The organism is Streptomyces sp. DH37 (genome assembly GCF_029813835.1).
GTDB lineage: Bacteria > Actinomycetota > Actinomycetes > Streptomycetales > Streptomycetaceae > Streptomyces.
Window position 1 is genome coordinate 168,751 of sequence record NZ_JARVKV010000004.1, and the last position, 46,181, is coordinate 214,931.

Annotated in this window: 46 protein-coding genes (1 of these 46 running past the window's edge); 23 read left to right on the forward strand and 23 right to left on the reverse strand. The window is 74.6% G+C overall.

All coding sequences use genetic code 11. The features are described 5' to 3' along the window. Window positions 1-211, forward strand: partial view of a long-chain fatty acid--CoA ligase gene (locus QC029_RS03900; protein ID WP_279553910.1) — the 3' end only. The gene continues 1,616 nt to the left of window position 1, outside the view; the window shows 211 of its 1,827 coding nt (coding positions 1,617-1,827); the start codon falls outside the window, past its left edge; it ends in the stop codon at window positions 209-211. 166 nt (window positions 212-377) lie between these two features. Continuing rightward, on the forward strand, window positions 378-1,205 hold the full coding sequence (locus QC029_RS03905; RefSeq protein ID WP_279553911.1) for an aldo/keto reductase: 828 nt from the start codon (window positions 378-380) through the stop codon (window positions 1,203-1,205). A gap of 199 nt (window positions 1,206-1,404) precedes the next feature. On the opposite strand, the gene QC029_RS03910 is transcribed toward QC029_RS03905, so the two are convergent. Continuing rightward, window positions 1,405-1,713 (reverse strand): 4a-hydroxytetrahydrobiopterin dehydratase, encoded by a 309-nt coding sequence (locus tag QC029_RS03910; protein ID WP_279553912.1) that lies wholly within the window; start codon window positions 1,711-1,713, stop codon window positions 1,405-1,407. A 51-nt stretch (window positions 1,714-1,764) separates the two neighbouring features. On the opposite strand from QC029_RS03910, the gene QC029_RS03915 reads away from it, so the two are divergent. After that, on the forward strand, window positions 1,765-2,583 hold the full coding sequence (locus QC029_RS03915; RefSeq protein ID WP_279553913.1) for a helix-turn-helix domain-containing protein: 819 nt from the start codon (window positions 1,765-1,767) through the stop codon (window positions 2,581-2,583). Window positions 2,584-2,607: 24 nt separating this feature from the next. Here QC029_RS03915 and QC029_RS03920 read toward each other — a convergent pair whose 3' ends face one another. Both QC029_RS03920 and QC029_RS03925 read right to left on the reverse strand, forming a co-directional pair. After that, window positions 2,608-3,054 carry a hypothetical protein gene (locus QC029_RS03920; protein ID WP_279553914.1) on the reverse strand — a complete coding sequence of 149 codons (447 nt, stop codon included), beginning with the start codon at window positions 3,052-3,054 and terminating at the stop codon, window positions 2,608-2,610. A 284-nt stretch (window positions 3,055-3,338) separates the two neighbouring features. Continuing rightward, window positions 3,339-5,417: a phage holin family protein gene (locus QC029_RS03925; RefSeq protein ID WP_279553915.1), complete on the reverse strand. Its 2,079-nt coding sequence runs from the start codon at window positions 5,415-5,417 to the stop codon at window positions 3,339-3,341. Window positions 5,418-5,642: 225 nt separating this feature from the next. Between QC029_RS03925 and QC029_RS03930 the strand changes: the two genes are divergently transcribed. Both QC029_RS03930 and QC029_RS03935 read left to right on the forward strand, forming a co-directional pair. After that, a complete protein-coding gene (locus tag QC029_RS03930) occupies window positions 5,643-6,419 on the forward strand; it encodes an MBL fold metallo-hydrolase (RefSeq protein ID WP_279553916.1) in 777 nt (258 codons plus the stop codon). After that, complete coding sequence (locus tag QC029_RS03935; protein WP_279553917.1) at window positions 6,416-7,051, forward strand: DedA family protein; 636 nt, start codon at window positions 6,416-6,418, stop codon at window positions 7,049-7,051. Before QC029_RS03930 ends, QC029_RS03935 begins: the two co-directional genes overlap by 4 nt. Window positions 7,052-7,074: 23 nt before the next feature. Here the strand turns inward: QC029_RS03935 and QC029_RS03940 are convergent, their stop codons facing one another. From QC029_RS03940 to QC029_RS03950, 3 genes are all read right to left on the reverse strand, one after another. Further along, window positions 7,075-8,175 (reverse strand): MBL fold metallo-hydrolase, encoded by a 1,101-nt coding sequence (locus QC029_RS03940; RefSeq protein WP_279553918.1) that lies wholly within the window; start codon window positions 8,173-8,175, stop codon window positions 7,075-7,077. After that, complete coding sequence (locus tag QC029_RS03945; protein WP_279553919.1) at window positions 8,172-9,548, reverse strand: hypothetical protein; 1,377 nt, start codon at window positions 9,546-9,548, stop codon at window positions 8,172-8,174. Before QC029_RS03945 ends, QC029_RS03940 begins: the two co-directional genes overlap by 4 nt. Before the next feature lie 125 nt (window positions 9,549-9,673). After that, window positions 9,674-10,420: an ANTAR domain-containing response regulator gene (locus tag QC029_RS03950; protein WP_279553920.1), complete on the reverse strand. Its 747-nt coding sequence runs from the start codon at window positions 10,418-10,420 to the stop codon at window positions 9,674-9,676. Between the two features lie 252 nt (window positions 10,421-10,672). Here QC029_RS03950 and QC029_RS03955 point away from each other — a divergent pair, with 252 nt between their 5' ends. Continuing rightward, window positions 10,673-11,836 (forward strand): PAS domain-containing protein, encoded by a 1,164-nt coding sequence (locus tag QC029_RS03955; RefSeq protein ID WP_279553921.1) that lies wholly within the window; start codon window positions 10,673-10,675, stop codon window positions 11,834-11,836. A 162-nt stretch (window positions 11,837-11,998) separates the two neighbouring features. Here the strand turns inward: QC029_RS03955 and QC029_RS03960 are convergent, their stop codons facing one another. Beyond that, window positions 11,999-12,853 carry a SigB/SigF/SigG family RNA polymerase sigma factor gene (locus QC029_RS03960; protein ID WP_279553922.1) on the reverse strand — a complete coding sequence of 285 codons (855 nt, stop codon included), beginning with the start codon at window positions 12,851-12,853 and terminating at the stop codon, window positions 11,999-12,001. A gap of 237 nt (window positions 12,854-13,090) precedes the next feature. Between QC029_RS03960 and QC029_RS03965 the strand changes: the two genes are divergently transcribed. Next, window positions 13,091-14,062 (forward strand): TIGR03557 family F420-dependent LLM class oxidoreductase, encoded by a 972-nt coding sequence (locus QC029_RS03965; RefSeq protein ID WP_279553923.1) that lies wholly within the window; start codon window positions 13,091-13,093, stop codon window positions 14,060-14,062. A gap of 46 nt (window positions 14,063-14,108) precedes the next feature. Beyond that, window positions 14,109-15,908 carry a thiamine pyrophosphate-requiring protein gene (locus tag QC029_RS03970; protein ID WP_279553924.1) on the forward strand — a complete coding sequence of 600 codons (1,800 nt, stop codon included), beginning with the start codon at window positions 14,109-14,111 and terminating at the stop codon, window positions 15,906-15,908. 161 nt (window positions 15,909-16,069) lie between these two features. On the opposite strand, the gene QC029_RS03975 is transcribed toward QC029_RS03970, so the two are convergent. The 3 genes from QC029_RS03975 to QC029_RS03985 all read right to left on the reverse strand — a co-directional run bounded on the left by QC029_RS03975 (window position 16,070) and on the right by QC029_RS03985 (window position 17,421). After that, window positions 16,070-16,588, reverse strand: coding sequence for a DUF402 domain-containing protein (locus tag QC029_RS03975; protein WP_279553925.1), 519 nt, complete (start codon window positions 16,586-16,588; stop codon window positions 16,070-16,072). Window positions 16,589-16,664: 76 nt separating this feature from the next. Continuing rightward, window positions 16,665-16,919 (reverse strand): hypothetical protein, encoded by a 255-nt coding sequence (locus tag QC029_RS03980; RefSeq protein ID WP_279553926.1) that lies wholly within the window; start codon window positions 16,917-16,919, stop codon window positions 16,665-16,667. 274 nt (window positions 16,920-17,193) lie between these two features. Continuing rightward, window positions 17,194-17,421 (reverse strand): DUF6158 family protein, encoded by a 228-nt coding sequence (locus tag QC029_RS03985; RefSeq protein ID WP_279553927.1) that lies wholly within the window; start codon window positions 17,419-17,421, stop codon window positions 17,194-17,196. A gap of 135 nt (window positions 17,422-17,556) precedes the next feature. Here QC029_RS03985 and QC029_RS03990 point away from each other — a divergent pair, with 135 nt between their 5' ends. The 3 genes from QC029_RS03990 to QC029_RS04000 all read left to right on the forward strand — a co-directional run bounded on the left by QC029_RS03990 (window position 17,557) and on the right by QC029_RS04000 (window position 20,067). Next, window positions 17,557-18,756: a hypothetical protein gene (locus tag QC029_RS03990; RefSeq protein WP_279553928.1), complete on the forward strand. Its 1,200-nt coding sequence runs from the start codon at window positions 17,557-17,559 to the stop codon at window positions 18,754-18,756. A 78-nt stretch (window positions 18,757-18,834) separates the two neighbouring features. Then, entirely contained in the window at window positions 18,835-19,644 is an 810-nt protein-coding gene (locus QC029_RS03995; protein ID WP_279553929.1) for a methyltransferase domain-containing protein, read from the forward strand. A 57-nt stretch (window positions 19,645-19,701) separates the two neighbouring features. After that, a complete protein-coding gene (locus QC029_RS04000; protein ID WP_279553930.1) occupies window positions 19,702-20,067 on the forward strand; it encodes a VOC family protein in 366 nt (121 codons plus the stop codon). Between the two features lie 57 nt (window positions 20,068-20,124). Here QC029_RS04000 and QC029_RS04005 read toward each other — a convergent pair whose 3' ends face one another. The 5 genes from QC029_RS04005 to QC029_RS04025 all read right to left on the reverse strand — a co-directional run bounded on the left by QC029_RS04005 (window position 20,125) and on the right by QC029_RS04025 (window position 23,812). After that, window positions 20,125-21,048: an NADP-dependent oxidoreductase gene (locus QC029_RS04005; RefSeq protein WP_279553931.1), complete on the reverse strand. Its 924-nt coding sequence runs from the start codon at window positions 21,046-21,048 to the stop codon at window positions 20,125-20,127. 67 nt (window positions 21,049-21,115) lie between these two features. Continuing rightward, window positions 21,116-21,346 (reverse strand): DUF1049 domain-containing protein, encoded by a 231-nt coding sequence (locus QC029_RS04010; RefSeq protein ID WP_279553932.1) that lies wholly within the window; start codon window positions 21,344-21,346, stop codon window positions 21,116-21,118. Between the two features lie 47 nt (window positions 21,347-21,393). Next, the gene (locus QC029_RS04015) at window positions 21,394-22,038 is read right to left on the reverse strand and encodes a 4'-phosphopantetheinyl transferase superfamily protein (RefSeq protein ID WP_279553933.1); all 645 of its coding nucleotides are present in this window, start codon (window positions 22,036-22,038) and stop codon (window positions 21,394-21,396) included. Between the two features lie 29 nt (window positions 22,039-22,067). Continuing rightward, window positions 22,068-22,778 (reverse strand): class I SAM-dependent methyltransferase, encoded by a 711-nt coding sequence (locus tag QC029_RS04020; protein WP_279553934.1) that lies wholly within the window; start codon window positions 22,776-22,778, stop codon window positions 22,068-22,070. Window positions 22,779-23,032: 254 nt separating this feature from the next. Then, the gene (locus QC029_RS04025; protein ID WP_279553935.1) at window positions 23,033-23,812 is read right to left on the reverse strand and encodes an SDR family NAD(P)-dependent oxidoreductase; all 780 of its coding nucleotides are present in this window, start codon (window positions 23,810-23,812) and stop codon (window positions 23,033-23,035) included. 171 nt (window positions 23,813-23,983) lie between these two features. Here QC029_RS04025 and QC029_RS04030 point away from each other — a divergent pair, with 171 nt between their 5' ends. Continuing rightward, the gene (locus tag QC029_RS04030; RefSeq protein WP_279553936.1) at window positions 23,984-24,928 is read left to right on the forward strand and encodes an aminoglycoside phosphotransferase family protein; all 945 of its coding nucleotides are present in this window, start codon (window positions 23,984-23,986) and stop codon (window positions 24,926-24,928) included. A 64-nt stretch (window positions 24,929-24,992) separates the two neighbouring features. Here the strand turns inward: QC029_RS04030 and QC029_RS04035 are convergent, their stop codons facing one another. The 6 genes from QC029_RS04035 to QC029_RS04060 form a co-directional block, all read right to left on the reverse strand. Then, complete coding sequence (locus tag QC029_RS04035) at window positions 24,993-25,976, reverse strand: LD-carboxypeptidase (RefSeq protein WP_279553937.1); 984 nt, start codon at window positions 25,974-25,976, stop codon at window positions 24,993-24,995. Then, window positions 25,973-27,988, reverse strand: a complete 2,016-nt coding sequence (locus QC029_RS04040; protein WP_279553938.1) for a prolyl oligopeptidase family serine peptidase — start codon at window positions 27,986-27,988, stop codon at window positions 25,973-25,975. Before QC029_RS04040 ends, QC029_RS04035 begins: the two co-directional genes overlap by 4 nt. Before the next feature lie 104 nt (window positions 27,989-28,092). Further along, window positions 28,093-29,421 carry a M20/M25/M40 family metallo-hydrolase gene (locus QC029_RS04045; RefSeq protein ID WP_279553939.1) on the reverse strand — a complete coding sequence of 443 codons (1,329 nt, stop codon included), beginning with the start codon at window positions 29,419-29,421 and terminating at the stop codon, window positions 28,093-28,095. Next, the gene (locus QC029_RS04050) at window positions 29,414-30,250 is read right to left on the reverse strand and encodes a M55 family metallopeptidase (RefSeq protein WP_279553940.1); all 837 of its coding nucleotides are present in this window, start codon (window positions 30,248-30,250) and stop codon (window positions 29,414-29,416) included. Before QC029_RS04050 ends, QC029_RS04045 begins: the two co-directional genes overlap by 8 nt. Before the next feature lie 85 nt (window positions 30,251-30,335). After that, window positions 30,336-31,109, reverse strand: a complete 774-nt coding sequence (locus tag QC029_RS04055; RefSeq protein ID WP_279553941.1) for an SAM-dependent methyltransferase — start codon at window positions 31,107-31,109, stop codon at window positions 30,336-30,338. Between the two features lie 127 nt (window positions 31,110-31,236). Then, on the reverse strand, window positions 31,237-31,695 hold the full coding sequence (locus QC029_RS04060) for an SRPBCC family protein (RefSeq protein WP_279553942.1): 459 nt from the start codon (window positions 31,693-31,695) through the stop codon (window positions 31,237-31,239). A gap of 141 nt (window positions 31,696-31,836) precedes the next feature. On the opposite strand from QC029_RS04060, the gene QC029_RS04065 reads away from it, so the two are divergent. Next, entirely contained in the window at window positions 31,837-32,874 is a 1,038-nt protein-coding gene (locus QC029_RS04065; RefSeq protein WP_279553943.1) for an Rv2578c family radical SAM protein, read from the forward strand. On the opposite strand, the gene QC029_RS04070 is transcribed toward QC029_RS04065, so the two are convergent. Then, the gene (locus QC029_RS04070) at window positions 32,861-33,409 is read right to left on the reverse strand and encodes a GNAT family N-acetyltransferase (protein ID WP_279553944.1); all 549 of its coding nucleotides are present in this window, start codon (window positions 33,407-33,409) and stop codon (window positions 32,861-32,863) included. The two genes, QC029_RS04065 and QC029_RS04070, sit on opposite strands and share 14 nt — an antisense overlap. A 242-nt stretch (window positions 33,410-33,651) precedes the next feature. On the opposite strand from QC029_RS04070, the gene QC029_RS04075 reads away from it, so the two are divergent. Then, entirely contained in the window at window positions 33,652-33,891 is a 240-nt protein-coding gene (locus tag QC029_RS04075; RefSeq protein WP_279553945.1) for a hypothetical protein, read from the forward strand. Window positions 33,892-34,281: 390 nt separating this feature from the next. On the opposite strand, the gene QC029_RS04080 is transcribed toward QC029_RS04075, so the two are convergent. Continuing rightward, window positions 34,282-34,875, reverse strand: coding sequence for a HEAT repeat domain-containing protein (locus tag QC029_RS04080; RefSeq protein WP_279553946.1), 594 nt, complete (start codon window positions 34,873-34,875; stop codon window positions 34,282-34,284). A 317-nt stretch (window positions 34,876-35,192) separates the two neighbouring features. Here QC029_RS04080 and QC029_RS04085 point away from each other — a divergent pair, with 317 nt between their 5' ends. The 9 genes from QC029_RS04085 (at window position 35,193) to pssA (ending at window position 46,123) form a co-directional block, all read left to right on the forward strand. Beyond that, complete coding sequence (locus tag QC029_RS04085) at window positions 35,193-36,977, forward strand: 3-hydroxyacyl-CoA dehydrogenase family protein (RefSeq protein WP_279553947.1); 1,785 nt, start codon at window positions 35,193-35,195, stop codon at window positions 36,975-36,977. Between the two features lie 107 nt (window positions 36,978-37,084). Next, window positions 37,085-37,879 (forward strand): TetR family transcriptional regulator, encoded by a 795-nt coding sequence (locus QC029_RS04090; RefSeq protein ID WP_279553948.1) that lies wholly within the window; start codon window positions 37,085-37,087, stop codon window positions 37,877-37,879. A gap of 375 nt (window positions 37,880-38,254) precedes the next feature. After that, complete coding sequence (gene ccrA, locus QC029_RS04095) at window positions 38,255-39,592, forward strand: crotonyl-CoA carboxylase/reductase (RefSeq protein ID WP_279553949.1); 1,338 nt, start codon at window positions 38,255-38,257, stop codon at window positions 39,590-39,592. A gap of 7 nt (window positions 39,593-39,599) precedes the next feature. Next, entirely contained in the window at window positions 39,600-41,612 is a 2,013-nt protein-coding gene (locus QC029_RS04100) for a protein meaA (protein ID WP_279553950.1), read from the forward strand. Then, a complete protein-coding gene (locus tag QC029_RS04105; RefSeq protein WP_279553951.1) occupies window positions 41,609-42,595 on the forward strand; it encodes a CoA ester lyase in 987 nt (328 codons plus the stop codon). The genes QC029_RS04100 and QC029_RS04105 overlap by 4 nt, the downstream gene beginning before the upstream one ends. Window positions 42,596-42,709: 114 nt before the next feature. Next, window positions 42,710-43,243 carry a MaoC family dehydratase gene (locus QC029_RS04110; protein WP_279553952.1) on the forward strand — a complete coding sequence of 178 codons (534 nt, stop codon included), beginning with the start codon at window positions 42,710-42,712 and terminating at the stop codon, window positions 43,241-43,243. 1 nt (window position 43,244) lies between these two features. Next, window positions 43,245-44,444: an acyl-CoA dehydrogenase family protein gene (locus tag QC029_RS04115; protein WP_279553953.1), complete on the forward strand. Its 1,200-nt coding sequence runs from the start codon at window positions 43,245-43,247 to the stop codon at window positions 44,442-44,444. Window positions 44,445-44,631: 187 nt separating this feature from the next. Continuing rightward, on the forward strand, window positions 44,632-45,279 hold the full coding sequence (locus tag QC029_RS04120) for a phosphatidylserine decarboxylase (protein WP_279553954.1): 648 nt from the start codon (window positions 44,632-44,634) through the stop codon (window positions 45,277-45,279). Beyond that, entirely contained in the window at window positions 45,266-46,123 is an 858-nt protein-coding gene (pssA, locus tag QC029_RS04125) for a CDP-diacylglycerol--serine O-phosphatidyltransferase (protein WP_279553955.1), read from the forward strand. The genes QC029_RS04120 and pssA overlap by 14 nt, the downstream gene beginning before the upstream one ends. The last annotated feature ends 58 nt before the right edge of the window (window positions 46,124-46,181 follow it).

Here is a 46,181-nt window from a genome sequence, read left to right on the forward strand (position 1 = left end):
GGTGCGCGACCCGGACCTGGAGGCCGAGGTCAGACGGGCGGTGGTGGCCGCCAACACCCGGGTCTCCCAGGCGGAGTCGATCCGCACCTTCCGGATACTGGGCTCGCGGTTCACCGAGGAGGACGGGCTGCTCACCCCCACGCTGAAGCTGCGGCGCAAGGCGGTCGAGAAGGCGTACGCGGCCGAGATCGACGCCCTCTACCGGATCTGACCGCGCACCGCGGCCGGCGGTCGCGGCGCGGCGCCCCGGCACCGACCGCCGTCCTGCCCCCGACCGTCGTCCTGCCCCCCGGCCGGAACGGGAATGACAACGCTGCCATGATCGTTGGGACCCCGGGTACACGTGTCGCCAACCGACTGACAAGGACCGATCGCTCGTGAGCAACGTTCCCAACATCATCCTCAACAACGGCGTCCGGATGCCGCAGCTCGGCTTCGGCGTGTGGCAGGTGCCGGACGAGGAGGCCACCGCCGCCGTCGGGCACGCGCTCGCCTCGGGCTACCGCAGCATCGACACCGCCGCGGTCTACGAGAACGAGAAGGGCACCGGGAAGGCCATCGCCGAGTCCGGGGTGCCGCGCGAAGAACTCTTCGTGACCACCAAGGTGTGGAACAACCAGCAGGGCCGCGACGCCGCGCTGCGCGCCTTCGACGCCTCCCTGGAACGGCTGGGCCTGGACTACGTCGACCTCTACCTCATCCACTGGCCCGCGCCGAAGCAGGACAGGTACGTCGACACCTGGAAGGCGCTGGAGGAGATCCACGCCGACGGCCGCGCCAAGGCCATCGGCGTCTCCAACTTCAAGCCCACCCACCTGCGGCGGCTGATGGAGGAGACCGAGATCGTCCCCGCCGTCAACCAGATCGAGCTGCACCCCAACTTCCCGCAGGCCGAGTCCCGCGCCTTCCACGCCGAGCACGGCATCGCCACCGAGGCCTGGTCGCCGCTGGGCCAGGGCAAGGGCCTGCTGGACGACCCGGTGATCGCCGAGATCGCCCGCAGGCACGGCCGCACCCCGGCCCAGGTGGTGCTGCGCTGGCACCTCCAGCTCGGCAACGTGGTGATCCCCAAGTCCGTCACCCCCTCCCGGATCGAGGAGAACATCGACGTCTTCTCCTTCGTCCTGGACGACGACGACATGACGGGCCTGTCCACCCTGGACAACGGCACCCGGCTGGGCCCCGACCCGGACGAGATGGGCTGAGCGGAGCCCGGCCGCCGGCACGGCCCGCACCGGCGGTCCGGCGAGGCACGGCACGGCACGGCGCGACACGGCACTGTACGCGGACGCGCGGTGCGCCCCCTGCGGCGCGCCGCGCGTCCGCGCGTTCCCGCGGCGGGGCACGGAACGGGGCACGGCGGGTGCGTACCGGCACGTCACCGCGCGCCGCCGGGGCGGCGGGCTACGGGCGCGCGCCGTGCGAGGGGGCGATCTCCTCGATCCGGCGCGCCAGGCGCACGTCCAGCTCCGTCACCTTCCCGCCCACGCTGTGGGTGTTCACCGACACCTCCACCGTGTTGTAGCCCAGCAGCAGGTCCGCGTGGTGGTCCGACTCCTCCTGGATCTGCGCCGTGTGGAGCACCATCGCCGCGGCCGGGAAGTGCCCGGCGAAGGAGTACCTCCTCCTCAGCCGGTCCTCCGCGAACTCCCAGCCGGGCAGCTCCGCCAGCGCGGCGTCGATCTCCTGCGAGGTCAGCGGTCGGGGTGCCATGGCACGAAATCTCACTTCCCGTAGACGACCCTCCCAGCCTAGGGTCGCGGTATGGGATCCGTTGCGGTCGACGCGAGCACCAGGAGCACCGGTACCGGCGGAGTGGGGCCCCTGCTGCGGCACTGGCGGGAGCGCGCCGGGCTCAGCCAGCTCGAACTGGCCCTGCGCGCCGACTCCTCCGCCCGGCACATCAGCTTCGTCGAGACCGGGCGCACCCGCCCCAGCCCGGAGATGGTGCTCCGGCTGGCCGAGCACCTCGACGTCCCCGTACGCGAGCGCAACGCGCTGCTGCTGGCCGCCGGGCACGCGCCGCACTATCCCGAGACCCCCGTGGACGACCCCTCGCTGGCCGCCCTGCGCGGCGGCCTGGAGCGGATGCTGACGGCGTACGAGCCCTACCCGGCCCTGGTGGTGAACGGCCGGTACGAGGTGCTGGCCGCCAACCGCGGCATCGCCGCCTTCCTGGAGGGCACGGCCGAGCACCTGCTGCGGCCCCCGCTGAACGCCATGCGCCTCACCCTCCACCCCGACGGGCTGGCCCCGCGCATCCGCAACTTCCTGGAGTGGCGCGAGCACCTGCTGGAGCAGATGCGGCGGCAGCTCGCGCCGCTGCGGTCGGCGCCGCTGCGCGAGCTGTACGAGGAGGTCACCGCCTATCCGCTGCCCGAGGGGGGCGCCGAACGGCACGGCGCCGAGGGTCCCTTCGCCCTGCCGATGGTGATCGAGCACAGGGGGCACGTCCTGTCGTTCTTCTCCACCATCACCACCTTCAACACCCCCATGGACGTGACCGTCTCCGAGCTGGCCATGGAGACCTTCGTCCCGGCCGACCCGGAGACGGCCGCCCTGCTGCCGGAGCTGATCGGCTAGCCGGCCGCCGGCCGCACGCCCCGCTCAGGGCCGCGGGGAGCGGAGCACCGCGCGCAGCGCCAGGTGCTGGGCCACCGCGAAGGCGGCGACCACCGCGGCCTGGAGCGGGATCCACACCCACCCCGCCGCGGACGGCTCCAGCACGCCGAGCGCGAGGGCGGCGGCGCCGGCCAGCGCCCACAGCAGGTTCCCCTCCACCACCACGCGCACCCAGGGCGCGGGCGGTACGGGGCGGCTCGCCAGGAAGCCGACCCCCGCGCTGTACGGCAGCAGGAAGGCGCCGGCGCCCAGCAGCAGGCCGGTGTCCACGCCCAGCAGCCGTCCGAGGAGGCCGGACAGGGCGAGGTAGGCGACGGCGTTGACGCCGGTGACGGCCGCGTCCAGGGCCAGGAGGCGGCGCAGCAGCGGCAGCGCGGCGGGGACGGGGGCGGGGCGGGTGGTGCCGAAGGTGGCGGGCGAGGTCGCGGACATGGCGGGATCGGCCTCCGTCGGGTCGGGTGCGGTCGGGACGCTCCGGCCGTACACGCGGGCCGGAGGCCGGGTTCCGGCCGGAGTGCGCCGGCCGGAACCCGGTGACCCCACCCTGCCGCCGCTCCGCCCGGCGGTCGATTACCGCCGAGGTAATCGCGGGCCGGATCCCGCTCCCGATCTGCGGACATCCGCTTGGCACACTTTTCCTACGACTCCCGGGCCCGGACCGGCCCGGACCGGCCCGGACCGGCCCGGACCGGCCCGGGCGGAGCGCCCGGGCCGGGTCAGCGCAGGGGCACGCGGTCCGGGATGAAGGGGGCGGTCACGGCCGGGGCGGCCTGCGCCTCGCGCAGCCAGCCGCTCAGCACGCGGTGGATCCGCTCGGCGCCGACCGGTTCGCCGTCCGCGTCCGGCGCGGACAGCAGCAGCGGGTAGAGGAGGAACGCCCGTGACTGCTCGCCGCCGAGGCCGCCGTGGGAGCCGATCTGCTCCTCGAAGGCGTGGACGGCGCCGGTGGCCGGGTCGAGGGCCGAGTTGACCATGATGTCGGCGGCGTGCGGGAAGCGCGCGGTGCGCCGCACCAGCCCGGCCGCGCGGGGCCCGTAGGGCTCCAGGGGGTCCTCGCCGACGATCTCCCCGGTGTCCAGGCGGTGTTCGCTGTCGCCGGCGCCGAGCACCACCGGCCCGTGGCGCTCGCTGTCGACGAGCAGGAAGCCGATGCCGGGGTGGTTGGCGAGGGTGCGCAGCAGGGCGGGGTGGCGGCGGTCGATCTCCTCGCGGGTGGCCCGCCCGGGGATGCCGGGGAAGGAGACCAGCCCGAGGTTGCCCGAGCCCAGCACCACCGGGTCGGAGGTGGGGGCGGGCCAGTGGGGCTCGGCGCCGTGCCCGTCCTCGGGCCGGTGCAGGGCGGCGCGGGCGGCGGCGCGGGCCTCGGCGCCGCTCGCCGAGTGCCGGGCCCGCCGGGAGACCGGCAGCCCGCATCCGGCGCGGACCAGGTCCTCCAGGGTCAGCCCGTAGTGGGAGGCGAAGGTCTCGCCGGGACTCTGCCCGTGGTCGGACAGGAGCACCAGGCGGTAGGGCCGGGGGGCCTGGGCCGCGACCTTGGCGATCAGGCCGACGGACCGGTCCAGCCGGCGCAGCACCTGGTGGGTGTCGCGGCCGCGCGGGCCGGAGTGGTGGGCGACCTCGTCGTAGGCGACGAGGTCGGCGTAGACGGCGGTCCGCCCGTTGAGGATGTCGCCGAGGACGGAGGCCACCACCACGTCCCGCTGGACGACGGTGGCGAAGGCCCGGATGAACGGGTAGAGCCCGCCGCGCGGCACCCGCGGGCTGTCCCCGCGGAGTCTGGCGCGGGTGGACTGGACGACCTCGCGGACGACTTCGGCGACGAAGGAGACGGCGGTGCGGGTGGCGTTGGCCGGGTCGGAGAAGTACGCGAAGTACCCGGCGCGCGACCGGTTGTGCCGGCCGCGCCGGGCGGAGACGGAGAGCACCAGGGCGACCTGGGCCGCGCCGCCGCTGAAGAGGTTGCCGCGGCTGGCTCCGTCGTGGGCGAGCAGCCCCGGTACGCCGCTGCGCTCGGCGGCGCGGCGCTGGAGCTGGGCGGCGCTGGAGGGCCGGTTGCTGATCACCACCTCGCCGGTCTCCTTCTCGTACCAGCGGAAGGCGGGCACGTCCTCGTTGGAGCCGTGCAGGATGCCGAGCTGGCTGGCGCCGGTCTGGCTGGACCAGTCGGTGTGCCAGGGGACGAGGCGGTGGGTGTCGCGGCACATGGCGGCGACGGTGGGCATCAGCGGCTCGCCGCCCTCGGGGGCGGCGATCGCGTCGAGCAGTACGTCGTGGCCGAGGCCGTCGAGCTGGAGGAAGACGGTGCCGGGGGTGGCGGGCATCCGCCGGCGCCCGGAGCGGCGCCAGCGGCGGTCGGCGAGCCGGGCCAGGCGCCGCCGGTACGCCCGGTCGTCACGGACGGCCAGGAAGGTGCTGGCCGCCGAGGAGGCGGCGGACATCGCGGCGGCGACGACCACGGCGGTGCGGGGGTCGGCCTCGCCGCGGTAGTCGGGCAGGAGGGCGAGCGCCAGCAGCAGCAGCGAGCCGTTGAGGAAGAACACCAGCAGGCCCAGCACCAGGGCGGGCACCAGCAGCAGGGCCCGTACCAGCAGGGGCCACACCAGGGCGCTGAGCAGGCCGAAGGCGCCGGCGCCGAGGGCGGCGGTGATCCCGATGGTGGTGGCGGTGTCGCCGTCGGCGGACTGGAGCCGGAAGTCGGGCAGCGCTCCGGCCAGGACGAGCATGGTGAGGGTGCTCACCGCCCACACGACCAGGACGCGCAGTACCGCGCCGCCCGCCCTGCGCCAGGCCGCCATCCGCACTCCGTCCCGCCTTTCCGTCTCCGGGCCCTCGCCCCTCGCCGTCCGGTGCCGGAGCCGCCCCGGCATGTTCCACTTTTCCACAGTCCGTCACCGGCCCGGGGGCCCGCGCGGAAGGGCTGTGCGGAAGGAGCGGAAGGACCTGCGGGACCGGCAGGACGGGCGGGAGGGAATGAGAGGATCGGTACGGGGAAGGGCCCAGCGGACGGAAGGAGGGTCCGGGTGCCGGCGGAGATCACCTGGTGGGGCCATGCGACGACGGCGGTGCGCGACTCCGGCGTGACGGTGCTCACCGACCCGCTGCTCGTCCGCAGGCTGGCCCATCTGCGCAGGCGGCGCGGGGAGCTGCCGCCCGATTCGGTGGCGCGGGTGGACGTGGCGGTGGTCTCCCACCTGCACGCCGACCATCTGCACCTGCCCTCCCTGGCCCGCCTCCTGCCCGGCACGCGCCTCGTGGTGCCGCGCGGCGCGCTCGCCTCGGTGGCGGGGTTGCGGCGGCTGGCGGGGCGGCTGCGGATCGAGGAGGTGGACGCGGGCGAGACCGTACGGGTCGGGCCGGTGACCGTCCGCGCGGTGCCCGCGGAGCACGACGGGCGCCGGCTGCCCTACGGGCCCCGGCTGGCGCCCGCCCTGGGCTACGTGGTCGAGGGGGAGTCCCGGACGTACTTCGCCGGGGACACCGGGCTGTTCGACTCCATGGCGGAGGAGGTCGGCCCCGTCGACGCGGCGCTGCTGCCGGTCGGCGGCTGGGGGCCGAGGCTGGGCGACGGCCACATGAACGCGCGCCGGGCCGCCCAGGCGCTGGCCCGGCTGCGGGCGCCAGTGGCGGTGCCGGTGCACTACGGCACGTACTGGCCGATCGGTCTGGACGCGGTCCGGCCGCACGAGTTCCACTCCCCCGGGGACGAGTTCGTACGGCTGGCGGCGCGCGCGGCCCCCGCCTCGGCGGCGCGCCGGCTGGAGCACGGCGAGAGCCTGCGGCTGGAGGCGGCGGGGTGATCGAGGGGCTGCTCGGCGCGGTGCGGGAGATCCCTGCGCAGGTGGCGCCTGGGGCGGTGGGTTATCCATCGCTGTTCCTGCTGGTGGCGTTCGGCGCGCTGGTGCCGGTGGTGCCGACGGGGGCGGTGGTCAGCGGGGCGGCGGCGGTGGCCTTCCACCGCAGTCCTCCGGCCCTTCCGCTGCTGCTGGTGTTCGCCGTCGCGGCGCTGGCCGCGTTCCTCGGCGACCTGCTGCTGTACTGGCTCGGGCAGCGCGGCGGGCGGTCGAGGAGCGGTTCGCGCTGGCTGGGGAGGATGCGCGAGCGGGCCGCGCCGGACCGGCTGGCGGCCGCGCGCCGGAAGCTGGACGAGCACGGTGTGACGGTGCTGGTCCTCTCCCGGCTGGTGCCGGCCGGGCGGATACCGGTGATGGTGGCCTGCCTCCTGTCGAGGATGCCGGTGCGGCAGTTCGTGCGCGGTGCCGCGCCGGCCTGCCTGGTGTGGACGGCGACGTATCAGATGATCGGGATCCTGGGCGGGTCGCTGTTCCCCGAGCCGTGGCAGGGCGTGGCCGCGGCGGTCGGCCTGACGCTGCTGGCCGGCGCGGTCCCCCAGGTGTGGCGGCGGCTGCGCCCGGCGCGGGCCCCGCGGTAGCGCCGGGCCGGGGCGCCCGGTCCCTACCCCAGGATCCTGGAGGCCCCGACCGGCATGTCCCACAGGTCCTCGCGCGGGCGGCCCGCCGCGGCCCAGGCGGCCCGCACCCGGTTCAGCGGTTCCAGCGGGGGCTCGGCCGAGAGCAGGAAGGTGGCCCAGTGCATGGGGGCCATGCGGCGGGCGCCGAGGTCCCGGCAGGCGGCGACGGCCTCCTCGGGGTCGGTGTGCACGGGGCGGAGCATCCGGCGGGGCGCGTACGCGCCGATCGGCAGCAGGGCGAGGTCGATGCCGGGGTAGCGGCGGCCGATCTCGGCGAACCAGTGGCCGTACCCGGTGTCGCCCGCGAAGTGGAGCCGCTGCCCGTGGCGGTCGGTGAGCACCCAGCCGCCCCACAGCGAGCGGCAGGTGTCGGTGAGGGTGCGCCGGGACCAGTGGTGGGCGGGGACGAAGTCGAAGCGCACGGCGCCGCCGCCCGGCGAGGGCAGTTCGGCCGCCTCCCACCAGTCCAGCTCGGTGACGCGGGCGAAGCGGCGCCTGCGGCACCAGGCGCCGAGCCCGGCGGGGACGAACAGCGGGGTGTCGCGCGGCAGTCGCCTGAGGGTGGGGGCGTCGAGGTGGTCGTAGTGGTTGTGGGAGATCACCACGGCATCGACGCGCGGCAGGTCCTCCCAGGGGACGCCGACCGGGGTGACCCGCGCCGGGGTGCCCAGGATCCGGCGGGACCAGACGGGGTCGGTCAGGACGGTGAGACCGCCGATGCGCACCACCCAGCTGGCGTGCCCGGCCCAGGTGACGGCGACGGTGTCGGCGTCGACCGGCGGCAGGGGCGCCGGCTCGCAGGGCAGCAGGGGGACCTCGCGCAGCGCCTCCGGGTCGGGGCGCGTGCTGCCCTCCCTGGCTATCCGGGACAGGGAGCGCAGGCCGGGCAGGGGCTCGGTGAGCCGGTCGGCGAAGGTGCGCGGCCAGGTGCGCCGCTCGCCGAGCGGGCGGGGCACGGGCAGGGCGGGGGGCCGGGGGGAGCCGGGGGCGTCCGGGGAGCCGAGGACGGCGGGGGCGGCGGGGACGGCGGGGGCGGCAGGGGCGTCGAGGAGGGCGGGTGCGGGCTGCTCGGTCTGTTCGGTCATGCGGGGCTCCCATCTGCGTCCGGGAACTTCACGGGGTGCGCGGCCGCCGGGCCTCCGGCCGTCAGCTCCTCCAGGGCCGACGCCAGCGACGCCAGCGCCTCCGTCACCTCCGGCCGTTCGAGGGGATGGCGGGCGTCCGGAGGGCCGGAGGGGGGCGTGCGGGGCGTGGTGGGCCCGGCGCCCGGGGAGGCGCCGCGGGCCAGCACGTCGGTCGACAGCCGCACCCGCAGGGCGCGCGGATCGTCGCCGAAGCGGTGGCCGCCCAGGGCGTACGGGCCCAGCCGCCGCACCAGTTCCGCCTCCAGCCCGGCGGCGTCCTCGATGCCGCGGGCGGCCAGCGCGGGGCGCAGCGCCTCGAAGTCGGGATACAGGTGCCGTCCCGCGTGCGGCGGGCGGCAGACCGCGCCGGCGCCGGTCAGGGCGCGGTGGAGGGCGAGGGCGAGTACGGCGTGGACGCGGTTGCCGGCGGCGCGGTGCTCGCGCAGCGGCTCCGGCTCGCCCAGCGCCTCGGCGGCGGCCTCGGCGTCCCGGCCGCGGGGGCGGGCGTGCAGGGCGGCCAGGACGGCGCGCGTCCGCCTTCCCAGCTCCCGGCCGCGCCCGGTGGCGGGGAGGCGGGCGACGCCCGTGGCGGTGCCGGGCCAGAAGGCGGACTCCGGGTCGGCGCCGAGGTCGACCAGGACCACGACGGAGTCGTGGTCCGTACCGCCCTGTTCCCGGCCGTGCGCGCCGGGAACGCCGTGCAGGGCGCCGGCGTGGGCTCCGGCGTGGGTGCCGGCGGTGCGGGGGCCGGGGCGGTGCAGGATCTCGGCGGGGCTGACGGTCACCGTGCCGTGGGGGTCGTGGGAGGTGTCGCGCCAGCTCTCGTCGCTGATGACCAGCAGGTCCTCCTGGACGGCCGCCTCGCACACCTCGTGCAGCAGTTCGGGCGGCGCGGCGGTTCCGGTGAGGCCGTCGGCCACGGAGAGCAGCAGCACCCGCGGGTCGCCGCCGCCGGCACGGGCCCGGCCCACGGACTCCAGCAGCGCGAAGGGGTCGGGCACCCCGCCGCACTCGGCCGGCACGGGCACGGGGTGCAGCGGCCGGCCGAGTAGCCGGGCCTGGTCGGCGTGCCAGGCGGGGCCGGGCCGGGGCAGCACCACCCCGCCGGTGTCCGCGCCGCCCTCCGCCCCGTCTCCCCCGTCCGTGTTCCCGTCGGCGGCGGCGAGCAGCGCCAGCAGGAGCAGGGGCGCGGTGGGGGCCGCCACGACCTGGCCGGGTTCGGTCGGCAGACCGCGCCGCCGCCAGTAGCCGCAGGCCGCCTCGGCCACGGCGTCGTGCACGGCCGGTACGGGGACGGCCGCGGGGGCGGGGCCGTCCGGTCGGGTCTGCTGCATCCGTGCCTCCACCGTGTCCTGCTGCTGCGTCCTGCTGCGTCCTGTCGCGTCCCGCCGTGTCCTGCTGTCCCGCCGTCTGCCGCCGCCGTGCCACCGCCGTGTCGCCGCCGGGCGGCGCGCGGCCGCTAGGGCACCTCCCGGAAGCGCTGGAGCTCCTGCTCTATGCCGTGGCCCCGGGTGCGCACCAGGGCCCGGGCCAGGTCGGAGAGTTTGCGGTTGGTGTGCTGCGAGATCCTGCGCAGCAGGGCGAACGCCTCCTCCGCGTCACAGCCGAGCACGTACATCACGATCCCGCACGCCTGGTCGACGACGGGTCTGCTGCGCAGCGCGCCCTCGAGCTGCTCCACCTCCGCCAGCGCCTCGCGGTAGCGGCGGTCGCGGGCCAGTCCGGTGGCGGCGAGGTCGCCCAGCAGCGCCGCCGGGCAGTGGACGGTCTCCTCCAGCGGGTGGGGGCGGAAGCCGTGGACGGTGACGGTGAGCGTGAGGTCGCCGCGGCGGTACGGCAGGGTCGCGCTGGAGCGCAGGCCCATGTCCAGCGCCCTGGCGCGGTAGCCGGGCCAGCGGTCGTCCAGCAGCAGGTCGTCGGAGCCGGCGGGCCGGCCGGTGCGCAGGGCCTGGGGCACGGGACCGTCCCCGTCCTCCCACTGGACGGCGACGAGCGCGGACAGGTCCGGATGGGTGACGGCGGTGGTCCCCTCGGCCGGATCGCCGCCGGTGTGGGCGGTGGCGGTGGCGCCGCAGCAGCCGGGGGTGCACCGGACGACCTGTTCGGCCAGCCGGGCGAGGCCGCGGGCGGACGAGGCGGCGTCGAGCGCCGGCTCCGGCTGGGCCGGAGCGATCCCGAGGGGAATCGCGTCGCATCGGTCCGGCATGGCGCTGCTCGGTCCTTTCCCGTTCTCCGGCTGTCTCCGGTGGGCCGCTGGACGGCCGGTCCCGAGGGATCGGCTGCCCCGCGTGGCGGACGGGAAACGGCCGTTGGATCAAGCCGTCCCGGACGGACACCGGCCGCCCGGGAGCGCGCCCGGCGCTCTCCCGCACCTCCATCTTCTCGACAAAGAGTGATGAGTCATATTTTTCCGCGTGACCAACGAGACCTGCGACAGTTCGCGGGTTACGTTGAGCGCATGGCGCAGGCGGAGGAGTTTGGAGCGGAGCTGGCGGACTTCCGCCGGAGGGTGGAGGAGCTGCGGTCCGCGCGCGCCCTGCCGGACGCGGACCGGCTGCCCGCCCTGGACGCCGCCCTCCTCGAGCTCCAGCACGTGGCCGAGGTGCTGTGGCCGCGCTACGAGGAGCTGACCGCCGAGCCCCGGGGCGGCGGCCGGGAGGAGCACCACGAGCACCAGCTCCTGCGCGCCCTGTTCCAGCGGCTTCCCGTGGCGGTGGCCCTGCTGGACCGCGACGGGGTGGTGCGCCGGTTCAACCCCGCCGCGACCCAGCTGTTCGGGGTGCGCGCCGGGTACGCCACCGGGCGGGCGCTGACCGGTTCGCTGGCCCACGACTCCCGGGCGGTCTTCCGCTCCCAGACGGCGGCCGTCGCCCGCGGCGAGGGCGACCGCAGCCTGGTCGTCCGTCTGCTGCGCCCTCCGGAGCGGGAGCGGTACGCCGGGAGCGAGCTGCGGGCCACCCTGACGGCGCTGCGGCCCCCGTGCGAGCCGCGCACGGTCGTCCTCGCCGTCTTCCAGCGGGCGGTGGCCCCCGCGCCGGAGGCCGCCGGGCCCGGCGCTCCGGACCCGGCCGCGGTGGAGCGCGGCGCACCCGGCTCCGATCTGACCGAGGCCGTGCGCGGCGCCGAACTGATGGACCTGCTGGACGAGATGACGGGGGCGCTGCTCCTGGCGGACTCCCCCAAGGAGGTGCCCCAGCGGGCGGCCGACGTGCTCTACGGGCGGTTCGCCGACTGGGTGGTCGTCGACGTCGCCGTGCCCGGCGGGGCGCTGCGGCGGGCCGCCGTCCTGGCCTCGGCCGGACGGCTGCGCGACGCGGTCGCCGAGCAGGACCCGTCCTCCTGGCCGCCGGTGGTGGACGCGGTACGGCACGGCGGCGCGACCCTGCGGGTGCGGCCGGAGGATCCCGGGATCCTGGGCCGGGACGCCGCCGGCGCCCCCGTCCTGGTGCGCGCCGAGGTCGGCTCGCTGCTGTGCGTGCCGCTGGCCGACGGCGCGGGAGGCCCGGCGCTCGGCGCGCTGACGCTGCTGCGCACCGGGGGCCGCAGGCCCTTCGAGCTGGCGGAGGCCGGCGCCGTGGACCGGATTGCGCGGCACATCGCCCTCGCGCTGCGCGGCCTGTGAGCGGCCTGTGAGCGGCCGGTGAACTCCCGGACGCCCCGGGCGGAGGCACCCGCAGCGCCCTGAGCGCCCGGACACCGCCGACGTCCGGACGCCCCGCGCACGTACGACGGCCGCGCCCGCGCGGGGTGCGCGGGCGCGGCCGTCCCGGCCGGGCCGGACGCGTCAGGCGGCCTGGGAGCCGGCGTAGGCCCGCTCCCGCTCCCGGTCCTGCTCGCGCTCCAGGTCGGCCTCGACCTCGGCGTGCAGGCGGTTGCAGGTGCGGCTGATCAGCCGGGAGACGTGCATCTGGGAGATACCGAGCTGCTCGGCGATCCGGCTCTGGGTCATGTCGCAGAAGAAGCGCAGGTAGAGGATCTTGCGCTCGCGCTCGGGCAGCTTGCGCAGCCGGGGCTTGAGCGACTCGCGGTAGACGACGAGGTCGAAGCCGGGCTCGGCGCTGCCGAGGGTGTCGACGAGGGCGTAGCCGTCGTCGGCGCCGGGCAGTTCGGCGTCCAGGGAGAGGGTGCTGTAGCTCTCCAGGGCCTCGGAGCCGATGCGCACCTCCTCCTCCGTCAGGCCGCTGTGCTCCGCTATCTCCCTGACGCCGGGGGTGCGGCCGTCGAGGGAGTGGCTGAGCTGGCGGCTGGAGGCGCGCACGCGGTTGCGCAGCTCCTGCACCCGGCGCGGTACGTGCAGACCCCACATGTGGTCGCGGAAGTGCCGTTTGATCTCGCCGACGATGGTCGGGACGGCGAAGCTCTCGAACGCGCTGCCGCGCGCCGGGTCGTAGCGGGTGACCGCCTTCACCAGGCCCAGGGCGGCCACCTGCTCCAGGTCCTCCAGGGATTCGCCGCGATTGCGGAAGTGCCGGGCGAGGCGCTCGGCCATGGGCATCCAGGCCCGCACGACCTGCTGCCGCAGCTCGTCGCGCTCCGGGCCGTCGGGGAGTTCGGAGATGCGCTGGAACTCGGCGGAGGTGTCGGGGGCGTCGTCGTGGGGGTGCCGCGCGTGCTTGGCTCGTGCTCGTACGGGGGTCATGTGCGGTCTCTCCCGAACTGTGGACTGTGGCTCTGTGGGGATCACCGCGGGAACGGGCACAGGGGGGACCAGGGCTGGAGCACCCGGGGCGGGGAATGCCACCGCTCCCGCGGATGTGCCTGCGGTCCGAAGCACGAGGGTTCGGATGCCCGGGGCCCACCCCTTCAAACGATGTTTTTCGCGTCGGCACCCGGTTACCCGGTGCCCGCACCGTCCGGCGTGTGAAGGGCAGCTCCGATGACCGACTACGGCTACTTCCTGGCCTGCGAGGACCACGGGCCGAAAGAGCTGGTCGAACAGGCTCGGATGGCCGAGCAGGCGGGGTTCACCTCGCTGTGGATCTCCGACCACTACCACCCCTGGAACAGCGCCCAGGGCCACAGTCCGTTCGTGTGGTCCGTCATCGGCGCCCTCTCCCAGGCGACCTCGCTGCCCGTGCAGACGGCGGTCACCTGCCCGACCGTGCGCACCCACCCGGCGGTGGTCGCCCAGGCCGCCGCCACCAGCGCCGTGCTGCTGGACGGCCGCTTCCGGCTGGGCGTGGGCACCGGCGAGGCGCTGAACGAGCACATCCTGGGCGGCCCCTGGCCCCAGGCGTCGGTGCGGATGGAGATGCTGGAGGAGGCCATCGGCGTCATCCGGCGCCTGCTGACCGGGGAGGAGGTCAGCCACCACGGCAAGCACTACACCGTGGAGAACGCCCGGCTGTACGACGTGCCCGGCGAGCCGGTCCCTATCGACGTCTCCGGCTTCGGGCCGGCCGCCATCGAGCTGGCCGGGCGGGTCGGCGACGGCTTCATCACCACCATGCCGGACGTGGAGGGGCTGGAGCGCTTCCGCCGCAGCGGCGGCGGGCGCGGCTCCGGGCAGGGCCCGGCGTTCGCCGGGACGAAGGTCTGCTACGACACCGACCGCGACGAGGCCGTGCGCACCGTCCACCGCCGCTGGCCCAACATGTTCCTGCCCGGCGAGCTGGGGCAGGTCCTGCCCACCCCCGCCCACTTCGAGCAGGCCTCGCAGTTGGTGACCGAGGAGCACGTGACCGGGTCCGGGCTGGTGTGCGGCAACGACCCCGACGAGCACGTGCGCGCCCTGAAGGAGTTCGCCGACGCCGGGTTCGACGTGGTCCACGTCAACCAGATCGGCCCCGACCTGCGGGGATTCTTCGACTTCTACCGAACGAACGTACTGCCGCGGCTGAGCGGGTGAACGGCCCCCGGGGCCCGCGGCCGAGCGGCGGAGAGGAGCCGTCTGCATGAGCGAGAAGGTGTCGGACCACGTACTGGCGCGGCTGCGCGAGTGGGGCGTGGAGTACGTGTTCGGCTATCCCGGCGACGGCATCAACGGGCTGCTCGCCGCCTGGGAGCGCGCCGGGGACCGGCCGCGCTTCGTCCAGTCCCGGCACGAGGAGATGTCGGCCTTCGAGGCCGTGGGCTACGCCAAGTTCGGCGGCCGGGTCGGGGTGTGCGCCGCGACCTCCGGTCCCGGGGCGATCCACCTGCTCAACGGCCTGTACGACGCCAAGCTCGACCACGTCCCGGTGGTGGCGATCGTCGGGCAGACCGATCGCAGCGCGATGGGCGGCTCCTACCAGCAGGAGGTCGACCTCCACACCCTCTTCAAGGACGTGGCCTCGGAGTTCGTCGAGACCGTCACCGTCCCGCAGCAGCTCCCCAACGTCCTGGACCGGGCGATCCGCACCGCGTACGCCCGCCGCTGCCCCACCGCCGTGATCATTCCGGCGGACGTGCAGGAGCTGGAGTACGAGCCGCCCGCCCACGCGTTCAAGATGGTGCCCTCCAGCCTGGACGTCAGCGACTGGACGTCCGTGCCCTCCGACGAGGCGCTGGAGCGCGCCGCGGAGGTCCTCAACGCGGGCGAGAGGGTCGCGGTGCTGGTCGGACAGGGCGCCGCCGGGGCGCGGGCGGAGGTGGAACGGGTCGCCGACACGCTCGGCGCCGGAGTGGCCAAGGCGCTGCTGGGCAAGGACGTCCTGCCCGACACGCTGCCGTACGTCACCGGCGCCATCGGGCTGCTGGGCACCCGGCCGAGCTACGAGCTGATGCGCGACTGCGACACGCTGCTGACGATCGGCTCCAGCTTCCCCTACTCCCAGTTCCTGCCGGAGTACGGGAAGGCGCGGGGGGTGCAGATCGACATCGATCCGCACATGGTCGGGATGCGCTACCCGTACGAGGTGAACCTCGTGGGCGACGCGCGCGCCACGCTGGCGCGGCTGCTGCCGATGCTGCGCCGCAAGGAGGACCGCTCCTGGCAGGAGGGGATCACGTCGGCGGTGGAGCGCTGGTGGCAGGTGATGGAGCGGCAGGCGAAGGTCTCCTCCGACCCCGTCAACCCCCAGCACGTGATGCACGCCCTGGACCCGCTGCTGCCGGAGGACGCGGTCATCAGCGCCGACTCGGGCTCGGCCACCGACTGGTACGCCCGCCACATCCGGATGCGCGGCACCATGCGCGGCTCGCTGTCGGGGACGCTGGCCACCATGGGGTGCGGGGTGCCCTACGCCATCGGCGCGAAGTTCGCCCACCCCGACCGCCCGGCGATCGCGCTGGTGGGCGACGGCGCCATGCAGATGAACGGGCTGGCGGAGCTGATCACCATCGCCAGGTACCGCTCCGAGTGGAGCGATCCGCGGCTGGTGGTGGCGGTGTGGAACAACCGCGACCTCAACCAGGTCACCTGGGAGATGCGCTCGATGAGCGGGTCGCCGCAGTTCCTGGCCTCACAGCGGCTCCCGGACGTCTCCTACGCGGACTTCGCCGCCTCGCTGGGCCTGACCGGCGTGCGGGTGGAGCGGCCGGAGGACGTCGAACGGGGCTGGCGGCGGGCGCTGGAGGCCGACGGGCCGGCGGTCGTGGAGTTCCTGACCGATCCGGCGATGCCGCCGATCCCGCCGCACGCCACCTGGGACCAGATCGAGGCCACCGTGGCGGCGGTGGTCAAGGGCGACTCGGACCGCCTGGCGATGCTCACACAGGGGGTGAAGGCGAAGGTGCAGGAGATCCTGCCGGGCGGTGCGCGGCGGGGGGACTGAGACCGGGGCGGACCGAGCGGCCGCCCGCGGGCGGGGGCCCATGGACGGGGGTGTGGAGAGGGTGCGGCTCTCCGCACCCCCTTCGCGTGCCCGCGCCCTCCGCGTGCCCGCGCCCTCCGCGCGGGCGGCCGGGGCCGGCTCCGGTGCAGTGCGGTGCGGGATCAGTCCAGCAGGGCGCCGAACCCGCCCTGGCGGGCCAGGCGTTCGAGGTCGTCCAGCGCCCGGCGGGCGCGGCCGGCCGTCTCCGGGTCGCTCCCGGGCAGCCCGCTCTCCGCGAACTCGTCCTCGTCCAGGCGCAGCACGGCGGACCGGTCGGGCGACACCCACAGGTCCAGCTCCAGGTCCCAGGTGGTCAGCGTGTCCGCCGTGACGGCGGCCGGGCGGGTGACGTCGCAGTACCAGCCCTTGAGGGCGCCGTCCGGGCCGCGCACCTCCTTCACCGAGAACCAGCGGTCGCGCCAGTAGTGCTCGGTGAACACGTCGCCTCTCTCGAAGCGCACGAAGCCGAAGTCCCGCACCGGCGGGCCGGCCCAGGGCGCCCGTACGACGGCGTGGACGCCGTCGTCGCGCTCCACGGTCGCCGGGTAACGGACCTGCCGGTCACGGGACTTGAGCAGGACGACGGTCACCGTCCCACCCGGTGCCAGGGTGCTCGCGGAGTGGGTGCGCGGATCGCTCATGGGTCCACCCTCCCCGGCGCGCGTGGGGAGCGCACCCGGTTTTCGGGCGCGCTCCCCACGTGGTTCCGCGGCGGCGCTACCTCCCCTCGCCGGAGTCCTCCGCGCCGCCCGCCTCGTGCGCGTCCTCGTCCGTTCCGGAGCGGCTCCGGGGCCTGGTGCCTCCGAAGGGCCCGGCGGGCGGGACCCTGGGCGGGGTCGCGGGCTGCTCCGGCTCCTCGCCGGGGATCAGGTCCGCGGCCGAGACGCGCTCGCCGCGCCCGGTGTCCCTGCGGTGCGTGTCGTGCTCGTCGCGCCCGCCTGCCCTGCCTGTCTTGTCCGCCTTGTCGCTCATGCGTTCCGCGTACCCCGGGGGCGGCCGGCCCTAACGGCCGCGTGCCGGGGCTGCGCGCCGGGGGCGTCGGGGGCGCGTCGGGGGTCGGGGCCGCGCACACGGGCCCGGAGCCGGGAGCGGCTCCGGGCACGGTCCCTGACCTCCGTGCCCGGAGCCTTCTCACTCCCCCACAGGGCCGCTCGCTCGGCCGCGGTCCGGGTGCCCCCGCCTCCGGGGGGCAAACACCCTTCACCCCGCCGCCACGAGGCCGCCGCCCCGCCTCCGCGGCGCCGTCTCACTCGGTGCGCGCCCGGGCGCCCTCGCGGGTGCGGCCCGCCGAGACGGCCCGGTCGGGGTGGCGCCGCAGGTACTCGCCCTCCAGCTCGGCCGTGCGCCGGGTGTGCGCGGCGAGCGCGTCGGACGAGCCGTGCAGCAGGGTGTCGTGCCGCGTCCGGTGCAGGGACTCCAGTTCCTCGATCAGCTCGGTCTCGGACAGCTTCTCCGGGTCGACTCCCATACCCATGGTGCGATCGCCTCCTTCGTCGTCGTTCTCCGGTCTCGTTCCCCGTCACCCCGTGGTCACCCCGCACGGATCACTCCGTGTCGTTCGCGTCGCCTCGGGTACCCGCAACCGAATCTCGCCACCGAGGAGGGAGCTATGGAACTCGGATTCCTCAGCCCGATCATCGACCGGCCCGGCCCGTGGGCATCGGTCTACTTCGACATCTCGTGGAACACCGAGGACGCCGCAGCCCGCCACGGGCTCGCCGCCCGCGAGGTCCGCGACCAGCTGAAGAGCCGGGGCGCCGACGACCGCACCTGCGAGGCGGTGCACGACGCCCTCACCGCGCTGTCGCCCTCTTCCCGGGCGCCGGGGCACGCGCTGTTCGCCGCCGAGGGCGAGGTGGTCCTCGACCGGGCCCTGGCCGCACCGCCCCCCGGCGGACCGCAGGTCACCTGGGGCCCGCTGCCCCACACCACGCCCCTGCTGGACCTCATGGACACGGCGCCGAGCTGCCTGGTGGCCCGGATCGACCGCACCGGCGCCGACCTGGAGCTGCGCGACTCCTCCGGCAGGCGCGGGGTGGGCGAGGTCCAGGGCGAGGAGTACCAGCTGCACATCTCCCCGTCGGCCTCCTGGCGCGAGCGGCACTTCCAGAACTCGGTGGAGAACACCTGGGACCGCAACGCCGCCCTCATCGCGGAGGCGCTGCGCGAACGCCGCGCCGAGACCGGCGCCGAACTGGTGGTGCTGGCCGGGGACGGCCGCGAGTGCCACGCCGTGCAGGACCGGCTGGCCCCCGAGCTGCGGGAGGTGTCCGTCATCGCGGGGCACGGGGTCCGCAACGCGGGCCGCAACCAGGCCGCGAGCGAGCGGAAGCTGGACGAGGAGGTGGAGGCGATCCGCGCCTCGCACGTGCGCCGCCGCGCCGCCGAGGCCATGGAGCGGTTCCAGGCCGGGCGGGTGCCGACCGACGACGGGAGGGTGGGAGCCGCCGAGGGGGTGCCCGCGCTGGTGGACGCGGCCCGCGAGCACCGCATCGCCGCCCTGCTGGTCCGCCCCGACGGACCCGACCTGCACCGCGAGGTGTGGGTGGGGGACGAGCCCGACCAGGTGGCGGTGCGCCGCACCGACCTGCAGTACCTGGGCGAGAGCCACCCGACCGGCGCCCGCGCCGACGACGCGCTGCTGCGGTCGGCGGTGGCGACCGGCGCCGAGGTGATCTCCGTGGGACCCGTCGCGGACGAGCCGGACACCCCCGAAGGGCTGCCGGTGGGCGGACTCGGCGCGCTGCTGCGCTGGCCGTACGGCGGGCCTCCGGCGGAGGGCGCGACGGGAGGCTCGGCGTCGGTGTAGCCCTCCGGCACCTCTCTTGATGTCCATATAGCGGAACCATCTTGCTCGTATGTCGAGACGCAGCGGTACGGTACGCGCATGCCGAGACCGAACGCCGTGTACACCCACGGCCACCACGAGTCCGTCCTGCGCTCCCACCGGTGGCGTACCGCCGCCAACTCCGCCGCCTACCTCCTGCCCGCCCTGGCCCCGGGTCTGTCGGTGCTGGACGTGGGCTGCGGCCCGGGCACCATCACCGCGGACCTGGCCGCCCTGGTGGCGCCCGGGCGGGTGACGGCGGTGGACCGGTCCGGGGACGTCCTGGCCGAGGCGCGGGCGACCGCCGCCGCCCGCGGCCTGGCGAACGTCCGCTTCGCGCGGGCGGACGTCCTCGCCCTGGACTTCCCCGACGACTCCTTCGACGTCGTCCACGCCCACCAGGTGCTCCAGCACGTCGGGGACCCGGTGGCGGCGCTGCGGGAGATGCGCCGGGTGTGCCGCCCGGGCGGGATCGTCGCGGCCCGGGACGCCGACTACGCGTCGATGGCCTGGTACCCGCTGGTGCCCGGTCTGGACGACTGGCTGGACCTGTACCACCGGGTGGCCCGGGCGGGCGGCGGCGAGCCGGACGCGGGCCGCCGGCTGCTGTCCTGGACCCGCGAGGCCGGCCTCGCCGACACCGCCGCGACGGCGGACGTGTGGTGCTTCGCCTCGGACCGGGACCGCGCCTGGTGGAGCGGACTGTGGGCGGAGCGCACCACCTCCTCCTCCTACGCGTCCCTCGCCGTCGGGGGCGGGCACGCGAGCCGGCGGGAGCTGGAGCGGATCGCCGCGGCCTGGCACGAGTGGGGCGGGCGGCCCGACGGCTGGTTCTCGGTGCCGCACGGGGAGGTCCTGTGCCGGGTCTGACCCGGGCCCGGCGGGGCGCGCCCCACACCGTACGCGCCTCCAACTAGGCTCCCCGGCATGGAGATTCTGGGTACTGCGCTGCGCGTGTGTGTCGACGACCTGGACGCGGCGGCGGGCGTGTACGAGCGGCTGACGGGGGCCGAGGCCATGCGGTTCGCGCAGGGCCCCGTCGCGGCGGCCGCGGTCGGCCCCTTCCTGCTGCTGAGCGGCCCGCCCGGCCCGATGGAGGTCCTGAGCAAGGTCACCGCCACCCTGGCGGTGCGGGACGTGGACGAGGCGGTGGCCGACCTGCGGGCCGTCGGCGCCGAGATCATCGCCGGCCCCCAGTCCACCCCCGCCGGCCGGAACCTGGTGGCCCGTCACCCCGACGGCTCGGTCTTCGAGTACGTCGACCGCCGGGAGACGGACCGGGGACGGGGCTAGGGACGGCGGCCCCGGGGGGGTCGAGCCGGGGCCGGCGGGGTCCGGCGGGGTCCGGCGTCAGGAGACCTCGATCACGATCTTCCCCCGGGCCCGCCCGGACTGGCTGAGCCGCCACGCCTCGGCGGTCTCGGCCAGCGGCACCGCCCGGTCGACGTCGACCGTCAGCTTCCCGGCGTCGGCCAGGTCCGCCAGGGCGGTGAGGTCGGCCCGGTCGGGCCGTACGAACAGGTAGTGCCCGCCCTCGGCCATCACCCCGGTGTCGACGACCGACAGCACCCGGGAGGGGTCCTTGAGCACCTGCCGGGAGACGTCGATCGCCTCGCCCCCGACGAAGTCGAACGCCGCGTCCACGCCGTCGGGCGCCAGCGCGCGCACCCGTTCGGCCAGCCCCTCGCCGTACTCCACCGGCTCGGCGCCCAGTTCCCGCAGGAAGCCGTGGTTGCGCTCGCCGGCGGTGCCGATGACCCGGGCGCCGCGGGCGGCCGCGATCTGCGTCGCCAGCGAGCCGACGCCGCCGGCCGCGGCGTGCACCAGCACGGTGTCGCCCTCCCCCACGCCCAGCCGCTCGATCGACTGGTACGCGGTGAGCCCGGCCAGCGGCAGCCCCGCCGCCTGCTGCCAGCTCAGCGCGGCGGGCTTGCGGGCCAGGGTGCGCACGGGCGCGGCGACCAGCTCGGCGTAGGTGCCGTTCTGCGCCCAGTCCTTGCGGACGTACCCGATCACCTCGTCGCCGGGGGCGAACTCCTTCGCGTCCGGGCCGGTCCGCTCCACCACGCCCGCCACGTCCCAGCCGGGGACCAGCGGGAAGTGCGCGTCGAGGACCTGGTCGAGGTGGCCCGCCCCCACCTTCCAGTCCACCGGGTTCACCCCGGCCGCCTTCACCCGCACCAGGACCGCGTCCGGTCCCACCTTGGGCTCGGGCAGGTCGGCGAGGGTCAGGTCGTCGGGTCCGCCGTACTCGTTCAGAACGATTGCCTTCATGTCCGGCACAACTTCCCCGCCGGGGGTGATCATTCCTCCCCCGGCGCCGCGGGCCCCCGGATGGCGGCTACCTGCGGCGCACCAGGTACATCCCGGACAGCAGCCCGATCACGCCGGGGATCAGCAGCGCCACCCACAGCGGGATGGTGACGACGGGGACCAGCAGCCTGATCTCCGTCTCGTCGGTGTTCTGGAAGACGAAGACCAGGGTGGCGGCCAACAGCAGCAGCACCAGCACCCTGCCCGGGGCCAGGAAGCCGCGTGCGCCCTCGCCGCCCGTTCTCCTGTGTGTGTTCATGGGTCCACCATGGGCGCGGGCGCCCCGGCCCGCCCGGCGTGCCGTCCCTACGGGGCGCCTCCGCCGTCCGTACGGGGGACGGCGACCGCGACGGCCGCCGCGTAGCCCCCGGGCGCCTGGACGTCGGTGAGCGTCCAGCCGGGGACCTCGGCGGGGGTCGCGAGGCTGCCGACGTAGGTGGTGCCCGGATCCTCGCCCAGCCCGGCTCCGGTGCCCTTGAGGTACGCCTCCTTCCGGGTCCAGCAGCGGGCGAAGGCGGCCGGGCGGTCGGCGGAGGGCAGCCTGCCGATCTCGGCGCGCTCGCGCGGGTGGAGGGCGGAGACGGTCTCGGCGACCACGGCGGCCGTGGGGTGCGCCTCCACGTCGGCGCCCACGGGCGCCTCGTCCAGGGCGATCAGCACCACGTCGCCCGCGTGCGACAGCGAGAAGTGCACCGGGTTGCCGGGGACGGCCGGGCGGCCGTGCGGCCCGCCGCACAGCGGGCACGGCTCGCGGGTGAAGGGGACGGCGGCGGGATCGGTGCCCAGGACGGCGGCCAGTTCCAGGCGCAGGGCCGTGTGGGCGACCCGGTAGCGGTCGCGGTCGGCCTCGCGGACGAACGCCGCGGCACGGGCCCGCTCCTCCTCGGACAGGACCGCGCCGTCGCGTGCGTCGGCCGCGTGCTCGGACACGCGCAGTACGTGCAGCTTCAATCCGTCTCCTCGGGGTGTCGTGCCGTCCGTCAGGGGCGTCTGAGGCAGGTGTACGTCCCGAACAGGCGGTCCTGGTACTCCGCCTCCACTATCTCGAACCCGGCGGCCTCCAGCATCGGCTCCAGCAGCCAGCGGAAGGTGCTGTGCTCGGTGCGCAGGTGCTCGGCGTAGTCCCGGCGGGTGTAGCCGAGCCGGGGGTCGTCGGCCGCGTTCGCCATCCACGCCTCCAGGACCTCCCCGGCCTCGCCCGGCCGGAAGTCGAAGACCAGGTCGCGGAGCCTGAGCACACCGCCGGACCGCAGGACGCGGGCGACGCGGTCCAGCGCCACCGCCTTCCAGAAGTCGGGCAGTTGGTGGAGGGCGTGCCGGGTGTGCACGGCGTCGGCGGGAGGGCCGGTGTGCTCGTAGCCGAGGAAGCCGGCCCGTACGCACTCCACGTTCGCCGCCCCCTCCTCCGCGGCCCGCGCCCGCAGGTGGTCCAGCATCGCGGGCGAGACGTCCACGGCCACCACCCGGGCGAACCGGCGGGCCGCCGCGAGCGCGAACCGCCCGGTCCCGGCCCCCAGGTCGACCACGGCCGCGTCCCGCCCCACCCCGTGGCGGCGCAGCGCGTCGACGTCCGGCGCGGGGTCGGGGTACCCCTGCTTGCGGTCGAAGCCCGCCACGAAGGCGGCGTCCAGGTGCTCGGGGCCGGCGTGGGCGAGCTCGTCGAGGGTCCAGGGCTCCGGCGTGGCGGTCATGCGGCCGATCCTGGCACGGACACCCGTACGGGCGCTCCCTTTTTCACCCGGACGCCGCCCGCCCGCCCGGCGTCCGGCCGGGCGGGCGGGTGGTGGGAAGCCCGTTCGGGGAGACGGTGACGGCGAGGGGCCCCGGCCCCCTTGCCGGTGTTCGTGCCGGCCCCCTTGCCGGTGTTCGTGCCGGCCCCCTTGCCGGTGTCCTTGCCGGTGTCCGTGCCGGTGCCCGTGCCCCCGTTCCTCCGGCGCCGGCCGGTTCAGGCCGTGAAGCCCCCGTCCACGGCGATGGAGGCGCCGGTGATGTACCGGCCCTGGGCGCCGGCCAGATGCGCCACCGTCGCCGCGATCTCCTCGGGCCGCCCGTAGCGTCCCAGTGCCGTCAGGCCGCTCTGGTACTCCGCGTCGGGTCCGTCGGCGGGGTTCATCTCGGTGTCCACGGGGCCGGGGTGGACGAGGTTGGCCGTGATGCCGCGCGGCCCCAGCTCCCTGGCCAGCGCCTTGGTCAGCCCGGTGAGCGCGGCCTTGCCGGCGGCGTACAGGGAGGCGCCGGGGAAGGCGACGCGCTCGACCACGCAGCTTCCGACGGTGACGATCCGCCCGCCCTCTCCCATGTGGGCGACGGCTGCCTGGCAGGCCAGGTAGGGGGCGCGGACGTTGACGTACAGCGTCCGGTCGACGTCCTCCCGCGTGACCCCGTCGATCGGCCCGAGGGCGGCGACCCCGGCGTTGTTCACCAGGATGTCGAGCCGCCCGAACTCCGCCGCGGCCGTCCCGACGGCGGCGCGTACGGCCGCCGGATCGGCGCCGTCGGCGCGCACGACCAGGGCGCGGCGGCCGAGCGCCTCGATCCGGTCGGCCACCCGCGCCGCGCGCTCCGCGGAGTCCCGGTGGGTCAGCGCCACGTCGGCGCCGTCCCGGGCGAGCCGGAGCGCCACGGCCTCGCCGATGCCGCGGCTGCCGCCGGTCACCAGGGCCACCCTGCCGTACAGGCCGTTCCTGTCCGCCATGTCGGTCGTCTCAGTCGTTTTCGTGGACATGACTCGATCCTGACGCGGCGCGGCCGGGGGGTCCGGCGGCAATCGGACACCGCGTTCGGCGGTGGCCCGGAGGCGGTTCGGCGGTGCTTCGACGGTGCTTCGGCGGTGATTCGGAAGTGATTCGGAAGTGGTCCGGAGGTGCGTCCCGGGCGCGGCCTATGCTCGGCTCCCATGACGCCCGCCGACCCGGTGCCGCCCACCCTGCCCGTCGTCCGGACCGTCTCCGGCTATCCGGGCGGTCCCGCCTGGCTCGGCCGGCTGCCCGGCCTCGTCCGGGAGCTGGCCGAGCGCTGGGAGCTGGTGCCCGGCGAGCCGTTCGCCGGCGGCAGCGCCTCGTGGGTGGCGCCGGTGCGGCGCGCGGACGGCACCGACGCGGTGCTCAAGGTGGGCTGGCCGCACCGGGAGGCCGCCGGTGAGGGCGAGGCCCTGCGGCTGTGGGACGGGCGGGGCGCGGTGCGGCTGTACGAGCACGACGCCGAGCGGTACGCGCTGCTGCTGGAGCGCTGCGCACCCGGCACCGAGCTGGGGAAGGCCGCCGGACTGCCCGCCGAGGAGCGGCTGCTGGCCGGGGCGGGGGTGCTGCGCGAGCTGTGGAGCACGCCCGTGCCGCCGGGCACGGGTCTGGAGGCGCTGGCGGACGTGACCGCCGGATGGGCGGACCTGGCCGAGGAGCGCATGGCGCGGCTCAGGCCCCCCGGCTTCGACCCGGCCCTGGTGGCGCTGGGGGTGCGGCTGCTGCGCGAACTGCCCGGAACGGCCGGCCGCGAGGTCGTGGTGCACGGCGACCTCAACCCCGGCAACGTCCTGGCCGCCGGGCGGCGGCCCTGGCTGGCGATCGACGCCAAGCCGATGACGGGCGACCCGCTGTACGACCCCTGGCCGCTGGTCGAGCAGATCGACGCCCCCTTCGGCCGGCCCGTCCCGCGTCAGGTGGCCGCCTCGCGGTGCGCGCTGGTGGCCGACGCGCTCGGCGAGGACGCGGCGCGGCTCCAGGCGTGGGCGGCGGCGCGGCGCGTGGAGTCGGCGCTGTGGGCCGTGGCCGAGCGGGGCGACCTGGAGGCGGGTGCCGCGATGATGAGCCAGGTGCGCACCCTGGCGGACCTCGCGGGGCTGTGAGCCGCGGGGTCCGGTACGGGCGGGACGCTCGGACCAGTGCCCGGACCAGTACTCGGGTCGGCGCTCAGGCCAGGGCGGGCTCCTCCAGCGTCAGGGTGCGCGCGTCGGCGTCCAGGGCGGCGCGCACGCCGAGCGGCACGGTCAGGGTCGAGGGGCCGTGGCCGAAGCCCAGCTCCTCCACCACCGGGACGCCCAGCGGGGCGAGCCGGTCCAGCAGCACGGCGCGGACGTCCTCGTACGGGCCGCAGTCGTGCCAGGAGCCCAGCACGACGCCCGCCACGTCGTCCAGCGCCCCGGCGCGCAGCAGGTGGGTGAGGTAGCCGTCGAGGCGGTACGGCTGCTCCCCGACGTCCTCCAGCAGCAGGATGCCTCCCCCCTCCCCCGGCGGGGGGACCCCCACCGCGCGCACGGCGTCGCACCCCGGCACGCCGAGTTCAGCGGCCAGCAGCGACAGGCAGCCGCCGAAGGTGGTGCCGCAGGCCCGGCCGGGCACCATCGTGCGGGCGGTCGGGGAGGTGATCGCCATGGCCGTCTCCGGCCGGAAGAGGGTGCGGCGCAGATGCTCCTGGGTGCCGGCGTCCTTGAGGAAGGAGACGGTGGCGGGCATGGGGCCGTGCAGGGTGGCCAGGCCCAGCCGGGCCGCGAACGCCTCGTGCAGCACGGTCAGGTCGCTGTAGCCGACGAAGAGCTTGGGGCCGGCCGCCCGCATCGCCTCCCAGTCGGCCAGGTCCACCATCCGCTGGACGCCGTAGCCGCCGCGCGCGGCGAGGACCGCGGCGACGGACGGGTCGCACCAGGCGTCGGTCAGGTCGCGGGCGCGGTCGGCGTCGGTGCCCGCCAGGTGGTGCAGGCGCGGGTGGGTGTCCAGGACGTGCGGCATGACCACCGGGTCCAGGTCCCAGCCGCGCAGCACGTCCACGCCCGCGTCCAGCCGCTCGCGGGGCACGGGCCCGCTGGGCGCCACGATCGCCACCCGGTCGCCGGGGCGCAGCCGCCGGGGCCGGGTGAGGGAGGGGCGCGGGGACCGGGCGGACGGGGTGCGCGTCACGGGGTGAGCTCCAGCCTGGGGACGTCCGGGCGGTCGAAGCCGAAGACCTGTGCGTACAGGGAGAGTTCGGACTCCACGGCCCTGGTGATGGTCTCCGCCCTGCGGAAGCCGTGGCTCTCGCCCTCGAAGGCGAGGTACGCGTGCGGCACCCCGCGCCCGGCGACCTCGGCCAGGAAGCGGTCGCACTGGGCGGGCGGGCAGATCACGTCGTCCAGGCCCTGGAGCAGCAGGAAGGGCGCGGTGACGCGGTCGGCGTGGTGGACGGGCGAGCGGTCGCGGTAGCGCTCGGGGTGCTCCTCGGCGCGGCCGACGAGGGAGACCAGGTACTGGGACTCGAAGTCGTGGGTCTCGCCGGTCGCCCAGCCCGCCAGGTCCAGGATCGGGTAGCTGATCGTCCCGCAGGCGTAGAGGCCCTCGGTCAGCGGCGAGGTGAGGGAGACCGCGGTGGTCCAGCCGCCCGCGCTGCCGCCGCGTATGGCGAGCCGGGCGGGGTCGGCGGTGCCGTCGGCGGCCAGGGCGCGGGCGACGGCGGCGCAGTCCTCGACGTCGACCACGCCCCACCGCTCCCGCAGCCGCTCGCGGTAGGCGCGGCCGTAGCCCGCCGAGCCGCCGTAGTTCACCTCGGCGACGCCGATGCCGCGCGAGGTGAAGTAGGCGATCTCCAGGTCCAGGACGAGCGGCGCCCGCCCGGTGGGCCCGCCGTGGGCCCAGACGACGTACGGCGGCAGCTCGCCGTCGGGGGCCTCGGCGGCGGGGTGGCGCGGCGGGTACAGGTGGGCGTGGATCTCGCGTCCGTCCGGTCCGCGGAAGACGCGCTCGGCGGGGACGGGGTAGTACGCCGGGTCCACCAGGTCGGTGTGCCCGGCGCCGACGACCAGGGCGTGGCCGGTGCGGGTGTCCAGCTCCACGACCTCGTACGCGCTGTGCGGGCTCGCGGCGACGCCGACGACGCGGGTGCCCGCGGCGGTCAGCGCCGGGGCCCACTCGGTCCACGGGCCGGGGGCGTCCGCCAGTTCGCCGGTGGCCGGGTCCAGGATGCCCAGGCGCAGGGAGCCGCGGCCGTGCAGGACGGCGACCGTGCCGTCCTCCAGCGGCTCGAACCACCGGTGGCCGATCTTCCACAGCGGTCCGCCGAACTCCTCCTCGCGCGGGCACAGGGCGGTGCTCCCCGCCGCGGCTCCGCCCGCCCCGACGTCCAGGCGGTACAGGTTCCACCAGCCGCTCGCGTCGCCGCTGTACAGCAGCGAGCCGTCCGCGCCCCAGTCGGCCTGCGCCACCGACTCCCGCGCTCCCCCGGCGACGGCCCGCACGTTCGCGAGGCCGCCGTCGGCGGTGACGTCGGCGAGGCGGACGACCGTGCCGTCCCAGGGCATCCGGGGGTGGTCCCAGGTCAGCCACGCCGCGTGCCGCCCGTCCGGGGAGAGCCGGGGGCCGGTGGTGAACCGGTCGGCGCCGTCGGTCAGTTCGCGCACCCGGGAGCGGTCCGCTGCGGCCGAGCCGTCCAGGGGAACGGCCGCGATCACCCGGCGTACGTCGGTGGGCCGCTCCCCGGTGAACTCCTCCAGCACGCACCACACCTCGTCCCGCCCGGCCGGCACCACCGGGTCGGCCCAGCGCAGCCCCTCGCCGATTGGCGAGACGGGGGTGAGGGGGCGCGGCCCGGCGCCGGGGGCGTCCGGCTCGAAGGCGTACATCCGCTGGTCGGCGTGGTGGACGAAGACGATCAGCGGACCGCCCGTCTCGCGCGCCGTCCCGGCCCAGGGGCGTCCGCCGTACTCGATCACCCGGCTGCGGACGTTCCACGGTCCGGGCAGCACCGACTCGGCGGGGCCCGCCCCGTCCGGGCGCAGCCGCATCAGGGCCCGGCGCCCGCCCTCGGCGGGGCGGGGCTCGGTCCACCACACCTCCGGGCCGACGGTGCCCACGTACTCGGGGTGTCCGTCGTGCGCGGCGACCAGGCGGGCGTCGATCGGGGACTCCCAGGTGCCGTAGGGGGCGGTGGCGGGCGTCATCGGGTGCTGCTCCTCGCGGGCTGGGCTCGTCGGGGCTCGTCAGGACTTGTCGGGGCTCGTCCGGATGCTGCGGGACGGTGCGGGACGGGTTCCCGCGGGGCCGGTCAGAGGGTGAACAGGGCGCGGTCCATGACCCGTACGCCGAAGTGCAGGGCGTCGACGGGGACGCGCTCGTCGACGCCGTGGAACATCGCCTGGTAGTTCAGGCCCTCGGGGAGCCTCAGCGGTGTGAAGCCGTAGCCCACGATGCCCAGCGACGCGAACTGCTTGGCGTCGGTGCCGCCCGTCATGCAGAACGGGATGACGTGGGCGCCGGGGTCGAAGTGCTCCAGGGACTCGCGCAGCACGGCGAAGGTGCGGGAGTCCACCGGCGCCTCCAGGGCCGGGCCGCGGTGGTAGAACTCCCAGTCCACGTCCGGGCCGGTGAGTTCGTCCACGGTGGCGGTGAACTCCTCCTCGGTGCCGGGGAGCATCCGCCCGTCCACGTACGCGGTGGCGCTGCCGGGGATGACGTTGATCTTGTAGCCGGCCTTGAGGCCGGTGGGGGCGGAGCTGTTGCGCACGGTGGCCTCGACCAGCTTGGCGGACGGGCCGAGCTTGGCCAGCAGGGCGTCCACGTCGAAGTCGGGGGCGTCGAAGTCGGGGGCGTCCAGCCCGTTGAGCCGGGACAGCTCGGTGAGGGCGGCGCGGACGGTCTTCGACAGCCGCACCGGCCAGGTGTGCTCGCCGACGCGGTGCACCGCGGCGGCCAGCCGGCTCACCGCGTTGGCGCGGTTGACCTTGGAGCCGTGCCCGGCCCGGCCGGTGGCGGTGAACTGCATCCAGGCGGTGCCGCGCTCGCCCGCCGCGATCGGGTAGAGCTGCAGGCCGCCTCCGGCGTGGAAGGTGTAGGCGCCCGACTCGCTTATCCCCTCGGTGCAGCCCTCGAACAGCTCGGGGTGCTCGCGGGTGAGGAAGTCGGCGCCGTACTGGCCGGTGTCCTCCTCGTCGGCGGTGAAGGCGAGGACGATGTCGCGGCGGGGGCGCACCCCGGCCCTCGCCCATGCGCGGACGGTGGCCAGGACGATCGCGTCGGCGTTCTTCATGTCGACCGCGCCGCGGCCCCAGACCACACCGTCGCGGACCTCGCCGGAGAAGGGGTGGACGGTCCAGTCGGCGGGCTCGGCGGGCACGACGTCCAGGTGGCCGTGGACGAGCAGCGCGTCGGCGGACGGGTCGGTGCCCTCGATGCGGGCGACGACGTTGGTGCGGCCGCGGACCTTCTCCAGCACCACCGGCTCGATCCCGGCGTCGGCCAGCTTCCCGGCGACGTACTCGGCGGCCTTCCGCTCGGTGCCGTCGCCGTTGCCGAGGTTGACGGAGTCGATGCGGATCAGCTCGGAGGTGAAGGCGACCACCTCGTCCAGGGCCCGGTTGTCGATGCGCTCAGCCATACTGCTCCTCCACTGCGGCAGAGACGACGGTGGTGACCGCCTTGAAGGTGCGGATCCCCTCGTACATGGACGGCGATGTGTACGCCACCCGGCGCTCACCCGTCTGCTCCACGCCGGGCACGACCGTGGCGGCGCCGGCCAGGTGCTCGGCGTCGAACTCGACCTCGACCGTGCGGGACCGCGGTCCGGCGGGCTCGTGGCGCACCGCCAGCGCGACCGCCTCCTCGGCCGCCGCGCGGATGTCGGCGGCGGTGCGGGCGGGGGTGCGGCAGACGGCGGCGTAGCGGGAGACGTAGTCCTTGACGGCGACGCCGCGCGCGTCGGGGGCGTAGCCGCGGGCGTCGGCGCAGGTGCGGTCGTCGCCGGTGACCAGCACGACGGGAACGCCGTACTCGGCGACCACCGCGGCGTTGAGGCGTCCCTCGCTGGCCCGCTCGCCGTCCAGCCACACGCCGGTGATGGAGTTGGCGAGGTAGGTGTGGGCCAGGACGCCTTCGGCGCCGGCGCCCGTGTGGTAGCCGACGAAGGCGATGCCGTCCACGTCGCCGTGCTGGACGCCCTCGACCATGCTGAGGGACTTGTGCCGGCCGGTGAGCATCTGGGCGCGGTCGTCCAGCTTCTCCAGCAGCAGGTTGCGCATGGTCCAGTGGGCCTCGTTGACCAGCACCTCGTCCGCGCCGCCGGCGAGGAAGCCGGCGATCGCCGCGTTCACGTCGGAGGTGAACATCGGCCGGCAGCGTTCCCACTGCGGGGTCCCCGGCAGGACGTCGGCGGGCCAGGTCACCCCCGTGGCGCCCTCCATGTCGGCGCTGATGAGGATCTTCGTCATGGAAGGCCACGTTACGCGCCGCCCGGGCGGGGCCAAAGACCCGGGGGGCCGCGGGGAACGATGTCACCGGTCCAGACCTGTGGCGTCAGTCGCCGCGGCCCACCACCAGCCAGTTCGACGGGAGGTCGAGCCGCGAGCCGTCCGGTTCGAACTCCGTTGTGGACAGCGGGAGGGAGCCGCCGGCGAGCACCCGCAGCCCGGCCGCGGCGAACGGCTCGGCCAGTTCGGACAGCTCCGCCGATCCTCCGCCGGCGCCCTCCGGGCCGACCGGGGCGACGGGCCCTTCGGAGGTGTGCGACATGTGTGACATGTGCGGCAGGTCCGACAGGCCGGGCGAGTCGAGGGGGCCGGGCAGGTCGGCGGGGTGCGCGGCGCCGGCTCCCCGCGCCAGGGCCGCGCGGGCGGCGGGGGCGGCCTCCACCACGAAGGCGCGGCCGCGTTCGCCGACGAGCGCGGCGACGGACTCGGCGACGCGCGGACGGCTGCCGGGCCCGCCGCGCTGGAGGACGCCGCGCAGGTAGACGTTGGCGTCGCCCAGTTCGTCGTGCAGCCGCCGCATCGCGCCGGGATCGGCGGCGTCGAGCTGCCGGAAGTCGGGGGCGGAGCGGCCGCCCTCGCCCTCCCCCACCACCGTCCGGGCGCGGTCGAGGACGGCGTCCGAGCGGTCGATCCCGACGCACGGGTGGAAGCGTCCGGCCAGGAAGACCGTCTGGGCGCCGTTGCCGCAGTCGGCGTCGACCAGCGGCAGGTCCGGGGCGAAGTACTTCTCGAAGATCGGCATGTGCACGGCGGCCGTGATCGCGGGGTCGGTGCTCCAGATGCCCTGCGAGGAGCCGCCGTCTTCGAGCGTGGCGTTCACGGGGGTCTCTCCCTCTTCGGTCTTCGGGCCGCGGGATACGGCCGCCGGGAGAGTCCCGCCTACCCCGTCCGGCGCGGTTCGTGCATCCGGGTGCGCCCCGCCCGGCCGGCGGCGGCGCGCCGGGCGGTCAGGCGCCCGCGCGGCCTTCGGTCTCGGCGGCGAGGTTGGCGAGCAGCTCGTCGTAGATGCGGGCGAGCCCCTTGGGCGCGAAGGTGCGCTCGAAGAAGCCGCCGACGCCGCCCGCGCCCTTCCAGGTGGTGGTGACGGTGACCCGCGCGGTGCCCTCGGCCGCCCCCGGGGTGACGGTCCAGGTGGTGACCATGGAGGAGTTGCGGTCACGCTCGACCAGCTGTCCCTCCATCGGCTCGTCCACCTCCAGAAGGCAGTCGCGCACCCGCTTGGAGGTCGCCTGGAGCTTCCAGTGGACGAGCGTGCCCTTGCCGTCGCCGCCCTCGCGCACCTCGTACTCGCTGAACTGCCCGGGCAGCAGCCTGCCCCGGGTTCCGCTGTAGTCGGCGAGCGCGTCGAACACGTCGTCCGGGTGGGCCGCGATCTCGCGCTGCGTGGTGGTCTCGACCTGCGCCATGGCTCCTCCTGGGTGGTCCGCTGACCGGCCGTCACACCGGCCGCTCCCGCAAGCCAACCACCCGCGGCGCGCCCGCCCAAATCGGGGTTACCGCGAAGGGGAACAGATGTTCTATTCTTGTGGCCGGAGCGAGGAGGTCGCATGCGCTGGGACAATCTGCACCAGGACGGACCGGACGCGAACGGCGCCGCGGCCGCCCTCTTCGGCGCCGGCGTGGTGACCCGCACGGTCGACACCCCCGAGTTCCGGGGCGTCACCTTCCACGAGGTGCGGGCCCGTTCGATCATCAACCGGGTGCCCGGCGCCTCCCGGATGCCGTTCGAGTGGACCGTCAACCCCTACCGGGGCTGCTCCCACGCCTGCGTGTACTGCTTCGCCCGCCGCAGCCACGGCTATCTGGACCTGGACACCGGGGTCGGCTTCGACACCCAGATCGTGGTGAAGACCAACGCCGACCGGCTGCTGCGCCGGGAGCTGTCCTCCCCCCGCTGGCTGGGTCACCACATAGCCATGGGCACCAACGTCGACTGCTACCAGCGCGCCGAGGGCCGCTACCGGCTGATGCCCGGCATCCTGGCCGCCCTGCGCGACCACGCCAACCCCTTCTCCCTCCTCACCAAGGGCACCCTGATCCTGCGCGACCTGGAGCTGCTGCGCTCGGCCAGCGCCGTGGCGGAGGTGGGGATATCGGTGTCGGTGGCCTTCCTGGACGAGGAGCTGTGGCGCACGGTCGAGCCCGGCACCCCCGCCCCCGAGCGGCGGCTGGACGTGGTGCGCACCCTGGGCGAGCACGGCATCGGCTGCGGCGTGCTGATGGCCCCGGTGATCCCGTTCCTCTCCGACAGCCCCGCCCAGCTCCGCGCGACGGTGCGGGCGATCGCGGCGGCGGGCGCGACCTCGGTCACGCCGCTCGCCCTGCACCTGCGGCCGGGCGCGCGCGAGTGGTTCACGGCCTGGCTGGCCCGGCACCACCCGGGGCTGGTGGGCCACTACGAGCGGCTGTACGCCGAGGGCGCCTACGCCCCGAAGTGGTACCAGCGCCGGATCACCCGGCAGGTGCACGAACTGGCCGAGGAGTACGGCATCGGGCCGTCCCGGCCGGGTGCGCACCGGGGCGTCGTCGCACCGCGGTGCGCGCCCGAGCCCGACCCGGGCCCGACCCAGCTCACCCTGCTGTGAGGAGCTCCCGCACGTAGCGCACCTCCGCCACGGGCGCCCCTCCCGCGTCGGAGGACTCCTCGGCCCCGTCCGGCGCGAAGCCCGCCGCCTCGTAGAAGCGCCGGGCGCGTACGTTGCCCTCCACCACCCACAGCAGCAGCCGGGGCACACGGCGCGCGACCGACCGCCGCACCACCTCGTCCAGCAGCGTGCGCCCGATGCCCGTGCCGATGCGCTCCGGCTCGGCGTACAGGGCGTACAGCTCGCCGCCGCACCCGCCCCCTTCACCGCCGTCCCCGCGGTACGGCCCGAAGGCGGCCCAGCCGGCGACGCGGCCGTCGCCGTCCACCGCGACCAGGTCGGTGACCGTCCCGCGCGTCGCGGCGAAGTCCTCCCGGCGCCGGGCGGCGTACGCGGCGGCGTCCAGCCCCTCCAGGTACTCCCGGGGCATCAGCCCCCGGTACGCGTGCCGCCATCCCCGCACCCGCAGCGCCGCCACGGCCTCCAGGTCCGCCTCGGCCGCCTCCCGTACGCGCACGGGCCCCTCTCCGTTCACCGGCGCCTCCTCGCCTCCCCCACACGGACGCCTCCACCGGGGTGCGAGGAGACGGTGCAACTCTCTCCCTGCGTTAGAGTAAACCTGCTCGCCGACACGGTCGGCCTGCTTCCACGCCACCTCCGGGGCCACCGCTCCGTCGTCGTCCGGAGCCTCGGGGGTGGCCGCCCCCACACCACACCGCAGACACCGGAAGACCCGCGGTCCGCCGTACGGCGGAGCCGTCGGGGGAAAGGCGCGAGATGGCCGTCTTCAAGCTGCAACTCACGGATGGCCGGGAGAGGCTGATCGAGGCCGGACGGGCCGGGCGCACCGCCGACGGCCAGATCGTCATCGAGGACACCGACGCCCTGGGCGTGTGGGACTGCCTGGAGGAGTACCCGGCCGACCGCGTGGCCGCCGTCTGGCGGCGCGGTCCGGCGGAGAGCGGCATCTACACCTGGATCCCCCAGCCGGTCGAGGGCAGTTGGTGGAGCTACTGACGGCCCCGGCCCCACCGCCCGGTCCGCTGCCCGACCCACTACCCGGTCCGCTGCCCGGTCCGCCGCAGCGCGGGCGGCGGGGTGCGGGGAGCCCGACCTCCCCGTAGCGCCGGACGGCGCGCTGCGGCAGGCTCGCCCCCCCTGCCGCGCGCTCTCGCCACCCTCCGCCTTCGAAGCGGCGGTCGGGGATCCGCTGTGGCGTGGATCACAAGATGCCGCATGGCGTTCGCCTGCGTTTCACAGCCCGTCAACCGCGATCATCTCTTCCGTGGGGGCAGGGTTTCCCCTCACGGGCGAGCACCGGCGACGGGCCCGCGGAGCACGGCGGGACGGCCGGGCGGGACGGCGCGGCAGGACAGGGCGGCAGGACGGAGCGGCCGGGCGCCGGAGTCACAGCCTGCGCAGCGCCTCGTTGGCCGCCGCGCGCAGCTCCTCGCGCTCACGGGCGGCCAGCAGCACCAGCCGGGCCCGCGCGTCGCCCAGCGCCCCGAGCCCCTCCACGCAGGCGCGGGCCACCTGCCAGTGGTGGACGGGCCCGGCCAGCAGCCGGTCGAGGACGCGGATCAGGGTCGGCGCGGACAGCGGCGCGCGCAGGGCGGCCAGCAGCCTCACGGGGTGGAGCGCGTAGGAGGTGCGCAGTTCGTTGGTGGCCAGCGCCGCCGCGGCGCGGGCGGTGCGCGGGTCGTCCAGGCGTAACAGGGCGCGGGCGGCGGCGGCGCAGCGGGCCGGGTCGCGGTGGTTGAGCAGGAACACCAGCGTCTCGAAGGCCCGGCGGTCCCCGGCCCGGCCCAGGGTGCAGGCGGCCAGTTCCCGGGCCCACAACGGGCGGGCGGGGGCGGTGAGTTCGGCGGCCAGCGCGTCGCGGGCGGCGGGTGTGCCCCGCCGGGCCAGGGCGAGCAGCCGCCCGTACTCCTCCGGATCCGCCTCGGCCCTCAGCCGTTCCACCAGTTCACGGTCCACCGTGCCCGCCGTGTCCACCGGCACGCCACCTCCCTGTGGTATGCGCCACACCTCTGGAAGCGGTCTACCCTCTGGCATTCTTGTTACCCACAGGTTAGTTTGCTCATCGGAGCGGTACCACCGCTCGGTTGGACGGCCTGGTGACGCAGCCGTCCGACGTGCAGTCGGTTCAGCACACACGTACGCAGGTCGAGCACGGCCCCGGGACAGGGCCGCTCTCGCTCGTCTCACACCCGCGTACGACGCGGGCCCGGCGCGGCCGCGCGCGCCCGCGTCCTCTCTCACCTCACCTCCTCTCCCCCGCAGTCGTCACCGTCTTCTCTCCTCCCTGGAGTCCCGTGATGGACCGTCCCACCCTCACCACTGTCGCCGTGGTCGGCCTCGGCACCATGGGCACCGGCATCGCCGAGGTCCTGGCCCGCGCGGGCCGCGAGGTCATCGGCATCGACACCGACGAGAACGCCGCCCGCCGGGCCGTCGCCGCCCTGGCGTCCTCCACCGCCCGCGCCGTGGAGCGCGAGCGGATCACCGAGCAGGAACGGCGGGACGCCCTCGCCCGCTTCCGCACCTTCTGCGACCTCCAGGCCGCGGCCGACGCGGACCTGGTCATCGAGGTCGTGCCGGAGGACTACGCGCTCAAGCAGCGCGTCATCGCCGCGCTGGACGGCATCGTCAAGCCGGACGCCCTCATCGCCACCGGCACCAACGCCCTGTCGGTCACCCGGCTCGCCGCCGACTCCGCGCACCCCGAGCGCGTGCTGGGGATGCACTTCTTCAACCCCGCGCCCGCGATGAGGCTGGTGGAGATCGTCTCCTGCGTGCTGACCGCCCCCGAGGCGGTCGCCGCGGTCACCGATCTGGCCCTCGACCTGGGCAAGGAGCCGATCCCGGTCGGCGACCGGCCCGGCTTCGTCGCCGACGGCCTGCTGTTCGGCTACCTCAACCAGGCCGCGGCGATGTACGAGTCGCGGTACGCCACCCGCGAGGACATCGACGCGGCGATGCGGCTGGGCTGCGGTCTGCCGATGGGCCCGCTCGCCCTGCTGGACCTGATCGGCGTCGACACCGCCCGCACCGTGCTGGAGGCGATGTACGCCGAGTCCCGCGACCGGCTGCACGCGCCCGCGCCGATCCTGGGCCAGCTCAGCGCCGCCGGCCTGACGGGGCGCAAGGCCGGGCGCGGCTTCTACACCTACGAGGCCCCGGGCTCGGCGACGGTCGTGCCGGACGCGCTGACCCCGGGCGAGGGCGGGTCGCCGGGCGCCGCGCGCGCGGTGCGCTCCGTCGGGGTGGCGGGCTCGGGCACCATGGCCAGCGGCATCGCCGAGGTGTTCGCCAAGGCCGGCTACGACGTGGTGCTGGTCGCCCGCGGCGACGAGAAGGCCCGCAAGGCCAAGGCCCGCATCGCCTCCTCGCTGGAGCGCTCGGTGCGGAAGGGGCGGATGAGCGCCGGGGCGCGGGACGAGGCGCTCGCCCGGGTCACCCCGGCCGGCTCGCTGGCCGCGCTGGCGCGGGTGGACCTGGCGGTCGAGGCGGTGGCCGAGGACCTGGAGGTCAAGAAGAGCCTGTTCGCGGCGCTGGACGAGGTGTGCAGGCCGGGCGCGGTGCTGGCCACCACCACCTCCTCGCTGCCGGTGGTCGCCTGCGCACGCGCCACCTCGCGCCCGCAGGACGTGATCGGCATGCACTTCTTCAACCCCGCGCCCGCGATGAAGCTGGTCGAGGTGGTGCGCACCGTCCTGACGGACGACGACGTGCACGCCACCGTGCGCGAGGTGTGCGCCGGGATCCGCAAGCACCCGGTGGACTGCGGCGACCGGGCGGGCTTCATCGTCAACGCGCTGCTGTTCCCGTACCTGAACAACGCGGTCAAGATGGTGCAGGAGCACTACGCCGACATGGACGCCATCGACGCGGCCATGAAGCTCGGCGGCGGCTACCCGATGGGCCCGTTCGAACTGCTGGACGTGGTCGGTCTGGACGTCTCCCTGGCGATCGAGCGGGTGCTGCACGAGGAGTTCCGCGAGCCGGGCCTGGCCCCGGCGCCGCTGCTGGAGCACCTGGTCGCGGCGGGCTGCCTGGGGCGCAAGACCGGGCGCGGCTTCCGCGAGTACGCGAGGCGGTGAGCCCGGCGGACCCGGCGTTCCCACCCCGCGCGGACTCCGGGTGGGGTGGGCTGCTGGACCCCGGCGGCCCACCCGTCGCCGGCGGTGCGCCGTGTAACGTTCCCCACATGTCCCAGTCCGTGCAGTCCGCCCGTCCGAACGTGCCGAGCCAGCGCCTGAAGATGCGTCGCGAGCTGGCCGCCGCCGCGATGGAACTCTTCGCCACCAAGGGCTACGAGGAGACCACGGTCGACGAGATCGCGGCCGCGGCCGGGGTGGCCCGGCGCACCTTCTTCCGGCACTTCCGCTCCAAGGAAGAGGCCATCTTCCCGGACCACGACGACACCCTGGAGCGCGCCAAGGCCGTGCTCGACGCGGCGCCCGCCCACGAGAACCCGCTGGACACCGTGTGCCGGGGCATCAAGGAGGTCATGAAGATGTACGCGGCCTCCCCGGCGGTCTCGGTCGAGCGCTACCGGCTCACCCGCGAGGTCCCCACCCTGCGGGAGCGGGAGATCGCGTCGGTGGCCCGCTACGAGCGGCTGTTCACGCGCTACCTGCTGGGCCACTTCGACGAGTCGGCCGTGGCCCACCGGGACGGCGACGAGGCCGGCCTCGACGAGCCGCTGCTGGCCGAGGTGGCCGCGTCGGCGGTGGTCACCGCGCACAACCACGTGCTGCGGCGCTGGCTGCGCGCGGGCGGCCGGGGCGATGTGGAGGCGCAGCTCGACCGGGCCTTCGCCACCGTGCGGCGGACCTTCGGCACCGGCTTCGTCGCCGGCCGCGCGGCGGCCGACCAGCCGCCCCCGGCCGCCGCGGTGGCCCGCGAGGAGGGAAGCGGGGTGCTGGTGACGGTGGCGCGCACCGACGCCCCGCTGGACCAGGTGATGCGCACGATCGAGGAGGCCCTGCGGCGGGGCTGAGCACCACACGAAGCACCGAACGCGGACACGAGCAGGCATAAGTACACATAAGCGCACACAAGCGAGTAGAGACACAAGGCCGCCCCCTCCAGGGGGCGGCCTTTCCCGCTCATGCGTGCACTCCCGATGACAGGTGAGGGAAATTCTTGGCACGCAGTGTCTTGTGTGCTGGCACGCAGTGCCATAACGTGACCGGTGTCCGGGCACTGTCCCCGCGGTCACTGCCGCGCGTCCGGGCGCCTGCGTCACAGGCACCTTCAGCGCTACCGCGCCGAGCCGCAGCACCACCGCCGAACCGACGGCACAGCAGCTCAGAGACCGAAGAAGACCCCAGCGACCCCTCAAGCGTCCCCGAACGCTCGCCGGAGGCCCCACATGAAGGAAATCCTGGACGCGATCCTCGCGTCGGACAGCAAGCCCGCGGACTTCGCCAACCTGGCACTGCCCGAGTCCTACCGCGCGGTGACCGTGCACAAGGACGAGGCCGGCATGTTCGAGGGCCTGCCCACCCGGGAGAAGGACCCGCGCAAGTCCCTGCACCTGGACGAGGTGCCCGTGCCGGAGCTGGGCCCCGGCGAGGCCCTGGTGGCGGTCATGGCCTCCTCGGTGAACTACAACTCGGTGTGGACCTCGATCTTCGAGCCGGTGTCGACCTTCGGCTTCCTGGAGCGCTACGGGCGCACCTCGGAGCTGGCCAGGCGCCACGACCTGCCGTACCACGTCATCGGCTCCGACCTGGCGGGCGTGGTGCTGCGCACCGGCCCCGGCGTCAACGCCTGGCAGCCCGGCGACGAGGTCGTCGCCCACTGCCTGTCGGTGGAGCTGGAGAACGCCGACGGCCACAACGACACCATGCTCGACCCCGAGCAGCGCATCTGGGGCTTCGAGACCAACTTCGGCGGCCTGGCCGAGATCGCGCTGGTGAAGTCCAACCAGCTCATGCCCAAGCCCGCCCACCTGTCCTGGGAGGAGGCCGCCGCCCCCGGCCTGGTGAACTCCACCGCCTACCGGCAGCTGGTCTCCCGCAACGGCGCCGGCATGAAGCAGGGCGACAACGTGCTGATCTGGGGCGCCTCCGGCGGCCTGGGCTCCTACGCCACCCAGTTCGCGCTGGCCGGCGGCGCCAACCCCATCTGCGTGGTCTCCTCCCCGGCCAAGGCCGCCATCTGCCGCGCCATGGGCGCCGAGGCGGTCATCGACCGCTCGGCCGAGGGCTACCGGTTCTGGAAGGACGAGAACACCCAGGACCCGAAGGAGTGGAAGCGCTTCGGCAAGCGCATCCGCGAGCTGACCGGCGGCGAGGACGTGGACATCGTCTTCGAGCACCCGGGCCGCGAGACCTTCGGCGCGTCCGTCTACGTCACCCGCAAGGGCGGCACCATCACCACCTGCGCCTCCACCTCCGGCTACATGCACAGCTACGACAACCGCTACCTGTGGATGTCGCTGAAGCGCATCATCGGCTCCCACTTCGCCAACTACCGCGAGGCCTGGGAGGCCAACCGCCTGATCGCCAAGGGGAAGATCCACCCCACGCTGTCGAAGACGTACTCGCTGGAGGAGACCGGCCAGGCCGCCCACGACGTGCACCGCAACGCCCACCAGGGCAAGGTCGGCGTGCTGTGCCTCGCGCCGCAGGAGGGCATGGGCGTGCGCGACCAGGAGACGCGGGCCAAGCACATCGACGCCATCAACCGCTTCCGGAACGTCTGAGGACCCCATGGCAGAGCGCCAGAAAGACCGTCCGTGGCTCATGCGGACGTACGCCGGCCACTCCACGGCCGAGGCGTCCAACGAGCTGTACCGGCGCAACCTCGCCAAGGGCCAGACCGGCCTGTCGGTCGCGTTCGACCTGCCCACGCAGACCGGCTACGACCCCGACCACGTCCTCGCCCGCGGCGAGGTCGGCCGGGTCGGGGTCCCGGTCAGCCACCTCGGGGACATGCGCCGGCTGTTCCAGGACATCCCCCTGGAGCGGATGAACACCTCGATGACCATCAACGCCACCGCCATGTGGCTGCTGGCGCTGTACCAGGTGGTCGCCGAGGAGCAGGGCGCGGACGTCTCCAGGCTGTCGGGGACGACGCAGAACGACATCGTCAAGGAGTACCTCTCGCGCGGGACGCACGTCTTCCCGCCGGGCCCCTCCCTGCGGCTGACCACCGACACCATCGCCTACACCGTGGCGAACATGCCCAGGTGGAACCCGATCAACATCTGCAGCTACCACCTGCAGGAGGCCGGGGCCACACCCGTCCAGGAGATCGCGTACGCCATGTCCACCGCCATCGCGGTGCTGGACGCGGTGCGCGACTCCGGGCAGGTGCCGCGGGAGCGGATGGGCGACGTCGTCGGCCGGATCTCCTTCTTCGTCAACGCGGGCGTCCGCTTCGTCGAGGAGATGTGCAAGATGCGGGCCTTCACCCGCATCTGGGACGGGATCACGCGCGAGCGGTACGGGATCGAGGACCCCCGGCACCGCCGCTTCCGCTACGGCGTCCAGGTCAACTCCCTCGGGCTGACCGAGGCGCAGCCGGAGAACAACGTCCAGCGGATCGTGCTGGAGATGCTGGCCGTCACCCTCTCCAAGGACGCCCGCGCCCGCGCCGTGCAGCTGCCCGCCTGGAACGAGGCCCTCGGCCTGCCCAGACCCTGGGACCAGCAGTGGTCGCTGCGCATCCAGCAGGTCCTCGCCCACGAGAGCGACCTGCTGGAGTACGACGACCTGTTCGCCGGGTCGCACGTGGTCGAGGCGAGGACCGCCGAGCTGGCCGAGGGCGCGCTCGCCGAGATCGAGCGCATCCAGGAGATGGGCGGCGCCATGGCCGCCGTGGAGTCCGGCTACCTGAAGTCGCAGCTGGTCGCCTCGCACGCCGAGCGCCGGGCCCGCATCGAGTCCGGCGAGGAGAAGATCGTCGGGGTCAACTGCTTCGAGTCCACCGAGCCCAACCCGCTCACCGCCGACCTGGACGCGGCCATCATGACCGTGGACCCGGCGGTGGAGCGGAACGTCGTCGCGGCCCTCCAGCGGTGGCGCGACGGACGGGACGAGGCCCGCGCCCACCAGGCGCTCGCCGAGCTGAAGCGGATCGCCGCGGGCGACGGCAACCTGATGCCGGCCACCCTGGAGTGCGTCCGGGCCGGGGTGACCACCGGCGAGTGGGCCTGGGCGCTGCGGGACGTCTTCGGCGAGTACCGGGCCCCCACCGGGGTGAGCTCGGCGCCGGTGGCCACCCCCGCCGAGGAGGGCTCGCGGCTGGCCGGGGTGCGCCGCAGGGTGGAGGCCACCGCCGCCGAGCTGGGCTGCGGCAGGCTGCGCCTGCTGGTGGGCAAGCCCGGTCTGGACGGGCACAGCAACGGGGCCGAGCAGATCGCCGTACGGGCCCGCGACGCGGGCTTCGAGGTGGTCTACCAGGGCATCCGGCTCACCCCCGAGCAGATCGTCTCGGCGGCCGTCGCCGAGGACGTGCACTGCGTGGGGCTGTCCATCCTCTCCGGCTCGCACGCCGAGCTGGTGCCCGACGTGCTGGACCGGCTGCGCCGGGCGGGCGTGGACGACGTGCCCGTCGTCGTCGGCGGCATCATCCCGCGCGCCGACGCCGAGGCGCTGCGCTCCGTCGGCGTCGCGGCGGTCTTCACCCCGAAGGACTTCGGCATCACGGAGATCATCGGCCGTATCGTCGACGAGATCCGCACCGCGAACAGGCTCGACCCTCTGGAGGTCCCCGCATGACGTCCCACCCGAGTGCGCCCGCGACGCCGGTGAACCGGCTGCGTCCCCGCCGCTCCTGCCTCGCGGTGCCGGGGAGCAATCCCCGCTTCCTGGAGAAGGCCCAGGGTCTCCCCGCCGACCAGGTCTTCCTGGACCTGGAGGACGCCTGCGCCCCGCTGGCCAAGCCCGAGGCCCGGCACACCATCGTGAAGTTCCTCAACGAGGGCGACTGGACGGGCAAGACCAGGGTCGTGCGCGTCAACGACTGGACCACCCACTGGACGTACCGCGACGTCGTCACGGTCGTCGAGGGCGCCGGTCCCAACCTGGACTGCATCATGCTGCCGAAGGTCCAGGACGCCTCCCAGGTCACGGCGCTGGACCTGCTGCTGACCCAGATCGAGAAGACGATGGGCTTCGAGGTCGGCCGCATCGGCATCGAGGCGCAGATCGAGAACGCCAAGGGCCTGGTGAACGTCGACGAGATCGCCGCCGCCTCGCCGCGGCTGGAGACGATCATCTTCGGCCCGGCCGACTTCATGGCCTCCATCAACATGAAGTCCCTGGTCGTGGGCGAGCAGCCGCCCGGTTACCCGGCGGACGCGTACCACTACATCCTGATGCGCATCCTGATGGCCGCCCGCACCCACAACCTCCAGGCGATCGACGGCCCCTACCTGCAGATCAAGAACGTGGACGGCTTCCGGGCCGTCGCCCGGCGCGCCGCGGCCCTCGGCTTCGACGGCAAGTGGGTGCTGCACCCGGGCCAGGTGGACGCCGCCAACGAGGTCTTCTCCCCCTCCCAGGAGGACTACGACCACGCCGAGCTGATCCTGGACGCCTACGAGTACTTCACCTCCGAGGCGGGCGGCAGGAAGGGCTCGGCGATGCTCGGCGACGAGATGATCGACGAGGCCAGCCGGAAGATGGCGCTGGTCATCGCGGGCAAGGGCCGGGCCGCCGGCATGGAGCGGACCTCGAAGTTCGAGCCGCCGGCCGCCTGACCCCCACCACCGCGGGCCGCTCCCGGGCTCCCCGCGCCCCCTTCCCGGGGGCGGGGCCGGGGGCGGCCCGGCCCGGTCACCCGCCCGCACACCACACCCACGGAGAGTCACACCATGCAGTTCGGCCGCACCTACGAGGAGTTCGAGGTCGGGGACGTCTACCGGCACTGGCCCGGCAAGACGGTCACGGAGTACGACGACCACCTCTTCTGCCTGCTGACCATGAACCACCACCCGCTCCACATGGACGCCAACTACGCCGGGAAGACGACGGACTTCGGCAGGAACGTCGTGGTCGGCAACTACGTCTACTCGCTGCTGCTGGGCATGTCCGTGCCGGACGTCTCCGGCAAGGCCATCGCCAACCTGGAGATCGAGTCGCTGCGGCACGTGGCGCCCACCTTCCACGGCGACACCGTCTACGGCGAGACGACCGTGCTGGACAAGACGCCGTCGAGGTCCAAGCCGGACCGCGGCATCGTCCACGTCGAGACCAGGGGCTACAAGCAGGACGGCACCCTGGTGTGCGTCTTCCGCCGCAAGGTGATGGTGCCCACCGCCGAGTACATCGAGGAGCGCGGGGGCGAGCAGCCCGGGCGCCCCGAGCCGCGCGGGGCCGAGCAGGACTCCGGAAAGGGAGGGAAGTGACATGGGACGCCTGGCGCGGACCGAGGGCCTGACGGACGTCCAGCGGGAGATCCTCTCCACCGTCCGCGGCTTCGTCGACAAGGAGATCATCCCGGTCGCCACCGAGCTGGAGCACCGGGACGAGTACCCGACCCGGATCGTCGAGGGCCTGAAGGACCTGGGGATCTTCGGCCTGATGATCCCCGAGGAGTACGGCGGCCTCGGGGAGTCGCTGCTCACCTACGCACTGTGCGTGGAGGAGATCGCCCGCGGCTGGATGAGCGTGTCCGGCATCATCAACACGCACTTCATCGTCGCGTACATGATCAAGCAGCACGGCACCGACGAGCAGAAGGAGTACTTCCTCCCCCGGATGGCGGCCGGCGAGGTCCGCGGCGCCTTCTCCATGTCCGAGCCGGGCCTGGGCTCGGACGTGTCGGCCATCACCACCAAGGGGGTGCGCGACGGCGACGAGTACGTGCTGACCGGCCAGAAGATGTGGCTGACCAACGGCGGCACGTCCTCGCTGGTCGCGGTGTTGTGCCGGACCGACGAGGGCCACCCTGAGAATACGGCCCCGCACCGGTCGATGACCACCTTCCTCGTCGAGAAGGAGCCGGGCTTCGGCGAGGTCAGGCCGGGTCTGACGATCCCCGGCAAGATCGAGAAGATGGGCTACAAGGGCGTCGACACCACCGAGATGATCCTGGACGGCCTGCGCGTCCCGGAGAACCGGATCCTGGGCGGCGCCACCGGCCGCGGCTTCTACCAGATGATGGACGGCGTCGAGGTCGGCCGGGTCAACGTGGCCGCGCGCGGCTGCGGCGTGGCCCAGCGCGCCTTCGAGCTGGGCATCTCCTACGCCCAGCAGCGGCACACCTTCGGCAAGCCGATCGCCCAGCACCAGGCAATTCAGTTCAAGTTGGCCGAAATGGCCACCAAGGTGGAGGCCGCGCACGCCCTGATGGTCGGCGCCGCACGGAAGAAGGACTCCGGGCAGCGCAACGACCTGGAGGCCGGCATGGCCAAATACCTCGCCTCGGAGTACTGCAAGGAGGTCGTGGAGGACGCGTTCCGCATCCACGGCGGTTACGGTTTCTCCAAGGAGTACGAGATCGAACGGCTGTACCGTGAGGCCCCGATGCTCCTGATCGGTGAAGGCACGGCGGAGATCCAGAAGATGATCGTGGGACGCCGACTCCTGGAGGAGTACAAGCTTTAGGGGTAGAATGCCTCATTCGGGGTGTTTTTCCTGTCAAAGGGACGGCACCCCGACCCGAGGCCTTCCAGGGAGTCCACGGTCCCGACTGGTGCTCTGGCTTGCCCAGTTGCCACCGGTAACCGATAGCATCCCGGGAAAGCCGCCGTCCCCCGTGTATACGCGGCACCCTCCGCTACGAAGGTCATTCATGCCCCACAGCCCATCCTCTGCACAACGCGGCCGAATCCGTCTCGCGCGCGGAGCATCGCCGTGGCTCCTCCCGACCGTCGCCACCGCCGCCCTCAGCCTGGCCCGCGCCAGGCGCTCGAGAGGCGCGGCCGTGGCGGCAGTGCCCGCCACCGCCCTGGCGGCGGGCATGCTGTGGTTCTTCCGCGACCCCGAGCGAGAGATCGCCCAGGGCCGCGTCATCTCCCCGGCCGACGGCGTGGTGCAGAGCATCATGCCGTGGAAGGACGGACGCACCCGCGTCGCGATCTTCATGAGCCCGCTGAACGTTCACGTCAACCGCGCCCCGCTGGCGGGCACGGTGACGTCCGTCGAGCACGTGCCCGGCGGCTTCGTCCCGGCGTTCAACAAGGAGAGCGAGAACAACGAGCGGGTCGTCTGGCACTTCGACACCGAGCTGGGCGACATCGAGATGGTCCAGATCGCCGGTGCCGTGGCCCGGCGGATCGTGCCGTACGTCGAGCAGGGCGCGAAGGTCGAGCAGGGCGAGCGGATCGGGCTGATCCGCTTCGGCTCGCGCGTGGACCTCTACCTCCCGGAGGGCGTCGAGGTCGCCGTCGAGGTCGGCCAGCCCACTACCGCGGGGGTGACTCGCCTTGACCGTGATTGATCCCGACACCCAGTGGGTGCCCGAGGCCGACATGGACGACGACGCCGACGAGATGGGCGACATGCCGCTGTCCATGCGGCTGTCGATAGCCGACGCGCTCACCCTCGGCAACGCCACCTGCGGCTTCCTGGCGGTGTACTTCACCACCACCGGTGTCCTGATCCCGCATCTGACCGGCAACGGCGACGGCGGCATGGCGCGGCACAGCGCCGCGACCGCCGTGATGCTGATGCTGCTGGCGTCGGTGTTCGACCTCTTCGACGGGCTCGTGGCGCGCAAGCTGCGCAGCTCGGCGATGGGCGCGGAGCTCGACAACCTCTCCGACCTGATCAGCTTCGGGCTGGCCCCCGCGTACTTCGTGCTGGTCTGGGGGATGGTGGCCAACGACGCGTACCAGGGGGTCTCGGCGCTCGCCGGGATCGTGGTGCTGCTGGCGGTGGTGCTGCGGCTCGCCAGGTTCTCCTGCCTCACCCTGCCCAACGGGGTGTTCCAGGGCATGCCCAGCCCCTTCGGGGCGCTGACGGTCGTCTCGATCGTCCTGCTGGAGCTGCCGTTCGTCCCGACGCTGCTGGCCATCGTCGGGGTGGCCTGGCTGATGGTCAGCCGGGTGGAGTACCCCAAGCCGCGCGGCCTGCTGGCCGTGGCGATGCTCGGCTGGATCGTGCTGAGCATGGGCCTGCTGACGGCCTGGGCCTTCGACGCCCCGGGCGGTGAGCTGCTGCTGCAGACCGGCTGCGCGCTGCAGCTGGTGCTGGGCGCGGTGATCCCGCTGTTCGCCACCGCGCGCCGGGTCAACACCTTCCGCGACAACCGCCGCGAGGCACGGGCGGCGGCCCAGCCCTAACCGGCCGCCGGCGGACGGCTCGCACCGCGGGCGCCGGACGGGTTCCATGGAACCCGTC

What these genes read in the sequence shown, in the direction of transcription:
- QC029_RS03910 (WP_279553912.1), bottom strand. Translation starts at nt 1,713, where the DNA reads ATGGCACCCCGACCGCTGACCTCGCAGGAGATCGACGCCGCGCTGGCG.
- QC029_RS03915 (WP_279553913.1), top strand. Translation starts at nt 1,765, where the DNA reads ATGGGATCCGTTGCGGTCGACGCGAGCACCAGGAGCACCGGTACCGGC.
- QC029_RS03920 (WP_279553914.1), bottom strand. Translation starts at nt 3,054, where the DNA reads ATGTCCGCGACCTCGCCCGCCACCTTCGGCACCACCCGCCCCGCCCCC.
- QC029_RS03925 (WP_279553915.1), bottom strand. Translation starts at nt 5,417, where the DNA reads ATGGCGGCCTGGCGCAGGGCGGGCGGCGCGGTACTGCGCGTCCTGGTC.
- QC029_RS03940 (WP_279553918.1), bottom strand. Translation starts at nt 8,175, where the DNA reads ATGACCGAACAGACCGAGCAGCCCGCACCCGCCCTCCTCGACGCCCCT.
- QC029_RS03945 (WP_279553919.1), bottom strand. Translation starts at nt 9,548, where the DNA reads ATGCAGCAGACCCGACCGGACGGCCCCGCCCCCGCGGCCGTCCCCGTA.
- QC029_RS03950 (WP_279553920.1), bottom strand. Translation starts at nt 10,420, where the DNA reads ATGCCGGACCGATGCGACGCGATTCCCCTCGGGATCGCTCCGGCCCAG.
- QC029_RS03955 (WP_279553921.1), top strand. Translation starts at nt 10,673, where the DNA reads ATGGCGCAGGCGGAGGAGTTTGGAGCGGAGCTGGCGGACTTCCGCCGG.
- QC029_RS03960 (WP_279553922.1), bottom strand. Translation starts at nt 12,853, where the DNA reads ATGACCCCCGTACGAGCACGAGCCAAGCACGCGCGGCACCCCCACGAC.
- QC029_RS03965 (WP_279553923.1), top strand. Translation starts at nt 13,091, where the DNA reads ATGACCGACTACGGCTACTTCCTGGCCTGCGAGGACCACGGGCCGAAA.
- QC029_RS03970 (WP_279553924.1), top strand. Translation starts at nt 14,109, where the DNA reads ATGAGCGAGAAGGTGTCGGACCACGTACTGGCGCGGCTGCGCGAGTGG.
- QC029_RS03975 (WP_279553925.1), bottom strand. Translation starts at nt 16,588, where the DNA reads ATGAGCGATCCGCGCACCCACTCCGCGAGCACCCTGGCACCGGGTGGG.
- QC029_RS03980 (WP_279553926.1), bottom strand. Translation starts at nt 16,919, where the DNA reads ATGAGCGACAAGGCGGACAAGACAGGCAGGGCAGGCGGGCGCGACGAG.
- QC029_RS03985 (WP_279553927.1), bottom strand. Translation starts at nt 17,421, where the DNA reads ATGGGTATGGGAGTCGACCCGGAGAAGCTGTCCGAGACCGAGCTGATC.
- QC029_RS03990 (WP_279553928.1), top strand. Translation starts at nt 17,557, where the DNA reads ATGGAACTCGGATTCCTCAGCCCGATCATCGACCGGCCCGGCCCGTGG.
- QC029_RS03995 (WP_279553929.1), top strand. Translation starts at nt 18,835, where the DNA reads ATGCCGAGACCGAACGCCGTGTACACCCACGGCCACCACGAGTCCGTC.
- QC029_RS04000 (WP_279553930.1), top strand. Translation starts at nt 19,702, where the DNA reads ATGGAGATTCTGGGTACTGCGCTGCGCGTGTGTGTCGACGACCTGGAC.
- QC029_RS04005 (WP_279553931.1), bottom strand. Translation starts at nt 21,048, where the DNA reads ATGAAGGCAATCGTTCTGAACGAGTACGGCGGACCCGACGACCTGACC.
- QC029_RS04010 (WP_279553932.1), bottom strand. Translation starts at nt 21,346, where the DNA reads ATGAACACACACAGGAGAACGGGCGGCGAGGGCGCACGCGGCTTCCTG.
- QC029_RS04020 (WP_279553934.1), bottom strand. Translation starts at nt 22,778, where the DNA reads ATGACCGCCACGCCGGAGCCCTGGACCCTCGACGAGCTCGCCCACGCC.
- QC029_RS04025 (WP_279553935.1), bottom strand. Translation starts at nt 23,812, where the DNA reads ATGTCCACGAAAACGACTGAGACGACCGACATGGCGGACAGGAACGGC.
- QC029_RS04030 (WP_279553936.1), top strand. Translation starts at nt 23,984, where the DNA reads ATGACGCCCGCCGACCCGGTGCCGCCCACCCTGCCCGTCGTCCGGACC.
- QC029_RS04040 (WP_279553938.1), bottom strand. Translation starts at nt 27,988, where the DNA reads ATGACGCCCGCCACCGCCCCCTACGGCACCTGGGAGTCCCCGATCGAC.
- QC029_RS04045 (WP_279553939.1), bottom strand. Translation starts at nt 29,421, where the DNA reads ATGGCTGAGCGCATCGACAACCGGGCCCTGGACGAGGTGGTCGCCTTC.
- QC029_RS04050 (WP_279553940.1), bottom strand. Translation starts at nt 30,250, where the DNA reads ATGACGAAGATCCTCATCAGCGCCGACATGGAGGGCGCCACGGGGGTG.
- QC029_RS04060 (WP_279553942.1), bottom strand. Translation starts at nt 31,695, where the DNA reads ATGGCGCAGGTCGAGACCACCACGCAGCGCGAGATCGCGGCCCACCCG.
- QC029_RS04065 (WP_279553943.1), top strand. Translation starts at nt 31,837, where the DNA reads ATGCGCTGGGACAATCTGCACCAGGACGGACCGGACGCGAACGGCGCC.
- QC029_RS04075 (WP_279553945.1), top strand. Translation starts at nt 33,652, where the DNA reads ATGGCCGTCTTCAAGCTGCAACTCACGGATGGCCGGGAGAGGCTGATC.
- QC029_RS04085 (WP_279553947.1), top strand. Translation starts at nt 35,193, where the DNA reads ATGGACCGTCCCACCCTCACCACTGTCGCCGTGGTCGGCCTCGGCACC.
- QC029_RS04090 (WP_279553948.1), top strand. Translation starts at nt 37,085, where the DNA reads ATGTCCCAGTCCGTGCAGTCCGCCCGTCCGAACGTGCCGAGCCAGCGC.
- ccrA (WP_279553949.1), top strand. Translation starts at nt 38,255, where the DNA reads ATGAAGGAAATCCTGGACGCGATCCTCGCGTCGGACAGCAAGCCCGCG.
- QC029_RS04100 (WP_279553950.1), top strand. Translation starts at nt 39,600, where the DNA reads ATGGCAGAGCGCCAGAAAGACCGTCCGTGGCTCATGCGGACGTACGCC.
- QC029_RS04105 (WP_279553951.1), top strand. Translation starts at nt 41,609, where the DNA reads ATGACGTCCCACCCGAGTGCGCCCGCGACGCCGGTGAACCGGCTGCGT.
- QC029_RS04110 (WP_279553952.1), top strand. Translation starts at nt 42,710, where the DNA reads ATGCAGTTCGGCCGCACCTACGAGGAGTTCGAGGTCGGGGACGTCTAC.
- QC029_RS04115 (WP_279553953.1), top strand. Translation starts at nt 43,245, where the DNA reads ATGGGACGCCTGGCGCGGACCGAGGGCCTGACGGACGTCCAGCGGGAG.
- QC029_RS04120 (WP_279553954.1), top strand. Translation starts at nt 44,632, where the DNA reads ATGCCCCACAGCCCATCCTCTGCACAACGCGGCCGAATCCGTCTCGCG.